Genomic DNA, 55,514 nt, shown 5'->3' on the forward strand with positions numbered 1-55,514 from the left:
AACGCTCCGGCGGGCAGCAGGTGGTCGCCGCTGCGGCACTCCTGGCCGCGCGGACGGATGTCCTGGCCGTGCCGCACGTCCCGGGTGGGGTGCAGCCGGCCCTTGTCGTCGGTGCGGGCGTGCTCGCTGCGCAGGACTGCGGTGGTGTCCGGCGGGATGCGGGCGCCGGTGGCGATGCGGACGGCCTCGCCGTCGGCGAGCCGCTCGGGCGCCGCGTGCCCGGCGAGCACACCGTCGTCCCGCACCGCCCAGGGGCCCGGTCCGGCGACCGCCCAGCCGTCCATCGCGGAGGTGTCGAAGGACGGCAGATCGGTGAGTGCGGTCAGCGGGGCGGCCAGGACGAGGCCGAGGGCGTCGTCGAGGGTCACCGAGACGGGGGCGCGGCGGGCGGCGCGAGCGCGGGTGGCGCGGGCCGCCCGCGCGCGGGCCTCGGGCCAGGGGGTGGCCCGAGGCCGGCCTGCTGGGTCGGGGGCGGGCCGGGGTCCGGGAGCGTCGGCCGGTGTGCCGGCGCCGGCCTGCTCGGTGCGCCGGTCGGCGGGGCCGTTGCCGCGCTTGACGAGGGCGAGCACCTCCTCGACGTCGAAGTCGTCGGCGTCCTGGCCGGCCTGGGTGTCCCGGGCGGTCATCCGGCGTCCGGGCGCGCGTCGGGGGTGGCGTCGGGGGCCACGTCGGGCTTGCCGTCGGCGGTGTCCTCGGCCGCCCAGAGCTGGGCCAGCGCGGCGGCCCTGCGGGCGGCCCTGGCGACGGCCTCGGACCCTCCGCCGGCCTGCGCGGCCGCGTAGCCGACGAGGAAGGTGGTCAGCGGGGCGGCGGGGCGCGCCACTCCGTGGGCGGCGTCACGAGCCAGGTCCAGCAGGACACCGGTGTCGACGTCCAGGTCGATGCCCAGCTCGTTCTTGACTGCGGAGATCCATTCATCCAACACGTGGCCATGCTCCCTGATGCGTGCCCTGGCGGTGACGAGGTCGTCCCAGGTGTCGCAGTCGAAGGACGCGACGGGGTCCGGGACGCGGGTGAGGTGGAGTTCGGCCGTGAGCAGCCGCAGCGGCAGGCCGGTGAGGCAGCGGCCGTGTCCGGCCGCGAGGGTGTGGAGGTGCGTGCGCAGCCGACGGGTGTCGTAGGCGGCGACCAGCGGCTGGTCGCGGCCGTCGGCGTCGGTGAGCAGCGCGCCGTCGGCACCTTCGGTGCGCAGGGCGCTCAGCAGCCGCCGTACGGTGCCGGGGCCCAGGAAGGGCAGGTCGGCGGAGAGGACGACGGCCCGGTCGGCGGTGGTGTGCCGCAGGCCGGCGTCGAGCGCGGCGAGCGGGCCTCCGCCCGGCGGGTCCTCGCGCGTCCAGGTCACGGGCCGGGCGGTGGGGCGGGGGTCGGCGACGACGACGGTGGTGCGGGCGTCGGCGCAGGCGGCGAGCACCCGGTCCAGCAGCGCGCGCCCGCCGACGCGCAGGCCGGGCTTGTCGGCGCCGCCGAGCCGCCGGGCGCCGCCGCCGGCCAGGACGACGGCGTCGTACCCGTCGGGGGCGGCAGCGGGGGGCCCGGCGGGGCCCGGGGGCGCGTTCGAGGTCACTCCCCGAGTATGCGGCCCCCGGCGCCCGGGGAAAGGGGCCGGAGGGCCCCGGGCGTCACAGGGTGCGCAGGAGCACCGCCGGTTGTTCCACGCAGTCCGCCACGTAGCGCAGGAAGCCGCCCGCCGTGCCGCCGTCGCACACCCGGTGGTCGAAGGTGAGCGAGAGCTGGACGACCTGGCGTACGGCCAGCTCACCCTCGTGAACCCAGGGCTTGGGCACGATGCGGCCGACGCCGAGCATCGCGGCCTCGGGGTGGTTGATGATCGGTGTGGAGCCGTCCACGCCGAACACGCCGTAGTTGTTCAGCGTGAAGGTGCCGCCGGTCAGCTGTCCCGGGGTGAGACTTCCCGCGTGGGCGGCCTCGGTGAGCCGGGCGAACTCCGCTGTCAGGCCCTCGGCGTCGCGGGCGTGCGCGTCCCGCACGACGGGGACGACGAGGCCCCGCTCGGTCTGGGCGGCGAAGCCCAGGTGGACCTGGTCGAGCCGGACGATCTCCCGGGCCGCCGTGTCGACCGTGGAGTTCAGCTCCGGGTAGCGGGCCAGGGCCGCGGTGCAGATCCGGGCGAGGAGGGCGAGGAGGGAGATCTTCGGTCCTCCGGCCGCGTTCATGACCGTCCGTGCGCGCATGAGTTCCGTGGCGTCGGCGTCCACCCAGCAGGTCGCGTCGGGGATCTCCCGCCGGCTCCGGGAGAGCTTGTCGGCGACGGCGCCCCGCACGCCCTTGAGGGGGACGCGGGTGCCCCCGGTGAGGGCGGGCGCGGACGTCACGGCCGCCGGCGGCGCGGTCACTGCCGGCACCTGGGCGGGAGGGGCGGCGGGCGCGGCGGGCTGCCGCGGTGCGGTGGTCGTGCGGCCCTGCGCGGCGGCGACCCGCAGCGCGTCCTCCACGTCAGCCCGCAGGATCAGCCCGTCGGGGCCCGAACCGTGCAGCTCCCGCAGGTCCAGCCCGTTCTCGCGGGCCAGCCGGCGCACGAGGGGGGAGATCACGGGGACCGGTCCCTCACCGGGGGCGCTCCCCTCGGCCTCGGGGGCGGCGGGCTCTGCGGGCGCGGCGACGGGGGCGTCGGGGGTCAGGGGTCCAGTCGGGGCGGACCCCACGCCGTTGACGGAGCCCGCCGACGGGGCCGTGGGGGTCAGCGGCCGTACCCGGCGGCGCCGGGCCGGGGGTGCGCCCGTGCCGTAGCCCACGAGGACGTTCCCCGAGCCCTCGGACTTGGTCTCGCGCTGCTGCTGCGCGCTGTCCCCGGCCGGGCCGGGCGCCGTCCCGGCATCGGCTGCCGAGGCGCCCACCGCGACGGTCAGCAGCGGTGCGCCGACCGGGAGTTCCGTGCCCTCCTCGCCGAAGCGGGCGGTGACGACACCGCCGTAGGGGCAGGGCACCTCGACCATCGCCTTGGCCGTCTCGACCTCGACGACCGGCTGGTCCACCGCGACGACGTCGCCGACCTCGACCAGCCAGCGCACGATCTCCGCCTCGGTGAGCCCTTCTCCGAGGTCGGGCAGCTTGAACTCCAGCACCTGTGCCATCAGTTCTCGGCCTCCCATTGCAGACGCGCCACGGCGTCCAGGATGCGGTCGACACCGGGCAGGTGGTGGCGCTCCAGCATCGGCGGCGGGTAGGGGATGTCGAAGCCGGCAACACGGAGCACCGGTGCCTCCAGGTGGTGGAAGCAGCGCTCCGTGACGCGGGCCGCGATCTCCCCGCCCGGGCCGCCGAAGGAGCCCGACTCGTGCACGACGACCGCACGGCCGGTCCGCCGTACGGAGGCGCAGACCGTCTCGTCGTCGAACGGCACCAGCGAGCGCAGGTCGACCACTTCGAGGTCCCAGCCCTCGGCCCGGGCCGCCTCGGCGGCTTCGAGGCAGACGGGCACCGACGGACCGTAGGTGATGAGGGTGGCGCTCCGGCCCGAGCGCCGCACCACCGCACGGCCTATCGGTTCAACGCTCTGCGGCTCGTCCGGGTTCCAGGAGTCCTTGGCCCAGTACAGGCGCTTGGGTTCGAGGAAGACGACCGGGTCGTCGGAGGCGATGGCGGCGCGCAGCAGACCGTAGGCGTCGGCGACGGTCGCGGGCGTGACGACGTGGAGACCCGGGGTCGCCGCGTAGTAGGCCTCGGAGGAGTCGCTGTGGTGCTCGACGCCGCCGATGCCGCCGCCGTAGGGCACCCGGATGGTGATCGGCAGGGGCATCCTGCCCCGGGTGCGGTTGCGCGTCCGGGCGACATGGCTGATGAGCTGTTCGAACGCCGGGTAGGCGAACGCGTCGAACTGCATCTCCACGACCGGGCGCAGCCCGTACATGGCCATGCCGACGGCGGTGCCGAGGATGCCCGCCTCGGCGAGCGGGGTGTCGGTGCAGCGGTCCTCGCCGAACTCCTTGGCGAGTCCGTCGGTGACGCGGAAGACCCCGCCCAGGGTCCCGACGTCCTCCCCCATGACGTGCACGGTGGGGTCGGCGGCCATGGCGTCGCGCATCGCGCGCGTGAGGGCCTGCGCCATGGTGGCCGGTTTCAGGGCGACGGTGGCCATCAGTGGGTTTCCTCCCGTTCGGCCTCCAGCTCGGCCAGCAACTGGGCGCGCTGCTCCCGCAGCTGCGGGGTGGGCTCGGCGTAGACGTGGTCGAACAGGTCCATCGGGTCGAGCCGGGGGTCCTGGTTCATGCGTTCGCGCAGGGCGGCGGCGAAGGTCTCGGCGTCCTGGCGGGCGGACTGGACGCCGGCCTCGTCGAGCAGGCCGCGGTCGGTCAGCTCGCGCTCCAGCAGCTGGATGGGGTCGTGGTCGCGCCAGGTGTCCACCTCGGCGTCGCCGCGGTAGCGGGTGGCGTCGTCGGCGTTGGTGTGGGCGTCGATGCGGTAGGTGATCGCCTCCACCAGGGTGGGGCCGCCGCCGGCGCGGGCGTGCCGTACGGCGTCCGAGAGCACCTGGTGGACGGCAACGGCGTCGTTGCCGTCGACCAGGCGGCCGGGCATGCCGTATCCGACGGCCTTGTGGGCCAGGGAGGGCGCGGCGGTCTGCTTGGCGAGCGGCACGGAGATGGCGAACCCGTTGTTCTGCACCAGGAAGACGACGGGGGCCTGCCAGACGGCGGCGAAGTTCAGCGCCTCGTGGAAGTCGCCCTCGCTGGTGCCGCCGTCGCCGACCATCGCCAGGGCGACCACGTCGTCGCCCTTGAGGCGGGCGGCGTGGGCGAGGCCCACGGCGTGCGGGAGCTGGGTGGCGAGGGGGGTGCACAGCGGGGCCACCCGGTGTTCGTACGGGTCGTAGCCGGTGTGCCAGTCGCCGCGCAGCAGCGTGAGCGCCTCGACGGGGTCGACGCCCCGGGCGACGGCGGCGAGGGTGTCGCGGTAGCTGGGGAAGAGCCAGTCGCGCTCCTCCAGGGCGAGCGCGGCGGCGACCTCGCAGGCCTCCTGGCCCGTGCTGGACGGGTAGACGGCGAGCCGGCCCTGCTTGGTGAGGGCGGTGGCCTGCGCGTTGTAGCGGCGACCGCGGACCAGTTGCGCGTGGAGCCGGCGCAGCAGCTCCGGGTCGGTCTCGGCCGCGGCCTCGGTGCCGAGGACGCGGTACGGCTCCGCGTCGGGCAGCAGGGGCGCGGGGTCCATGCGGGGCTGCCAGGCGGGCGGCGGCGTGGGCCGGTACGCGCCTCGCTGCTCCATGACCGTCATGACGGCACCTCCTCGTGGGAGCGGCTACGGGGAGGCGCGTCGGCTGTGATGCGCCTCACCTACCGATTGTTCGGTCGTCGGCACATTTTGGCTACGGGTGACCCCAGGCTGTGGACAAACGGTTCTCCACAGCCTGAGATGGACGCAGTACGTCCATGGTAGGGAGGCGGGGGGACATGGCATCTGAACAAATGGCCGAGGGCCCGGACTCGGGGCTCGTCCTTCCTCCCGCCCGTCCGCTCGACGCCATAGACCAGGACATCCTGCGGATGCTCCAGACGGACGGCCGCGCCTCGATCCGCTCGGTCGCCGAACGGGTGCACGTCTCGCGCGCCAACGCCTACGCGCGCATCAACCGGCTCGTCGAGGACGGGGTGATCCGCGGGTTCGGCGCCCGCGTGGACCACGAACGCGCCGGGCAGGGCACGTCCGCCTACATCACCCTGAAGATCGTCCAGAACTCCTGGCGTACGGTCCGCGAGCAGCTGCGCCGGCTCCCGGGCGCCTCCCACATCGCTCTGGTCGGCGGTGACTTCGACGTGCTCCTGCTGGTGCACACGCCGGACAACCGCGCCCTGCGCGAAGTGGTGCTCACCCGTCTGCAGGCCATCCCCGAGGTGCTGAGCACGCGCACGCTGCTGGTGTTCGAGGAGGAGGATCTGGAGCCGCAGGGCTGAGCACCGCGCCCGCGAGCGCCCGCCGCGGCCTTCAGCTCGGCGACCAGGCCGACGCTGGCAGCCCGGTCACCGTGTGGACCGCCCCGCCGGCATCCCGGACGCGCGCGGGCAGCGGGGAGCATGCCCGCCCTCTCCGCGCACCGGTGCTCAGTCGGCCTGGCGCAGCCCCCCGAAGACCAGCCGCACCACCGCGTCGCCCACCTCGCGTTCGGTCATGCCGCGGCCGTCCGGGCGGTACCACTCCACGATGGAATTGATCATTCCGAAGACCAGCCGGGTGGCCAGGCGGACCTCCACGTCGCCCCGCACGTCGCCGTCGTCCGCGGCCGCCTTGAGGAGCTCGGCGACCCGGTGGTCGAAGTCGCGGCGGCGGTCCAGGGCCCAGCGCTCGGTGCCGGTGTTGCCGCGGACCCGCAGCAGGAGGGTGACGTAGGGGAGTTCGGCGATGAGGACCTCCACCATGCGGCGCACGACGTACTCCAGCCGCTCGGCGGAGCGCCCCACGCGTGCGTGCTCCTCGTCGAGGATGCCGAACAAACCGTCCAGGGCGCGGCTGACGGCTCGCCGCAGCAGCTCCTCCTTACCGGCGACATGATGGTAGATCGACGACTTGGAGATGCCGGCCGCCTTGGAGAGGTGCTCCATGGAAGTGCCGTCGTAACCGCGCTCGTTGAAGACCTGGACGGCGACGGAGAGCAGCGTCTCCGGGGTGTAGGTGTCGCGCTTGGCGGTGGTCACGAGGTGCCTTCCCGCTTGTCCGTGGCGTGCCCGTGGCGATACAGCGCGAGAGAGGGGGCGTAACGGCCCGACGGCTCGCGCAGGTTCAGCTCCTCCAGCAGGTCGTGTGCCCAGGTCCGGCCCAGCCTGCGACTCCACTCGAAGGGCCCGAGGGGGTAGTTGACGCCCAGGCGCATGGCGGTGTCTACGTCCTCCTCGGTGGCCACGCCCTTGGCGACGGCGTCGTACGCGAGGTCGACGATCCGCGCGACCGTGCGGGCCACGATCATGCCGGGGACGTCACCGATGACGCTGACGTCCTTGCCGAGGGCCTGGAAGAGGCCGATCGCCTCTGCCAGGGTCTGCGGTGAGGTGTCCTGGCACGCGGACAGGGCGACGCGGGTGGACTTGCGGTAGTCGAGGGCGAGATCGAAGTAGACGACGTCGCGGAACTCCACGGAGGTCTGCCCGTCGGCGAGTGCCAGCCGGCCGCCGGACGGCAGCACCAGCCGCGAGCCGCTGTCCTCGTCCTCCTCACGCACCTCGATGCCCGCCTCGCGGATCAGCGCCGTCAGCTCGCCGGCGGGGCCCAGATCGCCCTCGACGACGACGTGGGCGGGCGCCCGGTGCTTCTCCGCGGTGTGCGGCTCGGGACGCTCGACGGCACCGGACTCACCGGAATACTCGTACCAGCCCCGGCCGCTCTTGCGGCCGAGCCGGCCCGACTCGACCAGCCGTCGCTGCGCGAGGGACGGCGTGAAGCGGGTGTCCTGGAAGAAGGACTGCCAGACGGAGTGGGTGACGGACTCGTTGACGTCCTGGCCGATCAGGTCGGTCAGCTCGAAGGCGCCCATCCGGAAGCCGCCGCTCTCGCGCAGCACCGCGTCGATGGTCGCGGGGTCGGCGCCCTGCGCCTCGTAGACCGCGAACGCCTCGGCGTAGAACGGCCGGGCGATGCGGTTGACGATGAAGCCGGGGGTGTCGGCGCAGGCGACCGGTGTCTTGCCCCAGGCGCGGGCCGTCTCGTACGCGCGCGTGGCCGACGTGACGTCGGTGGCGAACCCGGAGACGACCTCGACCAGCGGCAGCAGCGGGGCCGGGTTGAAGAAGTGCAGGCCCACGAAGCGGCCGGGGGCGCGCAGGCCGCCGCCGATGGCCGTGACCGACAGGGACGAGGTGTTGGTGGCGAGCAGACAGTCCTCGGAGACGATCGCCTCCAGCTCGCGCAGCAGCTCCTGCTTGACGTCGAGACGCTCCAGGACGGCCTCGACGACGAGGGCGCAGTCGGCGAACTCGGTGAGGTCCCGCGCCGGCCGCAGCCGGTCGCGGGCGGCGTCGCGGGCGGTGGCGGGTAGCCGGTCCTTCTCGACCAGCCGGTCGAGCCGGGCGACGATCGCTGCGGTCGCTTCCCGGGCCCGCCCGGGTGCGGCGTCGTAGAGCCGCACGGGGTGCCCGGCGACCAGCGCGACCTGGGCGATGCCCTGGCCCATGGTGCCGGTGCCGACGACGCCCACAGGACTGCTGAGGTCGAGTGCTGTCATGGGCGCGATCCTCCCGCACGGGGTTTTCCACAGATGCGGCAGGCCCCCTTGTCCCGACCGATCGTTCGGTTACTCTAACTCTCACTGGCTGTTCCTGCCCATGTTTCCGCCCAGGTCATGAACTCGACGGAGAGTTCTTGAGACGAGGAGTTGGTCCCGCATGGCCGCCCGACTGACCGCGCACGAACTGATCGCCACCCACCGGCCCACGCTCGATCAGGCGCTGGAAGCGATCCGCACGCGCGCGTACTGGTCCCCCCACCCCGAGCACCCCAAGGCGTACGGGGAGAACGGCAGCCTGGACCTCGCGGCGGGCAAGGCGGCCTTCGACGCGCTCCTCGGCACCCGCCTCGACCTCGGCCAGCCCGGCACCGACGGCTGGGTCGGCGGCGAGGTGTCGCCGTACGGCATCGAACTCGGCGTGGAGTACCCGCACGCCGACCTCGACGTGCTGCTGCCCGCCATGCAGGCCGGGCAGCGGGCCTGGCGGGACGCGGGCGCGGAGGCCCGCGCGATGGTATGCCTGGAGATCCTCAAGCGGATCAGCGACCGCACGCACGAGTTCGCGCACGCGGTCATGCACACCTCCGGCCAGGCGTTCATGATGGCGTTCCAGGCCGGCGGCCCGCACGCGCAGGACCGCGGCATGGAGGCGGTGGCGTACGCGTACGTGGAGCAGGTCCGCACGCCCGACACCGCCGAGTGGACCAAGCCGCAGGGCAAGCGCGACCCGCTCGCCCTCACCAAGCGCTTCACGCCCGTCCCGCGCGGCATCGGCCTGGTCATCGGCTGCAACACCTTCCCGACGTGGAACGGCTACCCGGGGCTCTTCGCCTCCCTGGCCACCGGCAACGCGGTCCTGGTCAAGCCGCACCCGCGCGCGGTGCTGCCGCTCGCGCTCACCGTGCGCGTCGCGCGCGAGGTCCTCGCCGAGGCGGGCTTCGACCCCAACCTGGTCGCGCTGGCCGCCGAACGGCCCGGCGAGGGCATCGCCAAGACGCTCGCCACCCGCCCCGAGATCCGGATCATCGACTACACCGGCTCGACCGCCTTCGGCGACTGGCTGGAGGCCAACGCCCGCCAGGCGCAGGTCTACACGGAGAAGGCCGGCGTCAACACGGTGATCGTGGAGTCGACGGACGACTACAAGGGCATGCTGTCCAACCTGGCGTTCTCACTGTCCCTGTACAGCGGTCAGATGTGCACCACTCCGCAGAACCTGCTCGTCCCGCGCGACGGCATCCGCACCGACGACGGCGTCAAGACGTTCGACGAGGTGGCCACCGACCTCGCGCGTGCGGTGGACGGTCTGCTCGGCGACGACGCGCGCGCCAACGGACTGCTGGGCGCCATCGTCAACCCGGACGTCAAGGCCCGCCTGGAGGCCGCCGCCGGTCTCGGCGAGGTCGCGCTCGCCTCGCGCGCGGTCACCAACCCCGAGTTCCCCGACGCGGTCGTGCGCACCCCGGTCATCGTCAAGCTGGACGGCACGAAGCCGGACGCCGAGGGCGCCTACATGAGCGAGTGCTTCGGGCCCGTCTCCTTCGTCGTCGCGGTCGACTCGGCGGCCGACGCCGTCGAACTGCTGCGGCGCACGGTGCGGGAGAAGGGCGCGATGACCGTCGGCGCGTACACGACCGACGCGGAGGTCGAGGAGGCCGTCCAGGAGGTCTGCCTGGAGGAGGCCGCCCAGCTCTCCCTCAACCTCACCGGCGGGGTCTACGTGAACCAGACGGCCGCGTTCTCCGACTTCCACGGCTCGGGCGGCAACCCGGCGGCCAACGCGGCCCTGTGCGACGGCGCGTTCGTGGCCAACCGCTTCCGGGTGGTGGAGGTGCGCCGGGAGGCCTAGCGGGCGCCGCGCAGGCTCCAGTGGTACAGCGTCATCGCCACGCTGGTGGCGAGGTTGTAGCTGGAGACCTGCGGCCGCATCGGCAGGGACAGCAGCCGGTCGGCACGCGCGCGCAGGGCGGCGGACAGGCCGCCGCGCTCGGAGCCGAAGGCGAGGACGGCGTCGTCCGGGAGCTCGGCCCCCCGGATGTCGTCGCCCTCGGGATCCAGGGCGAACAGCGGACCCGTCGGCAGTTCGTCCACACCGAGGCGCTCCACCACCGTGGCGAAGTGCAGCCCCGCCCCGCCGCGCACCACCGTGGGATGCCAGGGGTCGACGGTGCCGGTGGTCACGACCCCGGTCGCCCCGAACCCGGCGGCCAGCCGGATGACGGCGCCCGCGTTGCCGAGGTTGCGCGGGTCGTCGAGGACCACGACGGGCGCGGACCGCGGGGTGCGCGCCAGCGCCTGAAGACCGGCCTCGCGCGAGGGCCGTACCGCCAGCGCCGCCACGGCGGTGGGGTGCGGGCGCGGCACCAGGCTCACGTACGCCGCCCTCGGCACCTCGACCAGCAGCCCGGCCAGGCGCTCCCGTAGGTCCGGCGCCAGGTCGTCGGCGAGGGCCAGCGCGGCCGCCCGGTCCGCGGTGACCGCCACCGGAACCTCGGCGCCGAAGCGAAGCGCGTGCTTGAGGGCGTGGAAACCGTCGAGCAGGACACGGTCACCGGCGAGGTCGCGCCACGCCCCGAGGGGGTCGTTCATGCGGGGAAGCCTACGTGTCCGGGGTCGGGCCGTTCCGACGGCGGAACCTCCGTCCGGCCCCGGTCGGCGGACGCGCCACCGCCCGGTCGGAGGCGGGCACGCGCGCGTGCGACCGCGCCGCCGACCCGGCGCAGGAACGAGGTGGGCAGGAAGACCGAGTCGGCCGTGATCATCGCCAGGGAGAAGAACGGCAGGCCGAGGACCACGGCGATCACCGCGTGCTCGGTCATCATCGCGGCCAGCAGGACGTTCTTGACGCGCCGGTTGAACAGCGTGAACGGGAAGGCGACCTGGGCGACGACCGTGCCGTAGGTGACCAGCATGACGGCGAGGGCGCTGGACGCCAGCAGGTCGCCCAGAGCGGGCCAGGGCGAGAAGTAGTCCAGGTGCAGCGGGTAGTAGACGGCGGTGCCGTCCTGCCATCGGGTGCCCTGGATCTTGTACCAGCCTGCCGTCGCGTAGATCAGGCACGCCTCGGCCATGATCACGACGAGCGCGCCGTTGTGCAGGACGTTCGCGATCACGTCGAGCAGGACACGTGGCTCCGCGGACCGCGCCGCCCACCGGCCCGCGAGCCACCACAGGGCTAGCGCGGCCCAGGCGGCCCACAGCAGCGCCGGAACGGTCCACTCGGCGGGGGAGAGCCGACCCGAGGCGGTCACCGCGGCCAGCGCGCAGCCGCACAGGGCCCACAGCAGCGGTCCGACCCGGTCGGTGACCTGCTCTCCGCGCGCGCGTGCCGCGTCGGCGCGCCGGACCCGCCGCGCGTCCAGCGACCACACCCGGCCGCAGCGCGTGAAGACCAGGTAGACCGACATCAGGTGCAGGACGTTGTCCCCGCCGTCCCCCATGAAAACGCTGCGGTTCTGCAACGACAGCACGCCGGCCATGAACAGCACCGACATGGTGCGGGTGCGCCAGCCCACCAGCAGCAAGGCGGCGGACAGCACCGCGCAGGCGTACACGAGCTCGAACCACGGGCGCGCCTCGGACCAGCTCAGCGCGGTGAAGGCGCCGTTCATCTCCAGCAGCCGCCGGGCCAGCGGCCAGCTCCAGGGCGCGTCGGGGCCGTACAGCTCGGCGCGGTGCGGATACTCCCGCAGCAGGAAGAGCAGCCAGGTCAGGGCGAAGCCGATGCGGACCACGGCACTCTGGTAGGGCCCGAGGGGGGATCCGGTGACGCGGGTGATGCCGTTGGAGAGGCCCAGGGCGAACCGGTTCACCGCGCTCCTCCGTCGGTCTCGCCGGCGCTCACCGTCCACCAGGGCAGGACGCGGAAGACCGGTTCGAGCGAGATCGTCTCCTCGCTCCAGTCGGGCGGCGGCACGTTGACGGTGCGGGAGCGCACCTGGACCCGCTCCACCACGCCGTCCGCGCCCGCCACGCCGGACCGCTGCAGCCTGAGCACGACGATGCGGCGCAGGTAGGCCTCGGACAGCGCGCCGCGTTCCCCGACGGGTCGGTTGTCACCGCCGTGCGTGCTGGAGAAGAAGTCCCAGGCCCGGCGCAGTTCGTTCTGCTGGGTGTGGCTAGGCAGCGGGTTGCCGTCGATGGCGCGACCGTCCTGCGCCGACAGGTCGTACCAGCCGGTGGTGTGCGAGCTGCCGTCCGGTGTCCTCGTCTGGGCGCGGACCTGCACGGCGATGTTCTGCTGGAGGGGGTTCGGGGCGAACAGCTTCCAGTTCTGTTCGAACTCCGGGTAGACCCAGTCGTCGACGGCCTCGCCGTGCGTCTTCGTCATCGTGTTCGACGGCGCGACGTGCAGGAACACCATCCCGAGGTGGACACAGACGGCGACCGCGACCACGGCGACCGCGACGGCGGCGCAGAACTGGTAGCGGGGCGACAGGGCGGCCACACCGGTACGCGGTCCGTCGACGGACGGACCCGTCCCGGGCACGGCCTGCCGCCCGCCGGCACCGAGACCGACCGGGCCGACGACGGGCCCGGCAGCGGCGCCGGCATCGTCACCGGCATGAGGGTCGGCATGGGCGTGAGTATCAGCAAGGGCGTGAGCATCGGCATGGGTGTGAGCATCGGCCGGAGCAGCGGCAACGGCCTCGGCTGAGGGGGAGACCCTGGCATCGGCCGTGAAACCGGCGGAAACCGCATCGGCCGTGACACCGGCGGTGGTCTCGGCGGCTGCCTCCCTCGTCTTCCCGGGGGGCGGGGCGGGCGTCCTCTCGGGGGACGCGGGCGCGGCGCCGGTCCGGGTGGGGCCGGGTCCGCGGATGTGCTCGGCCGGGGCCGGCTTCTCCTCGGCCGGCGCCGGAGCCGGTGACTGGACAGGCACGCTCGGGACAGGCGTGGCCGGGGCGGGAGCGCCCGGGGGCGAGGACGATGGCCGAGCGCTGGCTGGGGTGTCGGCGCCCGCGTCGTGCGTGTTCATTCGCCCCGTTCCCGATGTCGGTGCTCGTCGGTCGGCTCACCGCGGAGCCCTCGGCCGGTCTCATGACCTGTTCACCCGGACGGCGCAACCGCGGCGGCTCCACGGAACGGTACTCACGCCCGCCGCCCGGCGCAGCTCTCCCCAGCAGTCGACTCGTACGGGTTTTCCACAGGCGGCCTCCGCAGGTTATCCACAGCGGTTGACACCTTTCGACCGCCGACTCACCATTGAAGCGCACGGACCGAACGATCGGTCGGGACATGTGGGACGGCGCGTACCGCAGACGCGCACCGAGGTCGAGGGGGACGTATGGCGACAGCAGCCGCGCAGGACACGGTCGGCACCGAGGACGCCCTGCAGCGCGTCTTCGACGCCGCGGTGTCCGCCGAGGAGCGCATCGAGCCGCGCGACTGGATGCCGGACGCCTACCGGGCGACGCTGGTCCGCCAGATCGCGCAGCACGCGCACTCCGAGATCATCGGCATGCAGCCCGAGGCCAACTGGATCACCCGCGCCCCTTCCCTGCGCCGCAAGGCGATCCTGATGGCGAAGGTCCAGGACGAGGCGGGCCACGGCCTGTACCTGTACAGCGCGGCCGAGACCCTGGGCGCCAGCCGTGACGACCTGCTCGACAAGCTCCACAGCGGCCGCCAGAAGTACTCATCGATCTTCAACTACCCCACCCTGACATGGGCGGACGTCGGCGCGATCGGCTGGCTGGTGGACGGCGCGGCGATCACCAACCAGGTCCCCCTGTGCCGCTGCTCCTACGGGCCGTACGCGCGCGCGATGGTGCGCGTCTGCAAGGAGGAGTCCTTCCACCAGCGCCAGGGGTACGAACTGCTGCTGGCCCTGAGCAAGGGCACCGCCGAGCAGCACGCGATGGCGCAGGACGCGGTGGACCGCTGGTGGTGGCCGTCGCTGATGATGTTCGGCCCGCCCGACGACGAGTCCGCGCACTCCGCTCAGTCCATGGCGTGGAGGATCAAGCGGTTCTCCAACGACGAGCTGCGCCAGCGGTTCGTGGACATCTGCGTCCCCCAGGCGGAGTCCCTCGGCCTGACCCTGCCCGACCCCGAACTGCGGTGGAACGAGGAGCGGGGGCACTACGACTTCGGTCCGATCGACTGGACGGAGTTCAAGGAAGTCCTCAAGGGCAACGGCCCGTGCAACGAGCAGCGGCTGACCCAGCGCCGGCGGGCGCACGAGGAGGGCACCTGGGTCCGCGAGGCCGCCGCGGCCTACGCGGCCAAGCACCACGACACGACAGGAGAGCGGCAGGCATGACCAACACCGACTGGCCCCTGTGGGAGGTCTTCGTGCGCTCGCGCCGGGGCCTGTCCCACACCCACGCCGGCAGCCTGCACGCACCGGACGCGGAGCTGGCCCTGCGCAACGCGCGGGATCTGTACACCCGACGCGGCGAGGGCGTCTCCATCTGGGTCGTCCCGTCGGCCGCGATCACGGCCTCCTCGCCCGACGAGAAGGACCCGTTCTTCGAGCCGGCCGCCGACAAGCCCTACCGGCACCCGACGTTCTACGAGATCCCCGAGGGGGTGCAGCACCTGTGACGACGCCTCCGACACCTACGACGTTCACGCCCCTCGCCGCCCCGGCCGCACCCTCAGCCGTCACGGCCGCCGCGCTGGCCCTCGGCGACGACGCCCTGGTGCTCTCCCACCGGCTCGGCGAGTGGATGGGACACGCGCCCGTGCTGGAGGAGGAGGTCGCCCTCGCCAACATCGCGCTCGACCTGCTGGGCCAGGCCCGGGTACTGCTGTCGATGGCCGGCGACGAGGACGAACTCGCCTACCTGCGCGAGGAGCGCGCCTTCCGCAACCTCCAGCTGGTCGAGCAGCCGAACGGCGACTTCGCCCACACCATCGTGCGCCAGCTGTACTTCTCCACGTACCAGCATCTGCTGTACGCCCGGCTGGCCACCGGCGACGGCCCGTTCGCACCGCTTGCCGCGAAGGCCGTCAAGGAGACCGCCTACCACCGTGACCACGCCGAGCAGTGGACCGTGCGCCTCGGCGACGGCACGCGGGAGAGCCACGAGCGGATGGCCCGGGCGGGCGACGCCCTGTGGCGGTTCACGGGCGAGATGTTCCAGCCGGTGGAGGGCCTGGACATCGACCCGCGCGAGCTGGAGAGCGTCTGGCTGGAGTCCGTCGAGAGCGTGCTGCGCCGGGCCACGCTGAGCGTGCCCGAGGGCCCGCGCTCGGGGGCGTGGACCGCCGGCGCCGGCCGGCAGGGCCTGCACACCGAACCGTTCGGCCGGATGCTCGCCGAGATGCAGCATCTGCACCGCAGCCACCCGGGGGCGTCATGGTGACGCTCACCCCGCTGGAGGCGGAGCTGCTGCGGGTCGCCGGTTCGGTGCCCGACCCGGAGCTGCCCGTGCTCACCCTGCGGGAGCTGGGCGTGGTGCGCGCGGTGCGGGTGAGTGGCGCGGACACCGAGGCCGGCACAACCGTGGAGGTCGAGCTGACCCCGACCTACACCGCCTGCCCGGCTCTGGAAGCGATGTCGCTGGACATAGAGCGGGCGCTGCACGCCCACGGGGTGCGCGAGGTCACCGTCCGTACGGTCCTGAGCCCCGCCTGGTCCACGGACGACATCTCCCCGGAAGGGCGCCGCAAGCTACGCGAGTTCGGGATCGCTCCTCCCCGCGAGCGACGTGAGGCCGGCCCTATCGGCGTACCGCTCGGGCCCACCCGCACCCACGCCGACGACGAAGGCTCCCCCGGCCCCGGGGCATCGCAGGACCCGGTGCGCTGCCCGCTCTGCGGCTCCGCCGACACCGAACTGCTCAGCCGCTTCTCGTCCACCGCCTGCAAGGCGCTGCGCCGCTGCCTGGCCTGCCGCGAACCCTTCGACCACTTCAAGGAGCTGTGATGGCCCGTTTCCACCCGCTCCCGGTGGCCGCGGTGGACCGGCTCACCGACGACTCCGTGGCCCTCACCTTCACGGTTCCGGTAGCGCTGCGCGCCGAGTACCGGCACGCGCCGGGCCAGCACCTGGCGCTGCGGCGCGTCGTCGACGGCACCGAGGTGCGGCGCACCTACTCGATCTGCTCGCCCGCCCCCGCGCCCGGTGACGAGGGGCCGAGCACCCTGCGGGTCGGGGTGCGGCTGGTCGAGGGCGGGGAGTTCTCGACCTACGCGCTGAAGGAGATCGCGGCCGGCGACGAGATCGAGGTGATGACCCCGGCAGGCCGCTTCACCCTCGACCCGGCCCCGGGTCTGTACGCGGCGATCGTCGGCGGCAGCGGCATCACCCCGGTGCTGTCGATCGTCTCGACCCTGCTCGCCCGGGAACCGGAAGCCCGTTTCTGCCTGATACGCGGCGACCGTACGACGGCGTCGACGATGTTCCTGGAGGAGGTCGCCGACCTCAAGGACCGCTACCCCGAGCGGCTGCAACTGGTCACGGTGCTCTCCCGGGAGGAACAGCAGGCCGGGCTGCCCTCCGGGCGGCTGGACCGGGAGCGACTGACCGGGCTGCTACCGGCCCTGGTGCCCGTGGCCGCGGTGCGCGGCTGGTTCCTGTGCGGGCCGTACGGGCTGGTGCAGGGCGCGGAGGGAGCGCTGCGCGGGCTCGGCGTGGAGCGGGCGCGGATCCACGAGGAGATCTTCCATGTGGACCTCGTCGCCCCCACCACCACGGCAGCCGCGCCCGCACACAGCACGGTGACCGCCCGGCTCGACGGGCGCGCCGGGAGCTGGCCCGTGCGGGACGGGGAGTCGCTGCTGGAGACGGTGCTGCGCAACCGCCCGGACGCGCCGTACGCCTGCAAGGGCGGGGTGTGCGGCACCTGTCGGGCCTTCCTGGTCACCGGCGAGGTCCGCATGGACCGCAACTTCGCGCTGGAACCGGAGGAGACGGACGCGGGATACGTGCTGGCGTGCCAGTCGCATCCGCTGACGGAGAAGGTGGAGGTGGACTTCGACCGCTGAAAGGGCGAACCGTCCTCTGTGACCACCCGGCGGCCGGAGACCGTCCGGCGGCCTGAGACCACCCGGCGGGCTGCAGACCGCTCCGGCGGCGTCTGAGACCACCCCGGCGTCCCTCGGTGTCACCGCTCGCCCCCTCGTCTTCTCGCCCCCTCGTCCCCTCGTCTTCTCGTCTTCTCGTCCCCCAGTTCCGGCCTTCCCGTCGCGTCCCCGTTCCGTTCTCCTGACACCTGCCCTATCTTGACGGACCGTCAGATGTGCCGGATGTGCTGACCCGTCGGGAGGACTGCCGTGGACTTCACCTTCAGCGAGGAGCAGTTGGCGGCGGCCGAGGCGGCCGAGGGAGTGTTCGCCGGGGTGGCGCCGGACGCGGTACCGAGTCCGGCGCTCACCCGGGGCGCCCCCGTCGCGGAGGGCTTCGACCGGGCGCTGTGGTCGAGGCTCGCGGAGGCCGATCTGCTGAGCCTGCTGCTCGACGAGGAGTTCGGCGGGGCGGGGCTGGACGCCGTCGCGCTGTGCCTGGTGCTGCGGGAGTCGGCGAAGGTGCTGGCCCGCGTGCCGCTGCTGGAGCACAGCGCGGCCATGGCGGCCGTACAACGGTACGGGAGCCGGGAGTCGGCGCGGGAGCTGCTGCCGGGGGCCGGGCGAGGCGAGACCGTCATGACCGTCGCCGCGCACGGAGGCACCGGGCACGACCCCGCGGAACGGGCCGTCGCCGCCCGGCGGGACGGCGCCGGCCGGTGGGTGCTGGACGGCACGCAGACGGCGGTGCCCTGGGCGTACGACGTGGACCTCGTCGCCGTACCGGCGCACACCGAGGCCGGCCGGACCGTACTCGCGCTGGTGTCCCCACACGCGGACGGGGCCGCGCTGGCCCGGCAGGTGTCCACCAACGGCGAGCGGCTCGGGGAGCTGCGGCTGGAGTCGGCGCGGATCGCCGACCGGTATGTCGTCGAGGCCGAGGACGCCTGGCCGTGGCTGCGGGACATGCTGGCGACCGGCACCTGCGCCCTGGCGCTCGGGCTGGGCGAGCGGGTCCTGCGGATGACGAGCGAGTACGCCGGGCAGCGGGAGCAGTTCGGGTATCCGATCGCGACCTTCCAGGCCGTCGCCGTCCAGGCGGCCGACCGGTACATCGACCTGCGGGCGATGGAGGCCACGCTGTGGCAGGCGGCGTGGCGGATCGCCTCGGGGGCGCCGGGTGCGCTGCCGGCGTCCGGGGACGTGGCCGTGGCGAAGATCTGGGCGGCGGAGGGAGTACGGCGGGTGGTGCAGACGGCCCAGCATCTGCATGGCGGCTTCGGCGCCGACGTCGAATACCCCCTGCACCGCTACCACGCCTGGGCCAAGCACCTGGAGCTCTCACTCGGCCCGGCGGCGGCCCACGAAGAGGCCCTGGGCGACCTTCTGGCGGCTCACCCGCTGCACGCCTGAACGCCGGCACAGCACACAGCTCAAGCCGTGGAGCACGCATCCGCCAACCGCGTGCGGGCCCACCCGAGGGCCCGCACGTGGACCCACCCGTGGACCCCACCCAACCCGCACGTGGCCCCAACCCACCCGCTTATCAACCTGCACGTGGACCCGCACCTGGACCCGCACGCCACCTGGCCCCTGCACGGGGGCCCGCACGCGGCTCTGCACGCGGACCCGAAGCAGGTGGCCAGGCAGCGCAGCGCTTCCTACAGCACGAAGCCCGGCTTGCCGTCGTCCGTGACGACCGGGCGGCCCGCGGCGGCCCAGGAGTGCATGCCGCCGTCGACGTTCACCGCGTCGATGCCCTGCTGGGCGAGGTACATCGTCACCTGCGCCGAGCGGCCGCCCGAGCGGCAGATGACGTTGATCCGGCCGTCCTGCGGAGCGGCCTCGGTCAGCTCGCCGTAGCGGGCGACGAACTCGCTGATGGGGATGTGCAGCGCGCCTTCTGCGTGGCCCGCCCGCCATTCGTCGTCCTCGCGGACGTCCAGCAGGAAGTCGCCGTCCTTGAGGTCGCGAACCTCGACCGTGGGAACACCAGCTCCGAAACTCATGCCTCAGACGCTACCCGACGACGCCTCACCGACCAGCTCGGCGAGTTCCGCCTCCCGGGCGGCGACGTCGGCGAGGAGCCGCTCGGCGATCTCGTCCAGGAGCCGGTCCGGGTCGTCGGGGGACAGCCGGAGCATCGAGGCGATGGGGCCGTCCTCCAGTTCCTTGGCGACCCGGGTCAGCATCTCCTTGCGCTGCGAGAGCCACTCCAGACGGGCGTACAGCTCCTCGGCGCGGCTGGGCCGCCGTTCGGCGGGGGCCGGGCCGGCCGCCCACTCGTCGGCCAGCTCGCGCAGCAGGGCCTCGTCGCCACGGGCGTAGGCGACGTTGACGCGGCTCAGGAACTCCTCGCGGCGCTTGCGGTCGGCTTCCTCGCGGGCCAGGTCGGGGTGGGCCTTGCGGGCCAGCTCGCGGTACAGCTTGCGGGCCTCGTCACTGGGACGCACGCGCTCCGGGGGCCGTACGGACTGGTCGGTGAGCATCGCGGCGGCCTCCGGGTACAGGCCCTCGCCGCCCATCCACCCGTGGAACAGTTCCTCGACCTCCGGCATCGGCATCACCCGGGCGCGGGCCTCCTCGGCGCGGCGGCGGTCCTCGGGGTCGCCGCTGCGGGCCGCCCGGGCCTCGGCGATCCGGGCGTCCAGTTCGTCGAGGCGGGCGTACATGGGGCCGAGTTTCTGATGGTGCAGCCGGGAGAAGTTCTCGATCTCCACGCGGAAGGTCTCCACGGCGATCTCGAACTCGATCAACGCCTGCTCGGCGGTCCGCACAGCCTGTTCGAGCCGCTCCTCGGGCCGCGACCGCTCAGCTTCGGGGGTCGTCACCCGACCAGCGTAGTCGCTGCGCCCGGCCGGGACGCAGCGCCCGGCCGACCGACCGGGCCCCGGGCCCCGGGCCCCGGGCCGTCAAGCAAGCCGGACCCTCCGTCCCCTGCCCGCTTTCCCCCGTTCCCAGCGGTTCAGGCGCCTCCCGTCCCGGACCCCCTCCCCCAGCCCTGCCGGCTCCCCAGCCCTGCCGGCTCCGGCCGCCGGCGACGGCGCACCCCGTCACACCCCCGTCTCCGCCGCCACCCTGCCCGACCGCACCGCCGCCAACAGGTCCGCGTGGTCGGCCTCGGTGCGGTCGGCATAGGCGACGGCGAAGGCGGCGAGTGCGGTGTCGAGTTCGTCGTTCTTGCCGCAGTAGCCGGCCAGGAGGCGCGGGTCGGCGCTGTGGGAGTGGGCCCGGGCGAGCAGGGCGCCGGTCATCCGGCCGTAGTCGTCGATCTGGTCGGCGGTCAGGGCGGCCGGGTCGACGCTGCCCTTGCGGTTGCGGAACTGACGGACCTGGAACGGCCGCCCGTCGACCGTCGTCCAGCCCAGCAGGATGTCGCTGACCACCTGCATCCGCTTCTGGCCGAGGACGACCCGGCGGCCTTCGTGCGGCACCGGCGCGACCGTGTGACCGGCGGTCGCCAGGTGCGGCAGCAGCGCCGAGGGGCGGGCCTCCTTCACCTGCAGGACCAGCGGCTCGTCCCGGTGGTCCAGCAGGAGCACCACGTACGAGCGGGTGCCGACGCTGCCGGTGCCCACGATCCGGAACGCCACGTCGTGCACCGCGTGCCGGGCGAGCAGCGGCAGACGGTCCTCGGGCAGGGTCTCCAGGTACGGCCCCAGCGACGCCGCGACGGCCGCCGCCTCCGCGTCCGGGACCCTGCGCAGCACCGGCGGCGCGTCCACGAAGCGGCGCCCGCCGTCCGCCGCCGCCTCGGTGGACTTGGCCGCGAAACGCCCGCTGGTGTTGGCCCGTGCCTTCTCCGACACCCGCTCCAGGGTGCCCAGCAGATCGTGGGCGTCGGTGTGGGAGACCAGTTCCTCGTCGGCGATGGCGTTCCACGCGTCGAGCGCGGGCAGTTTCGCCAGCAGCCGCATCGTGCGGCGGTAGGAGCCGACCGTGTCGTACGCCGCCCTGTGGCAGGTGTCCTCGTCGGCGCCGGTCTCGCGGCCCGCGAGGACCAGTGAGGTGGCGAGCCGCTTGAGGTCCCACTCCCAGGGACCGTCGACCGTCTCGTCGAAATCGTTCAGGTCGATGACCAGCCCACCGCGGGCGTCGCCGTAGAGGCCGAAGTTGCCGGCGTGGGCGTCACCGCAGATCTGGGCGCGCACCCCGGTCATCGGGGTCCGGGCCAGGTCGTACGCCATGAGGCCGGCCGAGCCCCGCAGAAACGCGAACGGGGTGGCGGCCATGCGGCCCACCCTGATCGGGGTCAGCTCGGCGATACGCCCCCGGTTGGACTCCTCGACCGCGGTCGCCGCGTCCGGGCGGCCGGCGTCCTGCGCGAGGTCGGCGTGCGCGGCCCGGGGTACCCGCTGCCGCAGCGCCTTGCCCTCCGCCTTGGGGGAGTCGCCGGCGGCTCGGCGGGCGAAGCCGGGTATGTGCGGCAGCCGCGGGCTCCCCGCACCCTCACCGGTCTCGATCACGGCAACCGCCTCCCCCACACACGCACGCACGAATGACGCGAACAGTGTCCTGGCGGCCCGGACTCCGGGCAACCTTCCCCCGCCCCGCCGTCATGGCCCCCGGCCTGTAAGCATCCTCACACCCCGGAGCCGCCCCTGCCGGACCCTGCCGGACGCTGCCCGGACCTCGTCGGCCACTGTCCGGACGTCGGCCAGAGGGTTTCCGGACAACGCGAAAGCCCCCAGGTCCGAGACCTGGGGGCTTTCGACTCGTGCGCGAGGGGGGAGTTGAACCCCCACGCCCTTGCGGGCACTGGAACCTGAATCCAGCGCGTCTGCCTATTCCGCCACCCGCGCATTGGGTGTGTCCTGGGGCTCCGATCCGTTCGGTGCGGCGCCTTGCGACATGCAGAACATTAGCACGCCGGACGGGGTGGCTTCACATCCCTTACCGGCCGCCGGACCGGCACGCACCGCACCACCACCGCGACCCCACCACACACCACACCACCACCGCGCCCCCACCACGCCCCCAGCCCGGCGGCACCCCGGCGCACCCCCGCCGACACCCGCCGACACCCGCCACCGACCCTGCACATTCCGCCACCGCCCCGGCACCGTCCGCCACGTCTCGGAGCCGACCGGTTCACGTATCAACCTCGTACCGGTAGCCCCTTCTTCCCCCGCACCCGGGCAAGCTCCACAGCCAGGTGCGGGACACTGGTCTACAGCCGCCTCTACGATCCTGGGCAGAACGACGGCAGACAGCAGGCAGACAGCACGGCGGACAGCACGGCAAAGGGCCCGGCAGAGGGTCACGACAACGAGCACGGCAGGACCCGTCGACCGGCTTCGAAAGGGGGAACCGGCCGATTCACCGCCGCGTGGATACGATCAGTAAGCAGTACGAGCAAGGCGAGCAGCACAGCGGTACCAGCAGAACCAAAACAAGCAGTACCAGCAGTACCAGCAGTACCAGCAGTACCAGCAGCACCAGGCAAGGCCCCGGCACAGCAGCTACGACGGAGGAGGTGCCCCATGGGAGTCCTGAAGAAGTTCGAGCAGCGCCTTGAGGGTCTGGTCAACGGCACCTTCGCCAAGGTCTTCAAGTCCGAGGTCCAGCCCGTGGAGATCGCCGGCGCGCTCCAGCGCGAGTGCGACAACAACGCGCAGATCTGGAACCGCGACCGCACCGTCGTTCCCAACGACTTCATCGTGGAGCTCAGCGCTCCCGACCACGAGCGGCTGAGCCCCTACTCGGGCCAGCTCGGCGACGAGCTCGCCGGCATGGTCCGCGACTACGCCAAGCAGCAGCGCTACACCTTCATGGGCCCGATCAAGGTGCACCTGGAGAAGGCGGACGACCTCGACACCGGCCTCTACCGGGTGCGCAGCCGTACGCTCGCCTCCTCCAGCAGCCAGCAGGCCCCGGCCGGCCTGCCCCCCGCCGGCGGCCAGCGCCCCGGCACCCCCGGCGGCTACGGCTACCCGCCCGCCGGCGCACCCGCCGCGCCCCCCATGCCGTCCGCTCCGCCGCCCGGCGCCCCCGGGGCCCGCCCCGGCGGGTACGGCTATCCGCCCGCGGCGGGCGGCGGCCTCGCGGGCGCCCCGCAGCCCGGCGCGCGCACACGCCACTGGATCGAGATCAACGGCACCCGCCACCAGATCTCCCGCCAGACGCTCGTACTCGGCCGCTCCACCGACGCCGACGTGCGGATCGACGACCCCGGCGTGTCCCGCCGGCACTGCGAGATCCGGACCGGTTCGCCCTCGACGATCCAGGACCTCGGGTCCACGAACGGCATCGTGGTGGACGGGCAGCACACCACCCGCGCTACGCTCCGCGACGGCTCGCGGATCGTCGTGGGCAGCACCACCGTTATCTATAGGCAAGCCGAAGGGTGAAGCGGGGGCAATGTCAGAGCTGACCCTCACGGTCATGCGGCTGGGGTTCCTGGCCGTACTGTGGCTGTTCGTGATCGTGGCCGTGCAGGTCATCCGCAGCGACCTGTTCGGTACGCGCGTCACCCAGCGCGGCGCGCGCCGGGAGGCGGGTCGCGCGCAGCAGGCGCAGCGGCAGGCGCCGCCCCAGCAGCGCCAGCAGCCGGCGGCCGGCGGACGCCAGCGCCGCAACGCCCCGTCCAAGCTCGTCGTGACCGAGGGCACCCTGACCGGCACCACCGTCGCGCTCCAGGGCCAGACCATCACCCTGGGCCGGGCGCACGACAGCACCATCGTGCTGGACGACGACTACGCCTCCAGCCGCCATGCCAGGATCTACCCGGACCGTGACGGCAACTGGATCGTCGAGGACCTGGGCTCCACCAACGGCACGTACCTCGACCGAACGCGGCTGACGACCCCCACACCGATTCCGCTGGGCGCGCCGATCCGCATCGGCAAGACCGTCATCGAGCTGCGGAAGTAGTGCTGCATCATGAATGAGCGCGAGCGGAGCGAGCACGCCGCGGCGGCCGGCACCCCGGGCCCCGGCGTGTTCCCGACCGGAGGGTGGGCAGTGTGGCTCGACACGACCGGCTGTACCCGGGGCCGACGGGCGAGGTGGGCATGAGTCTGTCACTGCGCTTCGCCGCCGGATCGCACAAGGGCATGATCCGGGAGGGCAACGAGGACTCCGGTTACGCCGGTCCGCGCCTGCTCGCCATCGCCGACGGCATGGGCGGCGCGGCCGCCGGTGAGGTGGCCTCCTCGGAGGCGATCTCCACGATCGTCGCGCTCGACGAGGACGTGCCCGGCTCCGACGTCCTCACCTCCCTCGGTACCGCCGTCCAGCGCGCCAACGACCAGCTGCGCCACATGGTCGAGGAGGACCCGCAGCTGGAGGGCATGGGAACCACCCTGACCGCGCTGCTGTGGACCGGCCAGCGCCTCGGCCTGGTCCATGTCGGCGACTCCCGCGCCTATCTGCTGCGTGACGGCGTCCTCACCCAGATCACCCAGGACCACACCTGGGTGCAGCGCCTGGTCGACGAGGGCCGCATCACCGAGGAAGAGGCCACCACCCACCCCCAACGGTCCCTGCTGATGCGGGCGTTGGGCAGCGGCGAGCATGTGGACCCCGATCTCTCGATCCGCGAGGTCCGGGCCGGCGACCGCTACCTCATCTGCTCCGACGGTCTGTCCGGCGTGGTGTCCCACCAGACCCTGGAGGACACCCTCGCCAGCTACCAGGGCCCCCAGGAGACCGTCCAGGAGCTCATCCAGCTGGCGCTGCGCGGCGGCGGACCCGACAACATCACCGTGATCGTCGCGGACGTCCTCGACCTGGACACCGGCGACACCCTGGCCGGTCAGCTGTCCGACACCCCCGTGGTGGTCGGCGCGGTCGCCGAGACCCAGCACCAGGCGCACGACAACGGCATCATGCAGACCCCGGCCGGCCGGGCGGCGTCGCTGGGGCGCCACCGGCAGGGCGGCGGCGAGTTCGGCCCGCCCGGCTCGGGCAGCGACATCACCGGCTTCATCCCGACCGACGGCCTCGCCGACTACACCGGGGACGACCTCACCAAGCCCCGCAAGGGCCGCAAGTGGCTGAAGGTCTCCCTGTACACCACCCTCGCGCTCGCCGTCGTCGCCGGCGGCCTCTACGGCGGGTGGCGCTGGACACAGACCCAGTACTACGTCGGCACCAACGGCGAGCACGTCGCGCTGTACCGCGGCATCAGCCAGGACCTGGCCTGGGTGTCGCTGTCGAACGTGGAGAAGGACTACCCAGCCATCGAACTCAAGTACCTGCCGTCCTACCAGCAGAAGCAGGTGCAGGCCACGATCACCGAGGACAGCCGGTCCAGCGCCCAGAAGAAGATCGACGAACTCTCCGTGCTGGCGTCCGCGTGCAAGAAGCAGGCCGACATCGCCTCGGGAACCACTCCCGCCGCACCTCCGTCCAATGCTTCACCGAGCCCGAATCCGTCGGGCTCGGCGTCCACGTCCGAGCCGACCCCCTCGTCGTCCCCGTCCCCGTCCGCGACCGCCACTCCCAGCCCCGGCCCCACCCTGTCGGAGGAAGAGAAAGAGGTCGTCTCGCAGTGCGGTAAGCAGTAGCGAGCCGTGAGAGGCCCCGTCACACGATGAGCAGTCCGAACACAACGCACACGCCGACGCACCACACCTCGACGATCGGCGCGATCGGAGCGCCGAGCCGGCGCAACACCGAGCTCGCGCTGCTGGTCTTCGCCGTCGTCATCCCGGTCTTCGCCTACGCCAACGTGGGGCTGGCCATCGACGAGGAGGTGCCGTCCGGCCTGCTGAGCTACGGCCTGGGCCTCGGCCTGCTGGCCGGCGTCGCCCACCTCGTGGTCCGCAAGTTCGCCCCGTACGCGGATCCGCTGCTGCTGCCGCTGGCCACGCTGCTCAACGGGCTCGGGCTGGTCGCCATCTGGCGGCTCGACCAGTCCAAGCTGCTGCAGAGCATCGAGCAGGCGGGTACGGCCGCGCCGCGGCAGCTGATGTACACGGCGCTGGGCATCGCCCTGTTCATCGTGGTGCTGATCTTCCTCAAGGACCACCGGGTCCTGCAGCGCTACACCTACATCTCCATGGTCGGCGCGCTGGTCCTGCTGCTGCTGCCACTCGTGCCCGGCCTCGGCCAGGACATCTTCGGCGCCAAGATCTGGATCTCGGTGGCCGGCTTCTCCATCCAGCCCGGTGAGTTCGCCAAGATCGTGCTCGCGATCTTCTTCGCCGGCTATCTGATGGTCAAGCGGGACGCGCTCGCCCTGGCCAGCCGCCGCTTCCTCGGGCTCTACCTGCCCCGAGGCCGCGACCTCGGACCGATCATCGTCGTCTGGGGCATCTCGATCCTGATCCTGGTCTTCGAGACCGACCTCGGAACCTCACTGCTCTTCTTCGGCATGTTCGTGATCATGCTGTACGTCGCCACCGAGCGGACCAGCTGGATCGTCTTCGGTCTGCTGATGTCCGCGGCCGGCGCGGTCGGCGTCGCGAGCTTCGAGTCGCACATCCAGACCCGTGTGGACGCCTGGCTCAACCCGATGCACGAGTACGAGCTCAGCCGGGCCGGCGCCCCCGGCGTCCACTCCGAGCAGGCCATGCAGGCCCTGTGGGCGTTCGGCTCCGGCGGCACCCTCGGCACCGGCTGGGGCCAGGGCCACTCCGAGCTGATCCGCTTCGCCGCCAACTCCGACTTCATCCTCGCCACCTTCGGCGAGGAGATCGGCCTGGCCGGGCTGATGGCGCTGCTGCTGCTCTACGGCCTGATCGTCGAGCGCGGCATCCGCACCGCCCTGGCCGCCCGCGACCCGTTCGGCAAGCTCCTCGCCGTCGGCCTGTCCGGCGCCTTCGCGCTGCAGGTCTTCGTGGTCGCCGGCGGTGTGATGGGGCTCATCCCGCTGACCGGTATGACGATGCCGTTCCTGGCGTACGGCGGTTCCTCCGTGATCGCCAACTGGGCGCTCATCGGCATCCTCATCCGGATCAGCGACACCGCGCGCCGCCCGGCCCCCGCCCCCGCCAGCAACCCCGACGCCGAGATGACCCAGGTGGTCCGCCCGTCATGAACAAACCCCTGCGCCGGATCGCGATCTTCTGCGGCCTCCTCGTCCTCGCCCTGCTCGTCCGCACCAACTACCTGCAGTACGTCAAGGCGGACGAGCTGGCGAGCCAGACCGAGAACCGCCGCGTCAACATCGCCCGCTACGCCACCCCGCGCGGCGACATCATCGTCGACGGCAAGGCCATCACCGGCTCCGTCGAGATGAGCAGCGGCGACTACAAGTACAAGCGCACCTGGAAGGACGGCCCCATGTGGGCGCCCGTCACCGGCTACTCCTCGCAGGCGTTCGGCGCCAACCAGCTGGAGAAGCTGGAGGACGGCATCCTCACCGGCAACGACGACCGGCTGTTCTTCCGCAACACCCTCGACATGCTCACCGGCAAGGCGCAGAAGGGCGGCAGCGTCGTCACCACCCTCAACGCCGCCGCGCAGAAGGCCGCGTACGAGGGTCTCGGCGACAAGAAGGGCGCGGTCGCCGCGATCGACCCGGCCACCGGCAAGATCCTGGCCCTGGTCTCGACGCCGTCGTACGACCCGTCGAAGTTCGCCGGCTACTCCGACGAGGACGCCAAGGCGTGGAACGCGGTCCAGAAGAAGAACAACCCCGACGACCCGATGCTCAACCGGGCGCTGCGCGAGACCTACCCGCCGGGCTCCACCTTCAAGATCGTCACGGCTGCCGCCGCGCTGGAGAACGGCATCGTCTCCGGCATCGACGACCCCACGGACACCCCGGACCCGTACCGGCTTCCGCAGTCCACCAAGGACCTCACCAACGAGCACGGCAAGTGTGAGAACGCCACGCTGCGGGAGGCACTGCGGGTCTCCTGCAACACCGTCTTCGGCAAGCTCGCCGACCAGGTCGGCAACGAGAAGATGATCGAGCAGGCGGAGAAGTTCGGCTTCGGCAACAAGGAGCTGGACACCCCCGTGCGCGCCGCCGAGAGCGTCTACCCCGAGGACAACCGGCCGCAGAACGCCCTCGACGGCATCGGCCAGGGCTCCAACCGGGCCACCCCGCTGCAGATGGCCATGGTCGCCGCGGCCGTCGCCAACGACGGCAAGCTGATGCGCCCGTACATGGTCGACCAGCTGCGCGCCTCCAACCTGGACGTGATCACGACCACCGATCCCGAGGAGCTCTCGCAGCCCATGTCCTCGGAGACCGCGCAGAAGCTTCAGGCCATGATGGAGACGGTCGTGGAGACCGGTACCGGAACCAACGCGGCCATCGACGGCGTCAAGGTCGGCGGCAAGACCGGTACCGCCCAGCACGGCCTCAACAACAGCGAGAAGCCGTACGCCTGGTTCGTCTCGTACGCCAAGCTGTCCGACGGCAGCTCCCCGGTGGCCGTCGCGGTGATCGTCGAGGACGGCGCCGCCAACCGCGGCGACATCTCCGGCGGCGGTCTGGCCGCCCCGATCGCGAAGGCCGTCATGAAGGCGGTCATCGGCAACAACAAGTGACCCTGCCCACAGCGCCCGCACATCCGTGCACGTTGGGATACCGGTCCCGTATCGGGTGACGGGCTCGGCCAGGTCACACAGAGCGAGCCGGGTACGGTATGCCCGGACGGCACACCGACGTATCCACAAGGGTGGGCTCGGGACCGACGGAGAGGGCTGGTAGGTAGCTATGGAAGAGCCGCGTCGCCTCGGCGGCCGGTACGAGCTGGGCCAGGTGCTCGGCCGTGGTGGCATGGCGGAGGTCTACCTCGCGCATGACACCCGCCTGGGCCGCACCGTGGCGGTGAAGACGCTGCGCGCGGACCTCGCGCGTGACCCTTCCTTCCAGGCCCGGTTCCGCCGGGAGGCCCAGTCGGCCGCCTCGCTCAACCACCCCGCGATCGTCGCGGTCTACGACACGGGCGAGGACTACATCGACGGGGTCTCGATCCCGTACATCGTCATGGAGTACGTCGACGGCTCCACCCTGCGTGAGCTTCTCCACAGCGGCCGCAAGCTGCTGCCGGAGCGCGCGATGGAGATGACCATCGGCATCCTGCAGGGCCTGGAGTACGCCCACCGCAACGGCATCGTGCACCGCGACATCAAGCCGGCGAACGTGATGCTCACGCGCAACGGCCAGGTCAAGGTGATGGACTTCGGCATCGCCCGGGCCATGGGCGACGCCGGCATGACCATGACCCAGACCGCGGCCGTCATCGGCACCGCCCAGTACCTCTCCCCGGAGCAGGCCAAGGGCGAGCAGGTCGACGCCCGGTCGGACCTCTACTCCACCGGCTGTCTGCTGTACGAGCTGCTGACCGTCCGCCCGCCGTTCGTCGGCGACTCCCCGGTCGCGGTCGCCTACCAGCACGTACGGGAGGAGCCGCAGGCGCCGAGCGTGTTCGACCCGGAGATCACTCCGGAGATGGACGCGATCGTGCTCCGCGCCCTGGTCAAGGACCCGAACTACCGCTACCAGTCCGCCGACGAGATGCGCGCCGACATCGAGGCCTGCCTCGACGGCCAGCCGGTCGCGGCCACGGCGGCGATGGGCTCGGTCGGCTACGGCGGCTACCCCGACGACCAGCCCACGACGGCCCTGCGCGCGGACGCCAACGCCGCGGCGACCACCATGCTGCCCCCGATGAACCCGGACGACGGCGGCTACGGCTACGACGACCGGCCGGACCGGCGGCGCCAGCCCCAGCGCAAGAACCACACCTCGACCATCCTGCTCGTCGTCGCCGCGGTGATAGTCCTGGTCGGCGCCATCCTGATCGGCAAGTACACGTTCAGCGGCGGCGCGGGCAGCGAGAAGGTCACCGTGCCCAACTTCGTCGACCAGACGAAGACCCAGGCGCAGCAGATGGCCACCAACGCCGACCTGCAACTGAAGATAGAAGAGAAGGAGTGCGAGAACACCGAGACCGGCAAGGTGTGCTCGCAGAACCCGACGGCCGGCACCAGCGTGAACAAGAACGAGACGATCAGCCTGGTCGTGTCGACGGGCGCGCCCAAGGTGCCGGTGCCGGACGTGGAGGGCCTGAGCTTCGAGAAGGCCAAGTCTCAGCTGGAGGAGAAGGGCTTCACCGTCGAGAAGAAGACGAAGGAGTCCGACCAGAACCCGGGTGTCGTCCTCAGCCAGGACCCGAAGCGTGACACCGAGCGGGAGAAGGGCTCGACGGTCACCCTGACGGTGTCGAAGGAGCCGGCCAAGTCCACGGTCCCGGACGTCCTCAACCGCTCCTGCGAGGACGCCAAGAACCAGATGCGGGCCAGCGACCTGGAGGGCGTCTGCGTCGACGTCGAGGTGACCGACCCGAACCAGGACGGCAAGGTCATCGAGACCTCCCCGGGCAGCGGCCAGGAGGTCAAGAAGGGCTCCCAGGTCCAGATGAAGGTGGGCAAGCTCAAGCAGCAGGAGCAGGTCCAGGTCCCGCAGCTGCAGAACCAGCGCCTCAAGGACGCCAGGAAGGCGCTGCAGGACCTCGGGCTCAACGTCGCGATCCAGGGCGTGGACGACGACAACGCCACCGTCTTCAGCTCGAACCCGCCCCCGGGCAGCACGCTGAACAAGGGCGACACCGTCACCCTGTTCACGTTCGGCGGCGGCGGAGGCGGCGGCGGAGGCGGCGGCAACAACGACGGCGGAGGCGGCCTCTTCGGCTAGCCACCACCCCGGCACCGGCAAAGAGCCCCGGCACCCTGGAACGGGTGCCGGGGCTCTTACCGTGCGGGCGCCGGGTCACCGCAGCTCCTTGGGCGGAGTCCGCTCGCTGTCGACCTTCTCCGTGCGGACCAGTTCGCCCCACACCACGTACCGGTAGCGGCTGGTGTAGACGGGGGTGCAGGTGGTCAGCGTGATGTAGTGGCCGGGCTTGGTACGCCCGGACTCCTCGGGGACCGGCGCGAGGACCTTGACGTTGTACTTCGAGGTCTCCGGGAGGATCGCGTACACCTTGTACACGTACCAGGTGTCCTTCGTCTCGAAGACGATCGGGTCGCCCTTCTCCAGCTTGTGGATGTCGTGGAACTTCGCGCCGTGCCCGTCGCGGTGCGCGGCGAGGCTGAAGTTGCCGTTCTTGCCGGAGGTGGGGAGCGTGGCCCGCACGGGGTCGGTGTAGTAGCCGGCGACACCGTCGTTGAGCACCTTCGAGGAGGTGCCCTTCTCGACGAGCACCTCGTCGCCGCCCATCGCGGGCACGTGCAGGAAGCCGATGCCGTTCTTGGTGTCCAGCGCGCCGGGACCGCCTCCGCCCTCCTCGCCCCGCTCCCAGCTGTCGCGCACCTTGTGCGCCTGCGCGTCGGCGTGCCGGTCGGCGATCACGTTGGTCCACCACAGCGAGTAGACGACGAACAGGCCGAGCACCAGCCCGGCCGTGATCAACAACTCGCCCAGGAAACTGACGGCCAGTGCGATCCGGCCGGGACGGCGGCGTCCCGCGGATGTGGAAGGTGAGGTTTCGGTGCCCTCTGCGGTCGCTGCCACTGTTCCTCTTAGCCCTGTAGCCCTAACTGACGAGTGCGTCCGGCTTGCCCTTGCTGCGCGGCCGTTCCTCGACCATCTTGCCCCAGACGATCAAGCGGTACTTGCTGGTGAACTCCGGCGTGCACGTCGTCAGGGTGATGTACCGGCCGGGCGCGGTGAAGCCGGAGCCCTCGGGCACGGCGTCGAGGACGCTGACGTTGCTCGGCGGGGTGCTCGGCAGCATCGAGGCCACCTTGTAGACGTAGTAGTCGTCCTGGGTCTCGACGACGATGTCGTCGCCCGCCGACAGGCGGTTGATGTAGCGGAAGGGCTCTCCGTGGGTGTTGCGGTGGCCCGCGAGTCCGAAGTTGCCCGTCTTCGCGTCGGGCATGGCGGTCTTGAGGGGGTCCTCGCCGTAGTGGCCGACCATGCCCTTGTCGAGCACCTTCTTGTTGCTGATGCCCTCCGCGATGGGCACGACCACGTCCAGCTTCGGGATGTGCAGGATGGCGAAACCCTGGCCGGGCTCGAAGGACCCGGGGTTGCGCTTGCCGCTGGCCCAGTCGTCCTGGAGGTCGCCGGCCGCCTTGTCGGCCTGGGCGTGGGCCCGGACGTTGGTCCACCACAGCTGGTAGGTGACGAACAGCAGCATCAGCACGCCGGTGGTGATGAACACCTCGCCGATCGCCCGGCTGGCGAGCACCGCCGGGCTGGGCTTGCGGGCCCGTGCCTGCCGACGGGCCTCCACCCGGGTGAGGGGCCTGCCCGCGTCGGCCGGCGCGTCCGACGCGGCCGATGACGGGGTTCGCGGCTCGGCGGCTGTCCCCTGACGCCCGTGACGCCGCTTGGCGGCCTTTCTACGGGCCGCACGCCCTCCGGTCGGGGTTCCGGGGACGGACGGGGCTGCCGGGCCCGCAGAGGCGGATATGGGCTCGCCGTCGTAGGACGGCTTCGGCAGGTCCGCGATCCGCAGCGCCATCGTCTCCTCGTCGGAGGGGACGCCCGCGGCACCGCCGAACGGGCCGGGGCCCGGGGCGGAGTCCGGACCGGCGCCGGGCGGCCCGGCGGTGGTTCCGTACGCCGGATCGCCGAAGGACTCGTACGCCTGGGTGCCGTACGAGTCCTCGCGCTCCGGGCGCAGCGCGGTCACGCCGATGTCCTGCCCACCACCGGGGCGAGCCCGGCCGACCTCGCCACCGCGTCCTGGTCCCCGCACTCCACGAGCCAGTTGGCCAGCATCCGGTGCCCGTGCTCGGTGAGCACCGACTCGGGGTGGAACTGCACGCCCTCGACGGGCAGTTCCCGGTGGCGCAGGCCCATGACGATGCCGTCCTGGGTACGCGCGGTGACCTCCAGCTCGGCCGGCACGGTGGCGGGCTCGGCGGCCAGCGAGTGGTAGCGGGTCGCGGTGAACGGCGAGGGAAGACCGGCGAAGACGCCCCTGCCCGCGTGCTCCACCAGCGAGGTCTTGCCGTGCAGCAGCTCCGGCGCGCGGTCCACCACACCGCCGTAGGCCACCTGCATCGACTGCATGCCGAGGCAGACGCCGAAGACGGGGACACCGGTGGCGGCGCAGTGCCGGACCATGTCCACGCAGACGCCTGCCTCCTGAGGGGTGCCGGGGCCGGGGGACAGCAGGACGCCGTCGAAGCCGTCCTGGGCGTGGGCCGTGGCGACCTCGTCGTTGCGCAGGACCTCGCACTCGGCGCCCAGCTGGTACAGGTACTGGACCAGGTTGAAGACGAAGCTGTCGTAGTTGTCGACGACGAGAATGCGCGCGCTCACTGGTTGTCCACCGTCACATCGTTGAAGGGAAGCAGCGGTTCGGCCCACGGGAAGACGTACTGGAAGAGGACGTAGACCACGGCCAGGACCAGCACGATCGAGATCAGCGCCCTGAGCCACGCGTTTCCCGGCAGATGCCGCCAGATCCAGCCGTACATGCCGTCCCTTCCGTCGCACCACGGCACCAGACTCTCGCCGTACCGCACCAGACTAACGGCGCAGGGCCGCCGGTCTGCCTGCCTCCACCGGCCGGGTGGCGTCCAGGTGCGCCCAGACGATCAGCCGGTGGCTGTGGCCCCACTCCGGGTCGCAGGTGGTGAGGGTCAGGTACCGGCCCGCCCGTGTGTACCCCGACTTACGGGGGACAGGGTCGATCACCTCAATGTCGGTGGGAAGCGTTTTGTAGGGCCCTTTGTCGATCCGATACGTGAACCAGGTGGTTCCGTCGGTCAGCACCACCGCGTCGCCGGGCCGCAGCTTCGGGAAGTCCTTGAAGGGGTCGCCGTACGTCCGCCGGTGGCCCGCGACCGAGAAGTTGCCCGGCCCGCCGAGGCGTGCGGTGCCCGTGTAGTGGCCGAGGCCTTTCTTCAGGGTGCCGGTGTCCGTTCCCTCCAGGACGGGTTTGTTCCACGTGAAACCGAGGCGCGGGATGTACATGACCGCGAAGGGTTCGCCGGTCCGGTACGGCTGCACGGCCGGCGCGGGCCGGGCCGCGGCGCCGCCCGGCGCTCCGGCCGCCTCGCGCGCCCACCGCTCCTGCAACCGGTCGACCTGCTCGTCCATGACGCGGTCGGCCCGCACGCCGGTCCAGAACAGCACGTGGACCACGAAGAGGACGATGACGGTGCCGACGGTGATGCAGAGTTCGCTGAGGGTCCTGACGATCACGCGCACCGGCGGCTCCTGCGGCTCCTTCCGGCTCCCGTGGGAAACCGGCCGACCTACTGCTCCACGGGCTCGGCGTACTGCAGGTCCACTGTGCCCGAGTAGCCCGGCAGAGTCACCGTGCCGTCCTCGGTGACTTTCCAGCCGAGGCCGTAGACATTGACGTAGACCATGTAGTTCTGGATCGCGCGCGAGTCGGCGAGGGCCTTGCGCAGCCTGTCGGTGTCCCCGACCGCCTGGATCTTGTACGGCGGCGAGTAGACCCGGCCCTGGAGGATCAGGGTGTTGCCCACGCAGCGCACCGCGCTGGTGGAGATCAGCCGCTGGTCCATGACCTTGATCCCCTCGGCGCCGCCCTGCCAGAGGGCGTTCACCACGGCCTGCAGGTCCTGCTGGTGGATGACCAGGTAGTCGGGTTGCGGCTCGGGATAGCCGGGGAGCTTGGCGGTGGCGTTCGGCGGGGCGTCGTCGAGCGTGACGGTGATCGCCTCGCCCTTGACCGGGCGGGTGCCGGCCTGGTTCTCCAGCGCGGCCTGCCGGTCGATGTCGGCCTGGCTGCGGCCGGTGTCGGCATCGGCCAGCGCCTCGACGTCGCCCCGCAGGGCCGCGTTGGACTCCTCCAGCTCACCGTTCTCGCGGCTGCGCTCGTGGATCAGGTCGGACAGCCTCAGCAGGGAGGCGTCGGTGCGGATGTCGGTGCCCTTGGCCGTGTTGAAGCTGGTGAAGAAAATGAGCCCGGCGAGAGCGAAGACCGCGACCGTGAGGATGCGGACCGGACGGACACGAGGCCTGCGGCCGGGAGCGGAACCCGTTGAACCCGTCCCGGGGGAGTCGGCAGAATTGCTCAACGTACCCTTATCTCCTTCGGCGCCGTAGAAGCACTACGCTAACGGACGCCCGGGGGAGCCCTCAGCGTCCCCTTGTCAGCAGGAGAGACCCTCGTGCCTAAGTCACGTATCCGCAAGAAGGCCGACTACACGCCGCCGCCGGCGAAGCAGGCGGCCGCCATCAAGCTCACCAACCGCGCCTGGGTGGCGCCGGTGATGCTGGCCATGTTCCTGATCGGCCTGGCCTGGATCGTGGTCTTCTACGTGACCGACGGATCCCTGCCGATCGACAAGCTGGACAACTGGAACATCGTGGTGGGATTCGGCTTCATCGCCGCCGGATTCGCCGTCTCCACACAGTGGAAGTAGCAGGCCCGGGCCCAGTTCTGCCCAGGGCTCTGCCCTGAGTTATCCACAGCGGTTTTCCACATGGGGAAAAGAAAGACGATCTGTGGATAACTCCTCGGAGGTTGACGCCGGTGTGACCGAACTACTGGTGAACGGAAACCTTCGAAAGCACGTTCGCCCCCTGCCTGACCTGCGGAAACGTAGGTCGGTGACAGGGGGCGCTGCTGTTCACGCACCTTGTGCACAAGATCCGCCACGCGCTGTGGACAACGACCTGCTCAGGTGAGCTGTGCAGTCCTCAGGATGGTGATCACCACGACCGCGGCCAGCACCAGGGCACACGTTCCGAACTGGACCAGCGCTCTGCGCTCCCGGGGGGCGTGGACCATCGCGTAGCCGATGACCACACCGGCCACCAGCCCGCCGATGTGGGCCTGCCAGGCGATGCCGCTCCAGCTGAAGGTGAACACCAGGTTGATCACGAGCAGGGCGATGACCGGCCGCATGTCGTACCGCAGCCGGCGCATCAGCACGGCGGTTGCCCCGAACAGTCCGAAGATGGCGCCGGACGCCCCGAGCGTGCCGGTGTTCGGGTCCTCCAGTAGATAGGTGAGCGCACTGCCCGCCAGGCCGGAGGTCAGATAGAGCGCCAGATAGCGGGCGCGGCCCAGGGCCGCCTCCAGGGGACCGCCCAGCCACCACAGGCTCAGCATGTTGAAGCCGATGTGCCAGATCGCCTCGTGCGCGAACATCGAGGTGAAGAGCAGGTACCACTGCCCCTCGGCGATGCCCTCGGTCGGGGTGAAGGGCGCGGGCGGCCACTGGCCGACCTGGACGAGCCGGTCGAGGAACGAGGTGTCGGCCCGCCCCGCGAAGAACACCGCGAGGTTGATCCCGATGAGGATCTTGGTGACCAGACGCGGGTCGGCCGCGACCGTGCCGCCCGCGAGGGTGCGCGGCTGGTTGGCCGCCGGCGCGTGCCCCGTGCCCGATCCGCCACGCACGCACTCGGGGCACTGGAACCCCACCGACGCGCTGACCATGCACTCGGGACAGATCGGCCGCTCGCAGCGGGTGCAGCGCACGCCGGTCTCGCGGTCGGGATGGCGGTAGCAGCCCGGCAGACCGCTCTGCTCGTCCGGCCGGCTGCCTGGCGCCTGTTCCATGAACTCCCCTAGATCCTGTGGGCGGGGCGACGGTACCCGCGGGCAGTACTTTGCCCCGCTCATCTCTACGGACGAGCGGGGCAATAGGTTCCCGGCGCCTGACCGGGACGGCGGTTCAGCGCTTCTCGACGACGACCGTCTCGATCCGGACGTCCTGCACCGGACGGTCGGTGCGCGGGTTGGTCTGCGTGGCGGCGATCGAGTCGACGACCTTCTGGCTCGCCGCGTCGGTGACCTCACCGAAGATGGTGTGCTTGCGGGTCAGCCAGGCCGTCGGGGAGACCGTGATGAAGAACTGCGAGCCGTTGGTGCCCGGACCGGCGTTGGCCATGGCCAGCAGGTAGGGCTTGTCGAACCGCAGGTCGGGGTGGAACTCGTCCTTGAACTGGTAGCCGGGGCCGCCGGTGCCGTTGCCCAGCGGGTCACCGCCCTGGATCATGAACCCGCTGATCACCCGGTGGAAGACCGTGCCGTCGTAGAGCTTGGCCGTGGACTTCTCGCCGGTGGCGGGGTTGGTCCACTCACGCGCGCCCGTGGCGAGCTCGACGAAGTTCCGCACCGTCTCGGGGGCGTGGTCCGGGAAGAGCCGGACCTCGATGTCGCCGTGGTTGGTCTTCAGGGTGGCGTACAGCTGCTCAGCCACGATGTGCCTTCCGTTGTCTTCCTGTGACTCCCCGATCCTCGCACGCCCCGGCCCGTACGTCGCCCGGCGGCCCGAACCGGCCGCCGAACCGGCGGTATCCCTCGCGAAAAAGCGCCGGAGTGGTCGACGACAGGGGCAGATAGCACCGATCCGTGGCATGGTCGGACAAGGTCCTGTTGTCCCGTAATCATCCGTCGGGCACCCGTATGCCCGACCCCGCATGCCGTTCGGTGCCCGGACAGGCATGATCCGCAAAAGGGTGGAAAGTCGAATTACCGTACGCCACCGAGGAGGAGGATCCCGTGACCCGCATCGACAGCGTGCGCGCCGCCACCGGATCGGCGAAGGACAGCGTGCTGCACGCCGCGGAAGTGGTGGCGCCCTACGCCGACACGGCCAAGGAGAGGGCCGCGCTCTACGCGCAAGAGGCCCGGGTACGGCTCGCGCCCAAGGTGACGCAGGCCGCCGGACAGGCCCGCGTCCAGTACGACGCCCATGTCGCGCCGCGCCTCGAACAGGCGCGAGCGCATGTGCCGCCGAAGGTGGACGCCGCCGCGCACGAGGCGGCGCTGCGCACGAGGCTGGCCGCTCGGCAGGCCGCCGAATACTCCCGTCAGGCAGCCGACTACTCCCGGCCGAGGATCGAGCAGGCGATGGCCGTGGCCGGGCCGATGAAGGACGAGGCCGCCGCACGCAGCGCGGCCGCGCTGGCGGCGCTGCGCGGCCAGGTGACGGCCAAGGAGATCGCGAAGCTGGCACGCAGGCAGCGGCGGCGGGCGAAGGCGGGCCGGGCCGTGAAGACGCTGACCGTGCTGGGTGTCGTGGCCGGGGGCGCGTTCGCCGTATGGAAGTGGTGGGACAAGCAGGCCAACCCGGACTGGCTGGTCGAGCCGCCGGCCGCCACCGAGGTACCGCCGTCGGGCGGGCTGACCTCGGTGGACGGCAGCGCGGACCCGGCCTCGCTGGACCCGGAGGTGCAGGCGAAGCAGGCCGAGGAGGACGCCTCGAACCGCGACGACTACACCTGAGCCGACCGGCTGTCTGTCCCCCGTCGGGCGGTCCTGTCTCACGGTTTCACGTGAAACAGGACCGCCCGACGTCTGTGTGCGCGCCCCCACGACGTGGCACCGAACTTGGTTGGTCCGCAGGGAAGTTGCGGGCACCGGTGTGCGAAGCTGTTGCCCAGTCGCCAGAAGGAGCGCAGCGTGACACAGGACGGCTTCCGCGCCGAGGAGATAGACACCAGCAGGCCGCACCCCGCGCGGATCTACGACTATCTGCTGGGCGGCAAGGACAACTACGAGGTGGACCAGCGGGCCGGAGACGCGCTCGCCGCCACCGCGCCCGAGGTGTTCATCTCGGTCCGGGCCAACCGCGACTTCATGCGGCGCGCGGTCCAGCACGTGGTGCGCAGCGGTGTCCGCCAGATCCTCGACATCGGCACCGGCCTGCCCACCTCGCCGAACGTGCACGAGGTCGCCGCGCAGACGGCGCCGGGCGTGAGCGTCGCCTACGTGGACAACGACCCGATCGTGAAGACCCACGCCGACGCGCTGCTCAGCCGGACCGGCACGACCAGCATCGTGCTCGCCGACCTCCGGGACCCGCGCTCCGTTCTGGAGCACCCCGACATCCGCCGGATCATCGACTTCGACCAGCCGGTGGCGGTGCTGCTGGTGGCCATCCTGCACTTCGTCACCGACGCGGAGAAGCCCGGTGAGATCGTCGCCACCCTGCGCGACGCCCTCCCGCCCGGCAGCTTCCTCGTCCTCTCCCACGCCACCGGCGACTTCGCCGACCGCCGCGACGCCCAGGCGATCTACAACAACGCCACCGCCACGATGAACCTCCGCACCCACACGGAGATCACCGACTTCTTCACCGGCTTCGACCTCCTCCCCCCGGGCCTCACCCAGGTCCCCTTCTGGAACCCGGACAGCCCACCGCCTCCGGAGGCCAGGACGATCGGGTTCTACGGCGGAGTGGGACGCAAGAACGGCTGACGGGGCCGACCGGCCGGCGGGAGGCGCAGCCTACGGTTCACGACGGCCGCAGAGTCACCGGCTCCAGCGGGGACAGTAAGGCAGCGAGGTGGCCGACTTCAGCTGCCCGCACCCCTCGCAGGCGCCGACCGCGTCGCAGGGGGACCCGGACACGGCCGCACGTGGCTCCGGGGGAGCCGGGGCAGGGAGCTGCCGAACCGGGGCCGGCGCCACCGCGCGGTGGGCGCAGGCGACCAGAACAGCCGCGTAGGCCGAGAAGAAGGTGAACCCGGTGACGAAGAGGCGCATCTCGTCCTTGACCGCTTCCCCGTAGACCTCACGCGTCACCTGACGGGAGTCACCCTGGTTGTCCAGGTAGTAGACGCCGACTTCCTTCGTCGGCTGGCCGCCGGACGGAAGACCCCCCACGGCCAGGCACGCGACGGCGCCGCCGAAGAGGACCCCGGCCGCGGCGACGAGGCGGCGAGGAGCCAGGCGGAGCAGCTCGACCGGACCGCTGTCCCGCGCGGCTGGCAGGGCACGCAGCACGGCTGCGCCGAACAGCGCGAAGGTCAGGCCGATGACCACGAAGGTCGTGGCCCGCGGCAGGAGCGGGCCGCCGGGCAGGAGCGTCAGCCCGACGATGAGCGTGCTCAGCGCGGCGAGCAGCAGCGCCAGTGCGATATGCACCTTGTACATGGCGTCCACGCGCTCCTCCTGATCCCGGACGCTGATCCCGGACTCGGTGCGAGTATCGCCTCAGACCTCGCGCGGGCTCCATGTCCGATCACGGAAAGGAACACGCGCGCAAGGGGTGGTGATTCGGCACCGACTGCGGTGTTCCGGCGCCTGACGCCGGGTTCCGGCATCCACTGCGGGGCTCCGGCTCCTGCCGCCGGGGTCCGGCACCTGGGAGCGCGCTCTCGCTGGCGGTGGGATCCGGGCCGGTGGTGCTAGCCGGCCGCCCTTCGCACCAGCTCCGCGATGCGCGCCTCGGCGGCCGGGGTCAGTTCCGTCAGGGCGAAGGCGGTCGGCCACATGGTGCCCTCGTCCAGACGGGCCGCGTCGTTGAAGCCCAGGGTCGCGTACCGGGCGTTGAACTTCTGGGCGCTCTGGAAGAAGCAGACGACCTTGCCGTCCCTGGCGTAGGCGGGCATGCCGTACCAGAGCTTCGGCGCGAGTTCCGGGGCGTTCTCCTTGATCAGGGCGTGGATCCGTTCGGCCATGGCCCGGTCCGCCTCCCGCATCTCGGCGATCTTGGCCACCACGGCGGCCTCGTCCGCCGCCGCCTTCTCCTCCCGCGTGCCGCGCCGCTTGGCGGACGCCTTCAGCTCCTGTGCGTGCTCCTTCATCGCCGCGCGCTCCTCGGCGCTGAAGCCCTGCGACGACGCGCTCGTCCTGCCGGTCATGGGGTCGGGTCCCTCCGTCCGGTGTCTGCGGTGGTCTTCTCATCCTGGGGGCGCCTGCCGTGCGTCGCCCGTCAGGGCGGGGGGTGCGGGGCTCAGCCCCAGGCGCCGGCGATCTGGCGGGTGGTGGCGTTGAGGCGGTTGAAGAGGTTGGTGACGCCGATCATCAGGACCAGGGCGGCGAGCTGCTTCTCGTCGAAGTAGGTGGCGGCCGCGTCCCACGTCTCGTCGTCGACCGCGTCGGGGCGGTCGGCGAGACGCGTGGCGGCCTCGGCGAGCGCGAGGGCCGCGCGCTCCTCCTCGCTGAAGTACGGAGCCTCGCGCCAGGCGGCGACCGTGGCCAGCCGCTCGTCGGACACCCCGGCCTTGCGGGCGGTCTTGGCACCGCCGTCGACACAGGCGCTGCAGCCGTTGATCTGGCTGATCCGCAGGTGCACCAGCTCCAGCGTCCGGCCGTCCACGCCGGCGGAATGCGCGGCCTTGATGAGCTGCTGGATGGGCTGCATGGCGTCGGACAGGACGACGGCGGGGTTCTGCATACGGGACTGCATGGTGTCCGCTCCTCTTCGGTGGGTTCCGCCCCGTTCTCCCCGGGGCGTGCCCCCATCACAGCCGGGCCGGCCCGCCGCGACCACGGCCGTGGGACACCGTGGGACAGCCGGAACGGCCTTGACCAGCGCCGAGTCGGACGGAAAGACTTCCGTCGACGCGGGACGCGGCACAACACGGGACGCGGCACGACGCGCGAGACGGCACGACGCGCGAGACGGCATGACGTACGAGACGGCACCACGCGTCGGCCCGGCGCGGGCACCGGTGACGGACAGCTGCGCCGGACGGCGGACAGCTGCGGCGGACAGGCAACTACGCCGGACAGACATCTGCGGGGAACGGGGATCCATGGACGGCGCGACAGACGTACGGGCAAGCCTCGGCGACACCACGCCCGCCCGACCCGACCCGCAGCAGGAACTCGCCGCCCGGCTGCGCCTGCTGCAGGAGCTGTCCGGACTCGGCGTACGGGCGCTGGCGCGCGACACCGGGCTCAGTTCCTCGTCGCTGTCGCGCTACCTGAACGGCCGGACCGTACCGCCCTGGCCGGCGGTCGTCGCCCTGTGCCGTCTGGTCAGGCGTGACCCCCGCCCGCTGCGCCCGCTGTGGGAGCGGTCCTCGAACCCGTTGCCCGCGCCGCCGAGGAGCAGCCGCCTGGCCCGGCCCGTGCCGCGCAACGACCTGCCCCGGGACGCGCCCGACTTCACCGGACGGGAGGCCGAACTGGCCGCCGTGTTGGCGGCGGTCGGCTCCCACCGGGCGGTCTCCGTCGACGGCATGGCGGGCGTCGGCAAGACCTGTCTGGCCGTGCGCGCCGCCCACCGCCTCGCCGCCGACTTCCCCGACGGCCGGCTCTACGTCGATCTGCACGGCTTCACCGAGGGCCGCCCGCCCCTCGACCCCGACTCGGCGCTGCGCATGCTGCTCGGCGCGCTCGACGTGCCCTCGGAGCGGGTTCCGCAGGAGGGACTGGAGCAACTGGCCGCCTGCTGGCGGTCGGAGCTGGCCCACCGCCGGGTCGTCGTGGTCCTCGACAACGCCGCCGACGCCGATCAGGTCCGCCCCCTGCTGCCCGGCGCCGGTCCCTCCGTCGCGCTGATCACCAGCCGCAACCGGCTCCTCGGCCTGGAGGAGGTGCCCCCGGTCTCGCTCGACGTGCTCGGCCCGCGGGACAGCGCCGAGCTGCTGGCCCGCGCCAGCGGCGACCCCGGCGGCCCCGGCGGACGGCTGGCCCGCGACCCGGAGGCCGCGGCCGAGGTGCTGCGGCTGTGCGGGCGGCTGCCGCTGGCCCTGCGGCTGGCCGGGGCGCGGCTGCGGCACCGGCCGGGCTGGACGGTGGGCGTCCTGGCGGAGCGGATGGCCGAGGGCGCCGGCGAGTTCGGCGCCGAGTTCAGTGCGGCGCTCGCCATGTCGGTCCGGCAGCTCAAGCGGCCCCAGGCCCGGCTGTTCCGGCTGCTGGGTCTGCTGCCCGGGGCCTCGTTCGACGAGTACGTCGTGGCGGCGCTGGCCGACGTACCGCTGCGCGAGGCCCGTTCGACGCTGGAGGACCTGCTCGACGCGCACCTCGTCCAGCAGCCCGCGGCGGGCCACTACCGGCTGCACGACCTGGTGCACCGGCACGCCCGCCGGTCGGCGGCCGAGCAGGATCCGGCGGCCGACCGGGAGCGGGCCCTTCGCCGGGTGCTCGACTACTACGTGCACGCGGCGGCCGCCGCCGACGCCGCGATGCCGTTCACGGCGCCCGCCCGGCCGGCCGCGGGCATCCGGCCGCCGGCCGAGCTGCCGCCGTTCCCGGACCGGGACACGGCGTTCGGGTGGCTCGTCGCGGAGTACGGCAACCTGATGGCCGTCTTCGAGACGGCGGCCGCCCTCGGGGCCGACGCCCACGTGTGCGAACTGCCGCGCTTCCTGCGCGCCTACTTCGCGCGCCGCTGCGGCACCACCCACCTCAACGTCCTCTTCGAGCGGTCGCTGGCCGCCGCCGAGCGGCTGGCCGATCCACTGCGGCTGGCGGAGGCGCACAGCGACCTGGGGTTCGCCCGGTACAACGCGGGCCGGGCGGCGGAGGCCGCCGCCGCGTACGAGGCGGCAGGTGCCCGGGTGACCCAGGCGCGGGACCCCCGGGCGGAGGCGGAACTGGCCATTCGCCGCGGCTATCTGAGCTGGGACGCGGGGTACGTCGAGGAGCCGCTGGCCCTCTTCCGGCAGGCCGGCGAACTGTACGAGCGGTCGGGCTGCCCGACGGGAGCGGCGCACGCCGCGGCGGCGGAGGCGTGGGCGATGCTGCAACTGGGCCATCGCGAGGAGGCGGCGCGGCGCGCCCGTGAGGTGCTGGAGGTCCCGCACGCCGACCCGGCGTGGCCGCCCACGCTGACGGCCCGGCTCACCCTCGGCGTGGCCCTCGCCCCCGACCAGCCCGACGAGGCCGACGAACACCTGCGGGAGGCGCTGGCGCTGGCCCGCGCCGACGGCCACCTCAACAACCAGGCGTGGTGCCTGAACTGCCGCGGGGTGGCGCTGCGGCGGATGGGGCGGTACGAAGAGGCGCTGGCGAGCCATCGGGAGGCGTTCGCGCTGCTCGACGAGCTGTTCGAGGAGCACTGGAAGATCCACTTCCTCGACGACCACGCCGAGACATGTCGTCTGGCGGGCCTGCCCGACCAGGCGCTGCTACTGCACGAGCAGGCCCTGGAACTGGCGCGCGAACTGGGGAACCGGACCAGGCAGGCGCTGGCCCACGAGGGGCTCGCCGCGCTGCTGGACGCGACGGAGCCGGTGGCGGCGGCGGAACACCGTGAGGCGGCACGGGCGCTGCGCGCCACCCCGGCGTGAGCGGGCCGCCCACCGCACCCGTCCACCCCACCCACCCCCGCAGTGCCTGCCCGTCCACCGACCCCGTCCACCCCACCCGCCCACCGCATCTGCCGCCGTGCCTGCCCGTCCTGCCCCACCCGCCCCCGCACCTCCCGCCGTTCCTGCCCGCCGCCCCGCCCTCAGGCGTCCGGGTCGCGACCCGCGGGTCCGAGCGCGGTCAGCCAGTCGGCGCGTACGTCCGTCCACTCCTCGGCGCACCCCGGGGCACGCTCGGCGGGGAGGGTGTCGGGGCCGACTAGATCGCCATGGCGGCCGGGGGCGGAGCCGTAGACGTAGCAGTACTCGTTGACGGCCCGCTCGTGGTCGGGTGCGTGCTCGTCGGGAGCCTGCTTCCCGTCCGTCTCCCCGGCGTCCTCCGTCAGCCGCGCCGAGAGGCGCCACGCCTCGGCGGCCGCGCGCAGCCGCCGTTCGCCGACCGCGCTCCCGTCCAGCAGCACCAGGGCGGCGAACTGGTCGGCGAAGTCCTCCTCCCGGCCGGTCACCCGCAGCGCGAGGACGTCGACGAGGGCGTGCGCGGTCTCGTGCAGGACCGTCTCCAGCAGCACCGCCGCGACCTCCTCGTCGGCCCGCCCGCGCCCGGTCCCCCGGAAGAGGTCCCGCGTCTCGGAGACCTCCTCGTAGCAGATCTCGACCCGCTGCTCCTCAGGATCGTAGGAGGAGCCCTCTCCGCCGCACGACCGGACGACGACCGGCACCGGCCGCGCGAGCCCGACCCACTCGCCCACCGCTTCGGCGGCCTCCTCCAGCAGTCCCCGCACCCGCAGGAACCGGGCATCGCCCCGGTCGGCCCCGGCGGGCTCCTCGAAGCGGTACGCGAGGACGGCCGGCTCCCGCGCCCGCACCCCGCAGGGTTCGCCCGGACCCCTCCGGCATGCGGAGGGCGCGCCCCCACCGCTCTGACACCCGGCGAGCAACATCCCCGCCGCGAGGAGCGTCAGGAGCCTCCGGCTCCGCCTCCACCGCAATGTGACGCCCCCTCACCCCGACCCCGTCAACGGTACGCCGGGGCGCCCGACTTCCCCTCGGCCGCGGCCGACGCACCGCCCGGCTGACGTCGGCCGAAGCCGGCCTCGTCCGACGGCCCGGGGCCCGGGACCCAACTGCGCTCAGGAGCGGCGCGTTGGTGCCGGGACGGAGTTCAGCCGTTCCGGGCGGCGTCGGTCTCGGCCGAGGAGACCGCCGATTCGGCAGCGTCGAGGAGCTTCCGCAGACGGTCCACGTCGTCCGACGAAGTGGAGGCCTCTGAGCCCCGGGAGCTGACGGAGCCTGCGCCGGAACTCCCCGTGTCGTCGTCGGCAGACCGGCCGCAGCCGGTGACCAGCAGCGCGACGGCCAGCGCGACGGCCGGCGCGACGGCCGTCGCCAAGGCGGCCGCCGCGGCCGGCGCCTCCCGGGAGCGCCGCATCAGCTGCCGCTCCCGTTGTCGCGGGCGGCACACCACTTCTCGACGCCGCGCACGTCCTTCTGACGCTGTTCGAGGGTAGGGACGAGGGACTTGCGGAAGGTGAGCTTGCCGTCGAGGAACTTCTTGATCTCGTCGTGGCCCGCGGCCCCGGCGTTGTCCACGCGCTTCTGAAGCCGGGCGATGGATCCGGGTACGGTCGCGTCCCCGTGCAGCCGCGTCAACGCGCGCGTGATGCGCTGGTCGATCCTCGGGGCGCGCTGACACAGTACGCGGGCACCGTCGCCGGTCGGCGCGGCGTGCGGTGCGTGCGGTGCGTGCGACGCGGCGGCGCTCTGCGGGGAGCCCGAGCCGCTGTCGGCGACCGCGAGGCCCGCGGTGGCGAGGAGCCCGCCCGCGGCGGCGAGCGAGACGGCGGCTGTCCTGAGCATCGGCATGACGGATTCCTCCAGGATTCCGGGGCGGTTGCCTGTCCCCGGGAAAGCTAGGAGCCGTCTTTGTGGAAATCGTGTGGAACGGACGCCCCCGGGCCCGGGACCCCTGGGCCCGGGACCTCCGCGCCGGAGACCCGTGACCGCTCGGCGGTCGCGATGAGCCAGTCCCGGTGCGGCGGCAGGGTCACTTCCGTCGCCGCGTCCGGCACGCCGTCCACCTGCGCCGGAACGCGGACCTCGAAGCGGGCGCCGGGTCCGTCCGGCCGGTCGAGCACCCGTATCCGGCCACCGTGCAGCGCGACCTGCTGGGCGACAAGGGTGAGACCGAGCCCGGAGCCGGGGCTGTCGGGCCGCCGGTGGAAACGCTCGAAGATCTTGTCCCGCAGCCGGTCCGGCACTCCGGGCCCCCGGTCGTCGACCGTGAGGACCGCGACGGCTCCTCCGGACTCACCTACGCGCTCCACCCGCAGCGCCACCTCGACCGACCCGCCCGACTCGCCCTCCCGCCCACCGCCGTGCACCAGGGCGTTGGTGAGGAGGTTGTCCAGGACGATCCGCAGACCGGGCTCCCATCCGCGTACGTACAGACCCGGTACGCCGGTGACCTCGATCCGCGCCCGGGGGTGCCGGCGCCGCAGGTCCGCGGCGGACGCCTCCAGGACGTCCACCAGGTCCACCGGCCCGAACGCCTCCGCCTCGATCAGGTCGCCGCGCCCCAGTTCGCGGAGCATGACGATCAGGCCGAGCAGGCGCGCGTGTTCGTGCCGCAGGTCGTGCAGGACTTGCCCGCGGTCGTCGGCGGCGAGTTCCGGGTGGGCGGTGAGGATCTCCAGGTTCGTCTGCATGCTCATCAGGGGCGTGCGGAGTTCGTGAGACGCGGCGGCCGAGAAGGAGCGGGCGGTGGCCAGGGCTTCAGCGGTACGGGCGGCCTGCTCGTCGTAGCGGGAGAGCACGGTACGCAGGGTGCGCGCCAGGTCGTCGACTTCGGCGATCCCGGTCGGGGTGTGGTCGAGGCGGGTCGCGCTGCACCGGGGGTCGAGGCCGCTGGTGCGTCGCTGCAGGAGCCGCAGCGGGCGGCTGACGCGAGTGGCGACGGCCCACGCCAGCAGCCCCGAGACCGGGGCGGCGAGCAGCGCCACACGCCGTACGCGCGAGCGGACCAGGGCGATCTGGGCCCGGCTCGCCGCGTCGGGCGAGAACACCCACAGCGTGCCGTCGGCGCCCGCTCGGCCCCCCTTGATCGGGGTCGACAGGACCCGCCAGTTCTCGCCCCCGGCGCGCACCGTCCGTGGGACCGGCGCGGCCTGGACCGGCAGCGGTGCGTCGGCGCCGGGCTGCGGGCCCGCCGACGACACGGTCCCGTCCGGGCTGACGAGGCGCAGGCCCACGTCCAGCCCGGACGTGAGCATCTGCCGTTCGCGGGCCTGCTCGACGGCCGCGGGCCGGTCGGCGGCCGTGGCCCTGAGCAGCCGACGGGCGTCCGGCGCCGCGACCGCCGCGCGCTCCCGCAGGCGGGCGTCCTCTCGTGTCTGCAGATCGTCCGCGACGAGTCGTACGAGCAGCCAGCCTGCGGCGAGGACGAGCAGCGGGGTGGTGAGGCCGACGGCGATGGCGATACGGGTGGAGAGCCTCACGGCCGGTCACTCCCCCTTCCGTCCTGCGTCCCGCCCGTCGTCCCGGAGGACGAACCCGACGCCCCGCACCGTGTGGATGACACGTGCCCGCCCGTCGGCTTCGAGTTTGCGCCGCAGATAGCTGACGAACGTGTCGACGGCATCGGTGCGCACGTCGAAGTCGTATCCCCACACGCGGTCGAGCAGTTGATCGCGGGTGAGGACGATCCCCGCGTTGCGCGCGAGCACGTCCAGCAGCTCGACCTCGCGCCGGGTCAGGGAGAGCGGACGGCCGTCCAGCCGTGCCTCGCGTGCCGCGGGATCCAGGACGAGGCCGCCGACCCGTACCTCGTCGGTGGTACGGGGCGGCCGCCGTCGCAGCAGCGACCGGAGCCGCAGCACGAGTTCCTGCAGGGCGAACGGCTTGACCAGGTAGTCGTCGCCGCCCGCCTGCAGTCCGGCGATCCGGTCGGCGGTCTCGTCCAGGGCCGAGAGCATGAGAACGGGCAGGTCTCTGCCCTCCTCCCGCAGCCGACGGCACACCTCGATGCCGCTCAGATCAGGCATGGACACGTCGAGCACGACGACATCGGGCGACCGGGTCCGCAGCCCGGCGAGCGCGGCGTGGCCGCCTTCGGCGAGGTCGACGGCGAAGCCGCTCAACCGCAGCCCGCGCTCCAGCGACCTGCGGATCGCCGGGTCGTCGTCGACCACCAGTACCCGTCCCTGACTCCGGGCCTCCGCCACGCTTCCCACCCCGCCTCACCGCCGCCTCCGTGACCGGTCGGTACCGGCCACGGTCGTCCGTGCCATGGTGCACGACACCCTGACGCCCGTCCCGGAGTTCGCCGACCCCCCACAAGGAACCCCCGCGCGCGGAGGCACCCCGTCGCGGCGGTCTCGTCTGCGGTGCGGGCCCTGGCTCCCTGGCCCCTTGGTCCCCTGGCCCCTTGGTCCCCTGGCCCCTTGGCCCCCTGGCGGTGGGCGGTTGTGTCTCTGCCGCTGTTCCGGGGTCGTCCGGGCCCGGACGGCAGCGGCGCACGCTCCCTGAAGGACGGGCTGACGAGCGACGGCGCTGCGTCGGCCGGTCCTTCGGCGCCAACCTGCGCGCCCGTGCGCACGTGGCGCACCGGGCACCTGCCAAAAATGCCCCCTGATCCGCGTTTCCGCTGTTCAGGGGGCATTCATGTGTGGAGCCTAGGGGAGTCGAACCCCTGACATCTGCCATGCAAAGACAGCGCTCTACCAACTGAGCTAAGGCCCCGGGAAGCGTCGCCGGAGATACCGCGTCCGGCGGGCGTCGCTGACCAGAGTACCGGGTCACCCCCGGGATCTCGCAAAAAGATTGGGGTCCCCGCGCACGACCACTCTCCGTAAGATGCTCGGCGTGGTTCGCTACAGCGAACCGCGGTTGTTTAGGGGAAGCGATGGGGAGACGCAATGGACGCCGCACAGCAGGAAGCGACCGCGAGAGCGCGGGAACTGCAGCGGAACTGGTACGGGGAGCCGTTGGGGGCGCTCTTCCGTAAGCTCATCGACGATCTTGGCCTGAACCAGGCTCGTCTCGCGGGGGTGCTGGGACTGTCCGCGCCGATGCTGTCCCAGCTGATGAGCGGTCAGCGGGCGAAGATCGGCAACCCGGCGGTGGTCCAACGGGTGCAGCTGCTGCAGGACCTCGCCGGCCAGGTCGCCGACGGCAGTGTGAGCGCGGCCGAGGCCACCGAGCGCATGGAGGAGATCAAGCGGTCCCAGGGAGGATCGGTACTGAACAACACCACGCAGACGACGAGCAGTTCGGGCGCGCCCACGGTCAAGCGGGTGGTCCGCGAGATCCAGTCGCTGCTGCGTTCGGTGGCCGCCGCCGGTGACATCATCGACGCAGCGGACAGCCTCGCCCCGACCCACCCCGAACTCGCCGAGTTCCTCCGGGTCTACGGCGCCGGCCGCACCTCGGACGCCGTCGCGCACTACCAGTCCCACCAGAACTGACCGCCCCGCCGCGCACCGCCGGCCGAATGGACCAGGGGTACGGACGACACGGGTGACCGTACGGGGTACGGCACGGGGGCGTCGTCGTCACGGGGGACCCCGACCGGGGCGGTGAAGACGGGACGCGGCGGAGGGGTCTACCGTCCGTCCCGGGGGAAGCAAGAGGGAAGGCAGGAGCCGGCAGTACGCGGGAGCAAGGGGCGACCCGTAGGGGGAGGAGCGACGCACGGTCATGGGTGAGGTCTTCGCCGGGCGGTACGAACTCGTCGACCCGATCGGACGCGGAGGCGTCGGCGCCGTCTGGCGCGCCTGGGACCACCGCCGCCGCCGCTACGTCGCCGCCAAGGTGCTCCAGCAGAGCGACGCCCACTCCCTGCTGCGCTTCGTGCGCGAACAGGCCCTGCGCATCGACCATCCGCACGTCCTCGCACCCGCGAGCTGGGCCGCCGACGACGACAAGGTCCTGTTCACCATGGACCTGGTGGCCGGCGGATCGCTCGTCCGCCTCGTCGGCGACTACGGACCGCTGCCCCCGCTGTACGTCTGCACCCTGCTCGACCAGCTCCTGTCCGGACTGGCCGCCGTGCACGCCGAGGGCGTCGTCCACCGCGACATCAAACCGGCGAACATCCTCCTCGAAGCCACCGGCACGGGCAGGCCCCGGCTGCGCCTGTCCGACTTCGGTATCTCCATGCGCCTCGGCGAGCCCCGGCTGACCGAGACCAACCTGGTCGTCGGCACCCCCGGTTACCTCGCCCCCGAGCAGATGATGGGTTCAGAACCCGACTTCCCCGCCGACCTGTTCGCGGTGGGCCTGGTCGGGCTGTACCTCCTGGAGGGTGCCAAGCCGGACGTCAAGGCGCTCGTCCAGTACTTCGCGGAACACGGCACGCCCGGCGCCCCCAAGGGCATACCCGAGCCGCTCTGGCAGGTGCTGGCCTCGCTCGTGCAGCCGGACCCGCAGGCCCGCTTCCGCACCGCCACCGGCGCGCGCAAGGCGCTGGCGGCCGCCGTGGAGCTCCTTCCCGAGCCCGGCCCCGACGACGAGCTGATCGAGATCTTCGACCAACTCGGGCCCCTGCCGAAGGGCTTCGGCCCTCAGGGACCGCTGTCCCGACCGCCGGGGCTCTCCACGCCGGAACTCCCCGCCGCCTCAGGCGACTCCGGGCAGGGGGTCCCCGGGCCGAGGGTCTCCGGGCGAGGGGGCTCTGGGCCGGAGGTCTCCGGGCACGGGGGCCTTGGACCGGGGGGCTCTGGGCCGGGTGCTCACGGGCAAGGGAGCCCTGGACCGGGGGACTCTGGGCCGGGTGCTTACGGGCAAGGCGCCCCTGGACCGGGAGGCTCTGGACCGAGGGTCTCCGGGCCAGGTGTCTCCGCATCGGGGGGCTTCGAGGGCGTGGGGGAGTCGGGTCGGGGGGACCTGCCGGGCCAGGTCCCCGAGCGCTCCGCACGCTCGCGTCCGGGTGCGGAGGCAGGCCCCGGGCCGGGTGTCTCCGAGCAGCACACCGCCTCGCAGGCCACCTGGCCCGGCGTCAGTTCGGCACCGGCCGGGGAGAGCACCGCCTCGGTACCGGCCGGCTGGGGCCCGGGCGCACTCGGCCCCAGGTCGCCGATACCACCGGCGCCGGCCTCGCCTCCCATTCCGTTGCCCGCACCCGCACCTACGGCCACACCCACGCCAACCCCGACCCCGACACCAACCCCGACACCAACCCCGACACCCTCCATGTCCGACACCGGCAGCTTCCACCTGCCGCCGCCGCGGCAACAGCAACAGCCCACGCCTCCGCCTGGGAACAGCCGCCCGGACGCCCCCGCCGGGCCCAGGGCCACCTACGCCCTCCCGGTCCGTCCGTCAGCCCCGGACACGTCCACCGCGTCCACGTCCACCGCGTCGTACACCGCTCAGAACCCCCAGCCCTCCGCCCAGGTCCTCGGCCCGCCCCCCGCATCCGCCCCCGCCCCGGCGCCCAGGGTCGCCCCCGGCACCGCCACCCGGCACGGCCGCCGGGGCGCCCGGCGTGGCAGGCCTCGGCCGGGCCCGCCCGCCCGGGTCGCCGTGCCCGTGCTGCTGCTCGCGCTGGTCTGCTACGCCGTGGGGTTCTGGGCGCTGACCCGCGTCTGAGCGGCGGCGGCCCGGCGGCGGGCGGTCACCGTCCACACGCCGAGGACCAGCAGCAACGCGGTCCCGGTACCGATACCGCCCACGGCAAGCGCCCGCATGGTGTCACCGTCGCCGCCGGACGCCCCCGCCGCCGTACCGGCAGTCGGACCGCCCGCCCCGCCGGAGCCGGAACCCTCGGCGCCACCGGAGTCAGCCGTCGCGGCGGCCACGTCGAACACGCCTCGCGGCACCGGCTCCCCCGCGTACCCGGGCCCTTCCGCCGCCGTCCCGTCGAGCCCCACCCTCAGGGTCATCCCGTACGGTCCGTCGCCGAACCGGTCCGCCACCTGGGCGGCGAGGTGGACGACGACGTAGTACCAGCCGGCGAACCGCATGGCACTCACCCGCTCGGACAGGGCGTACCGGTTGGCGTAGGCCACCGGCGGCACGGGGGCGAGCGTGGCCGCCTTCTGGGTACCGCCGTAGCCGGTCCGGGCGGTGTCGGCCTCGGCGCGCACCGGGTTGTAGAGGGTGACGTCGAGGGCGGCGGCCAGATAGCCGGTGTCCTCGTCGGAGCTGCCGAGTTCCACAGTGGCGTGGGGGCTGCGGCCCCAGTCGACCGGAAGCTTGTAGTAGAGGGTCTGGCCGGGGGAGATGTCGTCGCGCCAGGCTCCCTCCCCGACGGCGGTGGCCGTGGCGAAGCCCGCGCCGCCCCGGCGGGACGCGGCCTCGCCGGCCGGGGGCGCGGGTGTGGCGGAGTCCCACGTCTCGGGCGCCCGGGTGGGCTGGGCACTGCTCGGCTGCGGCTCGGACACCGTGGTGAGTTCGAGGTCCCAGGGCTGGCCGGTGGGCTGCTTGGGATTGGCCCGCTGGACGACGACGTAGTACGTCCCGGCCTTCTGGCACAGCCGCTTGCCCGGCTCGATCTCGCGCCCGCCCCACGCGGTGACGGGCCGTGGGCTGCGGGCGGCGCCGACGGTCGCCGTGTCGTGGGAGCAGCCCTGCCCGTCGGCGTTCTGCACGTCGACCCGGATGCCGTCGGAGACCGAGGGTTCCGGGTCGGCAGCGCGGGGAACCGCCGTGACGGAGACGTAGGCGCTGCTCTCGGCGTCGAGTTCCAGGGCGTAGTACGTCTTCTCACCGTCCGTGAGAGCGCTGCGGTAGGTCGTTCCGGCTTCCAGGCGTACGGCGTCGGAGGTGCCGGTGGCTCCGGGGACGCTACGGGCGTCGGCGGCGAAGGCGTACCCGGCGGAGTCGGTGCCCCAGGGGACGGGCGCGGCCTGGGCGGTGCCCGGCGCCGCCCAGGTCAGCGTCGCGGCGATCAGCGTCACCGCCGCCAGCGACGCCGCTTTCGCCGGCGACGCAGCGCAAAACCCCGACCACGAGGCGCGGCCGGGGTCTGTACGTGTGTTGTTTCCGCTGGGGGAGCTCACGAACCCGTGGGCACGGAGTCAGTCGCCTCCGTCCACAGGTCCTGCTCGGCGCGATCCGCCTGGATCTGGCGGTACACGAGGAGCCCGCCGATGGCGGCCAGTGCGACCAGGAGAAGCTTCTTCACCGCGCGACCTCGTCTTTCGTTGACGTAGGGGACCTCTGGCGCCCGACTATACACACCGATCGATATCGATCGGTGACCTATGTCGGCCGCTCAACTTCCGCATCCGACCGCGCAGTAGCAGGGGATCGGATGGCCCGGTCCGCGGCCTGACCAGGGCCCCGATCCGCTCCTCGGCTCCCCTGCGCCCATCCGGGTGGTGTTCATCTGAACATCGCCACGCGACGTGCGTCGGTCCACCGCTTCCTCCACCCCATACACATCATGAGGAAAGTACGCAAATCGCCCAACCCGAAAGTGAGGGGATCATGGCCAAGACCCAGGTCATGAAGGTCTGGACGGCCTTCGTCACCGCCTTCCTCGCGCTGTGTACGGCGCTCGGCCTCATCACCACGACCGCCGCGACGGCGGTAGCCCAGAGCGAGCCGGCGCGCAACAGCGGAAACCGCGCCGCCGCCCCCGCGGCCTCGCCGGCCCTGGCGGCGGGCCCCTGGTCCTGGACGCGTGCCCGGGCCCTGCCACCCACGATGAAGCAGCGCATCCGGGCGGAGGCGCACGGCAAGTCCCCCAGCTGCCGCCACCGCTCCCCCGACGAGCCGCAGCAGCCTGCGGCGCAGGTGGACGCGGACGCGGACCATGCGAACGCATCCCACGCGAGCGGGGTACGGCCGGACGCATCCGACGCCGACGCGGTACAGCCGGACGCATCCCACACGAGCGCGGTACAGGCGGCTCCGTCCCACACGGACGCGGCGCACGCGGCCCCGTCCCACGCGAACGCGGCGCACACGGACGCGGCGCACGCCGGCGCCAAGCACGCGGACGTGGCCAAGGCGAACGCAGTCCAGGCGAACGCAGCCCAGGCGGACCCCTCTCACAGGGGCCAGTCCCGCACGGCCCCGTCCTCCTGCGCCTCGACCGTCGCGACGCAAGCGGGGGTCACGCCCTGAGCGAGCGCACCGCACCGCCCGAGCCGGCGGAGCAACCACCCGAAGGACGCCCTCGATCCGCGTCAACTATGCGGAGTCGTAGTCTGGTCCCCGTGACCACGGCGTGCGAGATGATCGCGGACGATCTCCGCCGATCGATCCGCGAGGGCGAGTACGAACCCGGTGACCGACCTCCGTCGGAGAGGGAACTCGCCGGACACCACGAACACAGCGTGCCCGTCGCCCGCACGGCGCTCCAGGCGCTCGCCGGCGAAAGGCTGATCGACGAACACGACGGACACGGCGACGCCGTACGAGACCCCCGTACCCTCGTGGTCCGGGACAGCCGGCGTCACCAGTGGAAGAAGAACCGGGCCCGCGCGCCGCGGGCCGAGCGGACCTCGGCGGGAGCGACGGACCACGACACCGGACCGGACGTCCGGGATCCGGCCTTCCGGGCGACGCACCGAGAGATCGAGGCACCCCGGGACCTCTCCCGCGCATGCGGCGTCCCCGAAGGCACGCCACTCCACGCACGCACCTACCTGACCCGCAGAGCGACCGAGCCGGCCCCGCCCGGTCTCGTCACCTCCTTCCTCGTCCGCGAGACGATCGCCGCCGGCACCGACCTGCTGGACGCACACCGGAAGCCCTGGCCCGGCGGCCCCCAGAGCCAACCGCACACGGTGGGTACCGAGCTGGACCGGATCCAGGAGTCCGTGACCGCCCGGCCCCCGACCCCGCACGAGGCGCGGGCACCGGACCTGCCGCCCCGCGCCTCGGTGACACCGCTGCGCACGACGTCGTGCGGCATCGACGGCCGCGTGGTGGAGATCGCCGACGTCACGCTGCCCGGCGACCGCAGGCGGCTGCTGTCCACCACCCCGCTGGAGCGGTGGTGACCGCTGTCGTGCCCCGCCCCGGAGAGCGGCGACGCATCACCGTCGTCACCGCGGTCCACGCCCCGTCCGCCCGCCATCTGCCGGACGCCTATGCGTCCCTGCGCGATCAGCGGCTGCCCGACGGCTGGGAGTGGCACTGGGTCATCCAGGAGGACGGCCGTACGGACGCCGTCGCCCCCCACGTGCCGGACGACCCCCGCGTGACCCTCCGCCAGGGCCGGCCCGGCGGACCCGGCGGCCCCGGAGTCGCCCGTACCCTCGCGCTGGCCCACGCCGAGGGCCCGTACGTGAAGGTCCTGGACGCCGACGACCGGCTCACCCCCGGTGCGCTCGCCCGCGACCTGGCCGCCCTCGAAGCCGACCCCGACCTCGGCTGGGCCACCTCCCGCGCCCTCGACCTGCTGCCGGACGGCACCACGGTGGGCTTCCCCGGCGACCCGGACGAAGGTCCCGTCGAGCGTGGCGCGGTGCTCGACCACTGGGCCGCCCACGACTGTCTGGCCCAGGTCCACCCGGCCACCCTCTTCGTACGGCGCGACCTGCTGCTGGCTCTCGGCGGCTGGATGGCACTGCCCGCATCAGAGGACACCGGCCTGTT

Annotated in this window: 55 protein-coding genes and 2 tRNA genes (2 of these 57 only partly in view); 24 read left to right on the forward strand and 33 right to left on the reverse strand. The window is 72.5% G+C overall.

Annotated features, from left to right (window positions below; all coding sequences use genetic code 11):
• The 5 genes in view from ACSLTV_RS00530 to pdhA are tightly spaced (at most 55 nt apart) and all read right to left on the reverse strand, a layout consistent with a single transcriptional unit that may run on beyond the window.
• On the reverse strand, positions 1 to 626 hold the start of the coding sequence (locus ACSLTV_RS00530) for a molybdopterin molybdotransferase MoeA (RefSeq protein ID WP_435611424.1). 754 nt of this gene lie to the left of the window's left edge; the window shows 626 of its 1,380 coding nt (coding positions 1-626); the start codon lies at positions 624 to 626; its stop codon lies off the left edge, out of view.
• Positions 623 to 1,564 (reverse strand): NTP transferase domain-containing protein, encoded by a 942-nt coding sequence (locus ACSLTV_RS00535; RefSeq protein WP_435611425.1) that lies wholly within the window; start codon positions 1,562 to 1,564, stop codon positions 623 to 625. The genes ACSLTV_RS00530 and ACSLTV_RS00535 overlap by 4 nt, the downstream gene beginning before the upstream one ends.
• Positions 1,565 to 1,619: 55 nt before the next feature.
• Positions 1,620 to 3,092 carry a dihydrolipoamide acetyltransferase family protein gene (locus ACSLTV_RS00540; protein ID WP_435611426.1) on the reverse strand — a complete coding sequence of 491 codons (1,473 nt, stop codon included), beginning with the start codon at positions 3,090 to 3,092 and terminating at the stop codon, positions 1,620 to 1,622.
• Positions 3,092 to 4,096, reverse strand: coding sequence for an alpha-ketoacid dehydrogenase subunit beta (locus ACSLTV_RS00545; RefSeq protein WP_432133585.1), 1,005 nt, complete (start codon positions 4,094 to 4,096; stop codon positions 3,092 to 3,094). Before ACSLTV_RS00545 ends, ACSLTV_RS00540 begins: the two co-directional genes overlap by 1 nt.
• Positions 4,096 to 5,229: a pyruvate dehydrogenase (acetyl-transferring) E1 component subunit alpha gene (pdhA, locus tag ACSLTV_RS00550; protein WP_432133584.1), complete on the reverse strand. Its 1,134-nt coding sequence runs from the start codon at positions 5,227 to 5,229 to the stop codon at positions 4,096 to 4,098. Before pdhA ends, ACSLTV_RS00545 begins: the two co-directional genes overlap by 1 nt.
• A gap of 191 nt (positions 5,230 to 5,420) precedes the next feature.
• Here pdhA and ACSLTV_RS00555 point away from each other — a divergent pair, with 191 nt between their 5' ends.
• Positions 5,421 to 5,906 carry an Lrp/AsnC family transcriptional regulator gene (locus tag ACSLTV_RS00555; RefSeq protein WP_432133728.1) on the forward strand — a complete coding sequence of 162 codons (486 nt, stop codon included), beginning with the start codon at positions 5,421 to 5,423 and terminating at the stop codon, positions 5,904 to 5,906.
• 147 nt (positions 5,907 to 6,053) lie between these two features.
• On the opposite strand, the gene ACSLTV_RS00560 is transcribed toward ACSLTV_RS00555, so the two are convergent.
• Together ACSLTV_RS00560 and ACSLTV_RS00565 are read right to left on the reverse strand one after the other, a co-directional pair.
• Positions 6,054 to 6,644: a TetR/AcrR family transcriptional regulator gene (locus tag ACSLTV_RS00560; RefSeq protein WP_432133583.1), complete on the reverse strand. Its 591-nt coding sequence runs from the start codon at positions 6,642 to 6,644 to the stop codon at positions 6,054 to 6,056.
• Positions 6,641 to 8,164 carry a 3-hydroxyacyl-CoA dehydrogenase gene (locus ACSLTV_RS00565; RefSeq protein ID WP_435611427.1) on the reverse strand — a complete coding sequence of 508 codons (1,524 nt, stop codon included), beginning with the start codon at positions 8,162 to 8,164 and terminating at the stop codon, positions 6,641 to 6,643. The genes ACSLTV_RS00560 and ACSLTV_RS00565 overlap by 4 nt, the downstream gene beginning before the upstream one ends.
• A 160-nt stretch (positions 8,165 to 8,324) precedes the next feature.
• On the opposite strand from ACSLTV_RS00565, the gene paaN reads away from it, so the two are divergent.
• Entirely contained in the window at positions 8,325 to 10,016 is a 1,692-nt protein-coding gene (gene paaN, locus ACSLTV_RS00570; protein ID WP_432133581.1) for a phenylacetic acid degradation protein PaaN, read from the forward strand.
• On the opposite strand, the gene ACSLTV_RS00575 is transcribed toward paaN, so the two are convergent.
• Genes ACSLTV_RS00575 through ACSLTV_RS00585 form a run of 3 tightly spaced genes read right to left on the reverse strand, consistent with a single transcriptional unit; the run spans position 10,013 to position 12,497 of the window.
• Positions 10,013 to 10,756 carry a TrmH family RNA methyltransferase gene (locus tag ACSLTV_RS00575; protein WP_432133580.1) on the reverse strand — a complete coding sequence of 248 codons (744 nt, stop codon included), beginning with the start codon at positions 10,754 to 10,756 and terminating at the stop codon, positions 10,013 to 10,015. The two genes, paaN and ACSLTV_RS00575, sit on opposite strands and share 4 nt — an antisense overlap.
• A complete protein-coding gene (locus tag ACSLTV_RS00580) occupies positions 10,753 to 11,979 on the reverse strand; it encodes an HTTM domain-containing protein (RefSeq protein ID WP_435611428.1) in 1,227 nt (408 codons plus the stop codon). Before ACSLTV_RS00580 ends, ACSLTV_RS00575 begins: the two co-directional genes overlap by 4 nt.
• On the reverse strand, positions 11,976 to 12,497 hold the full coding sequence (locus ACSLTV_RS00585) for a DUF5819 family protein (RefSeq protein ID WP_432133578.1): 522 nt from the start codon (positions 12,495 to 12,497) through the stop codon (positions 11,976 to 11,978). The genes ACSLTV_RS00580 and ACSLTV_RS00585 overlap by 4 nt, the downstream gene beginning before the upstream one ends.
• A gap of 39 nt (positions 12,498 to 12,536) precedes the next feature.
• On the opposite strand from ACSLTV_RS00585, the gene ACSLTV_RS00590 reads away from it, so the two are divergent.
• The 7 genes from ACSLTV_RS00590 (at position 12,537) to ACSLTV_RS00620 (ending at position 18,535) form a co-directional block, all read left to right on the forward strand.
• Positions 12,537 to 12,824, forward strand: a complete 288-nt coding sequence (locus ACSLTV_RS00590; RefSeq protein WP_435611429.1) for a hypothetical protein — start codon at positions 12,537 to 12,539, stop codon at positions 12,822 to 12,824.
• A 630-nt stretch (positions 12,825 to 13,454) separates the two neighbouring features.
• Positions 13,455 to 14,432 carry a 1,2-phenylacetyl-CoA epoxidase subunit PaaA gene (gene paaA / locus ACSLTV_RS00595; RefSeq protein ID WP_432133576.1) on the forward strand — a complete coding sequence of 326 codons (978 nt, stop codon included), beginning with the start codon at positions 13,455 to 13,457 and terminating at the stop codon, positions 14,430 to 14,432.
• Positions 14,429 to 14,716 carry a 1,2-phenylacetyl-CoA epoxidase subunit PaaB gene (gene paaB / locus ACSLTV_RS00600; RefSeq protein ID WP_366835263.1) on the forward strand — a complete coding sequence of 96 codons (288 nt, stop codon included), beginning with the start codon at positions 14,429 to 14,431 and terminating at the stop codon, positions 14,714 to 14,716. Before paaA ends, paaB begins: the two co-directional genes overlap by 4 nt.
• On the forward strand, positions 14,713 to 15,480 hold the full coding sequence (paaC, locus tag ACSLTV_RS00605; RefSeq protein WP_432133575.1) for a 1,2-phenylacetyl-CoA epoxidase subunit PaaC: 768 nt from the start codon (positions 14,713 to 14,715) through the stop codon (positions 15,478 to 15,480). Before paaB ends, paaC begins: the two co-directional genes overlap by 4 nt.
• A complete protein-coding gene (gene paaD / locus ACSLTV_RS00610) occupies positions 15,474 to 16,043 on the forward strand; it encodes a 1,2-phenylacetyl-CoA epoxidase subunit PaaD (protein WP_432157206.1) in 570 nt (189 codons plus the stop codon). The genes paaC and paaD overlap by 7 nt, the downstream gene beginning before the upstream one ends.
• Positions 16,043 to 17,104 carry a 2Fe-2S iron-sulfur cluster-binding protein gene (locus ACSLTV_RS00615; protein WP_435611430.1) on the forward strand — a complete coding sequence of 354 codons (1,062 nt, stop codon included), beginning with the start codon at positions 16,043 to 16,045 and terminating at the stop codon, positions 17,102 to 17,104. Before paaD ends, ACSLTV_RS00615 begins: the two co-directional genes overlap by 1 nt.
• A 288-nt stretch (positions 17,105 to 17,392) precedes the next feature.
• Positions 17,393 to 18,535: an acyl-CoA dehydrogenase family protein gene (locus tag ACSLTV_RS00620; protein ID WP_432133572.1), complete on the forward strand. Its 1,143-nt coding sequence runs from the start codon at positions 17,393 to 17,395 to the stop codon at positions 18,533 to 18,535.
• Positions 18,536 to 18,783: 248 nt separating this feature from the next.
• On the opposite strand, the gene ACSLTV_RS00625 is transcribed toward ACSLTV_RS00620, so the two are convergent.
• From ACSLTV_RS00625 to ACSLTV_RS00640, 4 genes are all read right to left on the reverse strand, one after another.
• Complete coding sequence (locus ACSLTV_RS00625; RefSeq protein ID WP_432133571.1) at positions 18,784 to 19,131, reverse strand: rhodanese-like domain-containing protein; 348 nt, start codon at positions 19,129 to 19,131, stop codon at positions 18,784 to 18,786.
• Between the two features lie 3 nt (positions 19,132 to 19,134).
• Positions 19,135 to 19,953 (reverse strand): hypothetical protein, encoded by an 819-nt coding sequence (locus ACSLTV_RS00630; protein ID WP_432133570.1) that lies wholly within the window; start codon positions 19,951 to 19,953, stop codon positions 19,135 to 19,137.
• Between the two features lie 222 nt (positions 19,954 to 20,175).
• Positions 20,176 to 21,588 (reverse strand): DUF2252 domain-containing protein, encoded by a 1,413-nt coding sequence (locus tag ACSLTV_RS00635; RefSeq protein ID WP_432157208.1) that lies wholly within the window; start codon positions 21,586 to 21,588, stop codon positions 20,176 to 20,178.
• A gap of 252 nt (positions 21,589 to 21,840) precedes the next feature.
• A tRNA-Leu gene (locus ACSLTV_RS00640) sits at positions 21,841 to 21,924 on the reverse strand.
• 681 nt (positions 21,925 to 22,605) lie between these two features.
• On the opposite strand from ACSLTV_RS00640, the gene ACSLTV_RS00645 reads away from it, so the two are divergent.
• From ACSLTV_RS00645 to pknB, 6 genes are all read left to right on the forward strand, one after another.
• Positions 22,606 to 23,472 carry an FhaA domain-containing protein gene (locus ACSLTV_RS00645; RefSeq protein ID WP_432133568.1) on the forward strand — a complete coding sequence of 289 codons (867 nt, stop codon included), beginning with the start codon at positions 22,606 to 22,608 and terminating at the stop codon, positions 23,470 to 23,472.
• A gap of 10 nt (positions 23,473 to 23,482) precedes the next feature.
• Positions 23,483 to 23,995 (forward strand): FHA domain-containing protein FhaB/FipA, encoded by a 513-nt coding sequence (locus ACSLTV_RS00650; RefSeq protein WP_432133567.1) that lies wholly within the window; start codon positions 23,483 to 23,485, stop codon positions 23,993 to 23,995.
• Positions 23,996 to 24,087: 92 nt separating this feature from the next.
• Positions 24,088 to 25,632, forward strand: a complete 1,545-nt coding sequence (locus tag ACSLTV_RS00655; RefSeq protein WP_432133566.1) for a Stp1/IreP family PP2C-type Ser/Thr phosphatase — start codon at positions 24,088 to 24,090, stop codon at positions 25,630 to 25,632.
• 26 nt (positions 25,633 to 25,658) lie between these two features.
• Positions 25,659 to 27,107 (forward strand): FtsW/RodA/SpoVE family cell cycle protein, encoded by a 1,449-nt coding sequence (locus ACSLTV_RS00660; protein WP_432133565.1) that lies wholly within the window; start codon positions 25,659 to 25,661, stop codon positions 27,105 to 27,107.
• Positions 27,104 to 28,570, forward strand: a complete 1,467-nt coding sequence (locus tag ACSLTV_RS00665) for a peptidoglycan D,D-transpeptidase FtsI family protein (RefSeq protein ID WP_435611431.1) — start codon at positions 27,104 to 27,106, stop codon at positions 28,568 to 28,570. The genes ACSLTV_RS00660 and ACSLTV_RS00665 overlap by 4 nt, the downstream gene beginning before the upstream one ends.
• A gap of 169 nt (positions 28,571 to 28,739) precedes the next feature.
• A complete protein-coding gene (gene pknB / locus ACSLTV_RS00670; protein ID WP_435611432.1) occupies positions 28,740 to 30,722 on the forward strand; it encodes a Stk1 family PASTA domain-containing Ser/Thr kinase in 1,983 nt (660 codons plus the stop codon).
• A gap of 75 nt (positions 30,723 to 30,797) precedes the next feature.
• Here the strand turns inward: pknB and ACSLTV_RS00675 are convergent, their stop codons facing one another.
• The 6 genes from ACSLTV_RS00675 to ACSLTV_RS00700 are packed head-to-tail and all read right to left on the reverse strand — an operon-like array spanning position 30,798 to position 35,038.
• On the reverse strand, positions 30,798 to 31,541 hold the full coding sequence (locus tag ACSLTV_RS00675; RefSeq protein ID WP_432133562.1) for a class E sortase: 744 nt from the start codon (positions 31,539 to 31,541) through the stop codon (positions 30,798 to 30,800).
• A 22-nt stretch (positions 31,542 to 31,563) separates the two neighbouring features.
• A complete protein-coding gene (locus ACSLTV_RS00680) occupies positions 31,564 to 32,670 on the reverse strand; it encodes a class E sortase (protein ID WP_435611433.1) in 1,107 nt (368 codons plus the stop codon).
• The gene (locus ACSLTV_RS00685; protein WP_432133560.1) at positions 32,667 to 33,305 is read right to left on the reverse strand and encodes an aminodeoxychorismate/anthranilate synthase component II; all 639 of its coding nucleotides are present in this window, start codon (positions 33,303 to 33,305) and stop codon (positions 32,667 to 32,669) included. Before ACSLTV_RS00685 ends, ACSLTV_RS00680 begins: the two co-directional genes overlap by 4 nt.
• A complete protein-coding gene (locus ACSLTV_RS00690) occupies positions 33,302 to 33,463 on the reverse strand; it encodes a hypothetical protein (protein WP_432133559.1) in 162 nt (53 codons plus the stop codon). The genes ACSLTV_RS00685 and ACSLTV_RS00690 overlap by 4 nt, the downstream gene beginning before the upstream one ends.
• 52 nt (positions 33,464 to 33,515) lie before the next feature.
• Entirely contained in the window at positions 33,516 to 34,199 is a 684-nt protein-coding gene (locus tag ACSLTV_RS00695) for a class E sortase (protein ID WP_432133558.1), read from the reverse strand.
• A gap of 47 nt (positions 34,200 to 34,246) precedes the next feature.
• Complete coding sequence (locus ACSLTV_RS00700) at positions 34,247 to 35,038, reverse strand: DUF881 domain-containing protein (protein WP_432133557.1); 792 nt, start codon at positions 35,036 to 35,038, stop codon at positions 34,247 to 34,249.
• Positions 35,039 to 35,131: 93 nt separating this feature from the next.
• Between ACSLTV_RS00700 and crgA the strand changes: the two genes are divergently transcribed.
• Positions 35,132 to 35,386: a cell division protein CrgA gene (gene crgA / locus ACSLTV_RS00705; protein ID WP_432133556.1), complete on the forward strand. Its 255-nt coding sequence runs from the start codon at positions 35,132 to 35,134 to the stop codon at positions 35,384 to 35,386.
• A gap of 257 nt (positions 35,387 to 35,643) precedes the next feature.
• Here crgA and ACSLTV_RS00710 read toward each other — a convergent pair whose 3' ends face one another.
• Together ACSLTV_RS00710 and ACSLTV_RS00715 are read right to left on the reverse strand one after the other, a co-directional pair.
• Positions 35,644 to 36,531 (reverse strand): rhomboid family intramembrane serine protease, encoded by an 888-nt coding sequence (locus tag ACSLTV_RS00710; RefSeq protein WP_432157212.1) that lies wholly within the window; start codon positions 36,529 to 36,531, stop codon positions 35,644 to 35,646.
• Between the two features lie 115 nt (positions 36,532 to 36,646).
• Entirely contained in the window at positions 36,647 to 37,174 is a 528-nt protein-coding gene (locus tag ACSLTV_RS00715) for a peptidylprolyl isomerase (RefSeq protein WP_432133554.1), read from the reverse strand.
• A gap of 302 nt (positions 37,175 to 37,476) precedes the next feature.
• On the opposite strand from ACSLTV_RS00715, the gene ACSLTV_RS00720 reads away from it, so the two are divergent.
• The gene (locus ACSLTV_RS00720; protein WP_432133553.1) at positions 37,477 to 38,202 is read left to right on the forward strand and encodes a DUF5324 family protein; all 726 of its coding nucleotides are present in this window, start codon (positions 37,477 to 37,479) and stop codon (positions 38,200 to 38,202) included.
• A gap of 177 nt (positions 38,203 to 38,379) precedes the next feature.
• The gene (locus tag ACSLTV_RS00725) at positions 38,380 to 39,177 is read left to right on the forward strand and encodes an SAM-dependent methyltransferase (protein ID WP_432157213.1); all 798 of its coding nucleotides are present in this window, start codon (positions 38,380 to 38,382) and stop codon (positions 39,175 to 39,177) included.
• A gap of 54 nt (positions 39,178 to 39,231) precedes the next feature.
• Here the strand turns inward: ACSLTV_RS00725 and ACSLTV_RS00730 are convergent, their stop codons facing one another.
• The 3 genes from ACSLTV_RS00730 to ACSLTV_RS00740 all read right to left on the reverse strand — a co-directional run bounded on the left by ACSLTV_RS00730 (position 39,232) and on the right by ACSLTV_RS00740 (position 41,113).
• Positions 39,232 to 39,855 carry a hypothetical protein gene (locus ACSLTV_RS00730; protein ID WP_435611434.1) on the reverse strand — a complete coding sequence of 208 codons (624 nt, stop codon included), beginning with the start codon at positions 39,853 to 39,855 and terminating at the stop codon, positions 39,232 to 39,234.
• Positions 39,856 to 40,109: 254 nt separating this feature from the next.
• Positions 40,110 to 40,565, reverse strand: coding sequence for an iron chaperone (locus ACSLTV_RS00735; protein WP_432157215.1), 456 nt, complete (start codon positions 40,563 to 40,565; stop codon positions 40,110 to 40,112).
• A gap of 92 nt (positions 40,566 to 40,657) precedes the next feature.
• A complete protein-coding gene (locus ACSLTV_RS00740; RefSeq protein WP_432133549.1) occupies positions 40,658 to 41,113 on the reverse strand; it encodes a carboxymuconolactone decarboxylase family protein in 456 nt (151 codons plus the stop codon).
• Between the two features lie 349 nt (positions 41,114 to 41,462).
• Between ACSLTV_RS00740 and ACSLTV_RS00745 the strand changes: the two genes are divergently transcribed.
• Complete coding sequence (locus ACSLTV_RS00745) at positions 41,463 to 43,946, forward strand: ATP-binding protein (RefSeq protein ID WP_432133548.1); 2,484 nt, start codon at positions 41,463 to 41,465, stop codon at positions 43,944 to 43,946.
• A gap of 161 nt (positions 43,947 to 44,107) precedes the next feature.
• Here the strand turns inward: ACSLTV_RS00745 and ACSLTV_RS00750 are convergent, their stop codons facing one another.
• From ACSLTV_RS00750 to ACSLTV_RS00775, 6 genes are all read right to left on the reverse strand, one after another.
• A complete protein-coding gene (locus tag ACSLTV_RS00750; RefSeq protein ID WP_435611435.1) occupies positions 44,108 to 44,830 on the reverse strand; it encodes a DUF4344 domain-containing metallopeptidase in 723 nt (240 codons plus the stop codon).
• A 296-nt stretch (positions 44,831 to 45,126) separates the two neighbouring features.
• Complete coding sequence (locus ACSLTV_RS00755) at positions 45,127 to 45,393, reverse strand: hypothetical protein (protein WP_432157218.1); 267 nt, start codon at positions 45,391 to 45,393, stop codon at positions 45,127 to 45,129.
• Positions 45,393 to 45,827 carry a hypothetical protein gene (locus ACSLTV_RS00760; RefSeq protein WP_435611436.1) on the reverse strand — a complete coding sequence of 145 codons (435 nt, stop codon included), beginning with the start codon at positions 45,825 to 45,827 and terminating at the stop codon, positions 45,393 to 45,395. The genes ACSLTV_RS00755 and ACSLTV_RS00760 overlap by 1 nt, the downstream gene beginning before the upstream one ends.
• Before the next feature lie 47 nt (positions 45,828 to 45,874).
• Positions 45,875 to 47,458, reverse strand: a complete 1,584-nt coding sequence (locus ACSLTV_RS00765) for a sensor histidine kinase (protein ID WP_435611437.1) — start codon at positions 47,456 to 47,458, stop codon at positions 45,875 to 45,877.
• Between the two features lie 6 nt (positions 47,459 to 47,464).
• Positions 47,465 to 48,184, reverse strand: a complete 720-nt coding sequence (locus ACSLTV_RS00770; RefSeq protein WP_435611438.1) for a response regulator transcription factor — start codon at positions 48,182 to 48,184, stop codon at positions 47,465 to 47,467.
• A gap of 444 nt (positions 48,185 to 48,628) precedes the next feature.
• Positions 48,629 to 48,701, reverse strand: a tRNA-Ala gene (locus ACSLTV_RS00775).
• A gap of 176 nt (positions 48,702 to 48,877) precedes the next feature.
• Between ACSLTV_RS00775 and ACSLTV_RS00780 the strand changes: the two genes are divergently transcribed.
• Together ACSLTV_RS00780 and ACSLTV_RS00785 are read left to right on the forward strand one after the other, a co-directional pair.
• Positions 48,878 to 49,426 (forward strand): helix-turn-helix domain-containing protein, encoded by a 549-nt coding sequence (locus ACSLTV_RS00780; RefSeq protein WP_432133542.1) that lies wholly within the window; start codon positions 48,878 to 48,880, stop codon positions 49,424 to 49,426.
• A gap of 232 nt (positions 49,427 to 49,658) precedes the next feature.
• Entirely contained in the window at positions 49,659 to 51,551 is a 1,893-nt protein-coding gene (locus tag ACSLTV_RS00785) for a serine/threonine-protein kinase (protein WP_435611439.1), read from the forward strand.
• Here the strand turns inward: ACSLTV_RS00785 and ACSLTV_RS00790 are convergent.
• Entirely contained in the window at positions 51,515 to 52,861 is a 1,347-nt protein-coding gene (locus ACSLTV_RS00790) for a hypothetical protein (RefSeq protein ID WP_432133540.1), read from the reverse strand. The two genes, ACSLTV_RS00785 and ACSLTV_RS00790, sit on opposite strands and share 37 nt — an antisense overlap.
• A gap of 98 nt (positions 52,862 to 52,959) precedes the next feature.
• A complete protein-coding gene (locus ACSLTV_RS00795) occupies positions 52,960 to 53,088 on the reverse strand; it encodes a DLW-39 family protein (protein ID WP_003999697.1) in 129 nt (42 codons plus the stop codon).
• Positions 53,089 to 53,393: 305 nt separating this feature from the next.
• Between ACSLTV_RS00795 and ACSLTV_RS00800 the strand changes: the two genes are divergently transcribed.
• The 3 genes from ACSLTV_RS00800 to ACSLTV_RS00810 form a co-directional block, all read left to right on the forward strand.
• The gene (locus tag ACSLTV_RS00800) at positions 53,394 to 54,035 is read left to right on the forward strand and encodes a DUF6344 domain-containing protein (RefSeq protein ID WP_435611440.1); all 642 of its coding nucleotides are present in this window, start codon (positions 53,394 to 53,396) and stop codon (positions 54,033 to 54,035) included.
• 92 nt (positions 54,036 to 54,127) lie between these two features.
• Entirely contained in the window at positions 54,128 to 54,916 is a 789-nt protein-coding gene (locus ACSLTV_RS00805) for a GntR family transcriptional regulator (protein ID WP_435611441.1), read from the forward strand.
• Positions 54,910 to 55,514 carry the 5' portion of a glycosyltransferase family 2 protein gene (locus ACSLTV_RS00810; RefSeq protein ID WP_432133537.1) on the forward strand. It continues 193 nt past the right edge of the window, so only the first 605 of its 798 coding nucleotides appear in the window; its start codon is at positions 54,910 to 54,912; its stop codon lies off the right edge, out of view. The genes ACSLTV_RS00805 and ACSLTV_RS00810 overlap by 7 nt, the downstream gene beginning before the upstream one ends.

Source organism: Streptomyces sp. bgisy159 (genome assembly GCF_965341775.1).
Taxonomy (GTDB): Bacteria; Actinomycetota; Actinomycetes; order Streptomycetales; family Streptomycetaceae; genus Streptomyces.

What these genes read in the sequence shown, in the direction of transcription:
- ACSLTV_RS00540 (WP_435611426.1), bottom strand. Translation starts at nt 3,092, where the DNA reads ATGGCACAGGTGCTGGAGTTCAAGCTGCCCGACCTCGGAGAAGGGCTC.
- ACSLTV_RS00545 (WP_432133585.1), bottom strand. Translation starts at nt 4,096, where the DNA reads ATGGCCACCGTCGCCCTGAAACCGGCCACCATGGCGCAGGCCCTCACG.
- pdhA (WP_432133584.1), bottom strand. Translation starts at nt 5,229, where the DNA reads ATGACGGTCATGGAGCAGCGAGGCGCGTACCGGCCCACGCCGCCGCCC.
- ACSLTV_RS00555 (WP_432133728.1), top strand. Translation starts at nt 5,421, where the DNA reads ATGGCCGAGGGCCCGGACTCGGGGCTCGTCCTTCCTCCCGCCCGTCCG.
- ACSLTV_RS00565 (WP_435611427.1), bottom strand. Translation starts at nt 8,164, where the DNA reads ATGACAGCACTCGACCTCAGCAGTCCTGTGGGCGTCGTCGGCACCGGC.
- paaN (WP_432133581.1), top strand. Translation starts at nt 8,325, where the DNA reads ATGGCCGCCCGACTGACCGCGCACGAACTGATCGCCACCCACCGGCCC.
- ACSLTV_RS00575 (WP_432133580.1), bottom strand. Translation starts at nt 10,756, where the DNA reads ATGAACGACCCCCTCGGGGCGTGGCGCGACCTCGCCGGTGACCGTGTC.
- ACSLTV_RS00585 (WP_432133578.1), bottom strand. Translation starts at nt 12,497, where the DNA reads ATGACGAAGACGCACGGCGAGGCCGTCGACGACTGGGTCTACCCGGAG.
- paaA (WP_432133576.1), top strand. Translation starts at nt 13,455, where the DNA reads ATGGCGACAGCAGCCGCGCAGGACACGGTCGGCACCGAGGACGCCCTG.
- paaB (WP_366835263.1), top strand. Translation starts at nt 14,429, where the DNA reads ATGACCAACACCGACTGGCCCCTGTGGGAGGTCTTCGTGCGCTCGCGC.
- paaD (WP_432157206.1), top strand. Translation starts at nt 15,474, where the DNA reads ATGGTGACGCTCACCCCGCTGGAGGCGGAGCTGCTGCGGGTCGCCGGT.
- ACSLTV_RS00615 (WP_435611430.1), top strand. Translation starts at nt 16,043, where the DNA reads ATGGCCCGTTTCCACCCGCTCCCGGTGGCCGCGGTGGACCGGCTCACC.
- ACSLTV_RS00625 (WP_432133571.1), bottom strand. Translation starts at nt 19,131, where the DNA reads ATGAGTTTCGGAGCTGGTGTTCCCACGGTCGAGGTTCGCGACCTCAAG.
- ACSLTV_RS00645 (WP_432133568.1), top strand. Translation starts at nt 22,606, where the DNA reads ATGGGAGTCCTGAAGAAGTTCGAGCAGCGCCTTGAGGGTCTGGTCAAC.
- ACSLTV_RS00650 (WP_432133567.1), top strand. Translation starts at nt 23,483, where the DNA reads ATGTCAGAGCTGACCCTCACGGTCATGCGGCTGGGGTTCCTGGCCGTA.
- ACSLTV_RS00660 (WP_432133565.1), top strand. Translation starts at nt 25,659, where the DNA reads ATGAGCAGTCCGAACACAACGCACACGCCGACGCACCACACCTCGACG.
- ACSLTV_RS00665 (WP_435611431.1), top strand. Translation starts at nt 27,104, where the DNA reads ATGAACAAACCCCTGCGCCGGATCGCGATCTTCTGCGGCCTCCTCGTC.
- pknB (WP_435611432.1), top strand. Translation starts at nt 28,740, where the DNA reads ATGGAAGAGCCGCGTCGCCTCGGCGGCCGGTACGAGCTGGGCCAGGTG.
- ACSLTV_RS00690 (WP_432133559.1), bottom strand. Translation starts at nt 33,463, where the DNA reads ATGTACGGCTGGATCTGGCGGCATCTGCCGGGAAACGCGTGGCTCAGG.
- ACSLTV_RS00710 (WP_432157212.1), bottom strand. Translation starts at nt 36,531, where the DNA reads ATGGAACAGGCGCCAGGCAGCCGGCCGGACGAGCAGAGCGGTCTGCCG.
- ACSLTV_RS00730 (WP_435611434.1), bottom strand. Translation starts at nt 39,855, where the DNA reads ATGTACAAGGTGCATATCGCACTGGCGCTGCTGCTCGCCGCGCTGAGC.
- ACSLTV_RS00735 (WP_432157215.1), bottom strand. Translation starts at nt 40,565, where the DNA reads ATGACCGGCAGGACGAGCGCGTCGTCGCAGGGCTTCAGCGCCGAGGAG.
- ACSLTV_RS00740 (WP_432133549.1), bottom strand. Translation starts at nt 41,113, where the DNA reads ATGCAGTCCCGTATGCAGAACCCCGCCGTCGTCCTGTCCGACGCCATG.
- ACSLTV_RS00745 (WP_432133548.1), top strand. Translation starts at nt 41,463, where the DNA reads ATGGACGGCGCGACAGACGTACGGGCAAGCCTCGGCGACACCACGCCC.
- ACSLTV_RS00755 (WP_432157218.1), bottom strand. Translation starts at nt 45,393, where the DNA reads ATGCGGCGCTCCCGGGAGGCGCCGGCCGCGGCGGCCGCCTTGGCGACG.
- ACSLTV_RS00760 (WP_435611436.1), bottom strand. Translation starts at nt 45,827, where the DNA reads ATGCCGATGCTCAGGACAGCCGCCGTCTCGCTCGCCGCCGCGGGCGGG.
- ACSLTV_RS00780 (WP_432133542.1), top strand. Translation starts at nt 48,878, where the DNA reads ATGGACGCCGCACAGCAGGAAGCGACCGCGAGAGCGCGGGAACTGCAG.
- ACSLTV_RS00785 (WP_435611439.1), top strand. Translation starts at nt 49,659, where the DNA reads ATGGGTGAGGTCTTCGCCGGGCGGTACGAACTCGTCGACCCGATCGGA.
- ACSLTV_RS00800 (WP_435611440.1), top strand. Translation starts at nt 53,394, where the DNA reads ATGGCCAAGACCCAGGTCATGAAGGTCTGGACGGCCTTCGTCACCGCC.